This is a genomic window from Flavobacterium granuli, assembly GCF_900129705.1.
GTDB classification, from domain to species: Bacteria; Bacteroidota; Bacteroidia; order Flavobacteriales; family Flavobacteriaceae; genus Flavobacterium; species Flavobacterium granuli.
Genome location: NZ_FQWO01000008.1, coordinates 57,672 through 115,342 on the forward strand (window position 1 = coordinate 57,672; position 57,671 = coordinate 115,342).

Below are 57,671 nucleotides of genomic sequence, written 5' to 3' on the forward strand. Positions count from 1 at the left end.
TCGCTAAAATCGGTTCAATCTCTGTCCAATCTCGAAGTACTGCATCAGATCAATCTGTTTTAGAATGAATTGTGGTCTTGATAATCAGTATATTTAGTAATATATTTACAATAGAAACGCGAATTCCTAACCGAATATCAGCCAATGATTTTTGCCATCATCACTCATGTGCCCCATCTGCTGCAAAAAAAACAATATTTTGCCTATGCACCCTATGTGCGGGAAATGAACAGTTGGATCAGGAATGTGGATCAAGTGATTCTGGTGACGCCAATAGCGAAGTCTGCAAAAACCCCCATTGATGCCAGTTATAAGCACGAAAACATTGAATTGATGCCCATTGCAGGCTTTGATGTTTTAAGCCTAAAAACGATTTTGCTTTCGATGTATAAAATACCCAAAATAAGCTGGCAGATTTATAAAGCGATGCAAAAAGCCGATCACATTCATTTGCGTTGTCCGGGAAATATTGGATTACTAGGGTGTTTAGTTCAAATCCTTTTTCCAGCTAAACCAAAGACAGCTAAATATGCAGGGAATTGGGATCCTCAATCAAAACAGCCCTGGAGTTATAGGTTACAAAAGTGGCTGTTGAGCAATACTTTTTTGACCAGAAATATGCAAGTTTTGGTCTATGGAGAATGGAAAGTCAGGACTAAAAACATTAAACCCTTTTTTACGGCCACCTATAGCGAAGCAGATAAATTGCCATTTACCCAAAAGGATTTAGAGAGGGGAATTAGTTTTGTTTTTGTAGGGGCATTGGTTAAAGGAAAAAATCCGTTGTATGCCATACAGTTAGTAGAAAAATTAGTCCAAAGGGGGTATACGATTAGTTTGGCTTTGTATGGGGAAGGTGTAGAACGCAAGGTTTTGGCGGATTATATTATTTCTAATGGTTTGGAAGATTATATAGAATTAAAAGGCAATCAATCGCAATCAGTTTTAAAAGAAGCTTATCAGCATAGCCATTTTGTGATTTTGCCTTCGGCGAGTGAGGGTTGGCCCAAAGCGATAGCCGAAGGCATGTTTTGGGGTTGTGTACCGCTGTCGACTGCGGTTTCCTGTCTGCCTTATATGTTGGATTACGGCCGCAGAGGGGTTTTGCTGGAGATGGATTTAGAGAAAGATCAGGCACAAATGGCACTTCTTTTGGAGAATCAGCTGGATTATAATGAGAAACAAAAAAAAGCGGCTGACTGGTCCAGAGCCTATACTTTGGATGTTTTTGAGAAAGAGGTGGGCGATTTATTGCTGTCAAAGTAATTGCATTTCTATGATTTTCATAGTTTTATGGCAGGATTCAATACTGATTATTTGATAAATTTTGTTTGCTTTGAATGTGCCAAATATAGAAAAACAAGCTTTAGATGCGTATTGTACAAATTATAGATTCTCTTGAGGCTGGCGGAGCCGAACGCATGGCGGTGAACTATGCGAATGCGCTTGTGGGCGAAATTGATTTTTCGGGATTGGTCGCCACAAGAAAAGAAGGGGCATTGCGGAATCAAGTACAAAAAGGCGTTTCTTATTTGTTTTTGAATAAAAAAAACAGCTTGGACTTAGCAGCTCTTTTTAGATTAAGGGCTTATGTCAAAAGAAACAAAGTAACGATTGTTCATGCGCATAGCAGTTCTTTCTTTATTGCGGTTTTGTTGAAAATGGTTTATCCTTCCGTTAAGTTAATTTGGCACGATCATTATGGGAACAACGAGTTTTTATTAGAGCGAGCTTCCTTTGTGTTAAAAAGAACTCTTCTTCTTTTTGATGGAATAATTGCAGTAAACCAAAAGTTAAAAAGTTGGTCAGAAGAATTCTTGAATTTTAAAAATACAATTTGTTTGGATAATTTCCCTTCAGATTGGAATGCGGTTTCTGAACAAAGTTATTTGAAAGGTATTGATGGAAAGAGGATTGTTTGCCTGGCCAATTTACGAATACAGAAAGACCATTTTTTGTTGTTGAAAGTGGCCAAAAGAATCAAGGAAACGCATCCCGATTGGAATTTTCATTTGATAGGAAAGGATTTTCAGGATGCCTATTCGGAAGAAATTAAAAGACTGCTTGTTGAATATGATTTGGAGAATTCGGTTTTTTTATACGGTTCAAGGGAAGATGTCAGTCCTATTCTTAGACAATCGACTATAGGTGTATTAACTTCAAAATCGGAAGGTATGCCTGTGGCATTGTTGGAATATGGAAGGTATAAAATGCCGGTAGTTGTGACTCAAGTGGGTGAAATCCCTACTTTGGTTCAGAATAATAAAAACGGTTTTATGGTTGTTGCACAAGACGAGGAATTGTTTTTTGAAGCATTGAATCAGTTGATTGAAAATGAAAGACTAAGAATTGATTTCGGAAATGCGCTTTATAAGGCTGTGATGGATAAATATTCAAGTAAGCTTGTCATTAGGCACTATTTAAGTTGGTTACAAAAGATTGCTAGATGAAAAGAGAAGAGCTGTACTATTTCTATTTGATATTGTTCCATATTGGGATTGGTTTTGTGATTTTTTTATTTCCCATTTTGGCAAAAGCCTATGGATTTTCGATTCTTTTTTTAGGAACTTATTTTATTATAAAAAAGCAAAACAAAAACCAAGAAGTGCTTTTGGTCGCGGCTTATCTGGTAGGGAGTGAAGTTTTTTTAAGGATGACCGGCGGAACCATTTCCTATGAGTTTTCTAAGTATGGAGTGATGATTTTTTTATTTATGGGGATGTACTACAGCGGTTTTTCTAAAGCAGCAGTTCCGTATTGGATTTTTTTACTGTTACTGGTTCCCGGGCTAATTATTTCGACTTTTGTATTGAATTTTGATACTAATATCCGGACCACGATTGCTTTTAATATCTCGGGACCGGTCTGTTTGGGAGTCGCTTCCATTTATACATATAGACGGAAAATAGCATTGGAACGGATGTATGACATCCTGCTTTGTATGGGCTTGCCCATTATCAGCTGTATGGTTTATTTAAGTTTTTATACGCCTAACATTCGGGATGTATTAACCAGTACTCAGTCTAATTTTGAAACTTCGGGAGGTTATGGGCCTAATCAGGTGGCTACTTTCTTAGGCTTAGGCATGTTTATTTTTTTTTCCAGAATGATATTGAACTCTAAAACAAAGTTCATGGTTGTCATCAATTTAATCTTAGCGGTCAATATAAGCTATAGAGGAATGGTTACTTTTTCCCGCGGCGGGATGATCACGGGTTTGCTCATGATTATTTTGTTGCTACTTTTTCTGTATTTTAAATCCAATTTAAGAGGGAAGCTCAAGTTGAATTATATCATTTCGTTGGTTGCTTTGGCTCTTGTTGTTAGTTGGAGTTATACCTCATTTCAGACTGGGGGCTTGATCAATAAACGGTATGCGAACCAAGATGCGAAAGGAAGGGTAAAACAAACCCAGCTTTCGGGAAGAGAGGTAGTGGCAATGAATGAGATTGATTTGTTTTTAAGAAATCCCGTTTTTGGTGTAGGAGTTGCCAAGGGTGTTGAGCTTCGAAGGGCCGAAACCGGAAACGGTACTTTGTCCCATGATGAAATCACCCGAATGCTGGCCGAACATGGTTCGCTGGGTATTTTGGCTTTATTGATTTTGTTTTTCACGCCTTTTGTTTTGTATCTCGAAAATAGTTTTAACCTGTTTTTATTGTGCTTTGTAGCATTTTGGTTTTTAACTATTAATCATGCCGCCATGCGAACCGCTGTTCCGGCATTTGTGTATTCTCTTTCATTACTTAATGTTCAATTAAGTAAACCTAAAAGGCAGAATGAAGTGTTGTAATTTATTTATGATTTTTTTATCGTTGTGCTGTTTTTATTGCTTTTTGTGTTTTGTTTCCAGTATAGTTTTGTGTTAATTATTGTCATTTAACAGAATATTCTGTTTTTGATAGATTATATTTTATTTGGCCAATCTATTGTTTTAATTTAACCTAGGCTAGAATTTAGATAGAGTCAAAATTCCGAAACTGATGGATAGCAATGCCAAAATAGTATCGAATAGCAAAATGTATTTTGAAATTTCAGAGCGAAGAATCCTTCTTCGTCTTTTTGATGTCATTTTTGTTTTACTAAGTTTGTATTGTGTTCAAAGTCAGTTTGAAATCAGTTATTTAGAGTTCTCGGTCAGTAATTTTTACTGGACAGTGGTTTTGGGAGTGTATCTTCTTTTCTTTGGTTCCATTTTCGAAATGTATAATCTCCAGGTTGCCAGCAATGAATTTCAAGTTTTGAAAAGCACCGTACTTACGGTTTCTACAACCGTTTTAGTGTATCTGTTGACGCCTGTTTTTTCTCCTACATTGCCTACAACCAGAATTCAAATCCTTTTATTTTATGGGATTGTTTTAATCAGTCTCGTTTTATGGAGACTGTTTTATGTTCGGTTTTTAGCTAGCAATCGATTTGTGCAGAATGTGGTTTTGATTTGTGAAAAGGAACAACTACAAGAGTTGATTTTAGGTTTGCAGAATATTGATCCTCACTATAAAATAATTGCCTATGTGAATATGGATACTATTGAGGATTTTGTGAATCACGATTATGTACAACAGATAGAGAAAAACAGCTTAGTTTCTTTTGTTGAGAAATATGGCGTTTCAGAAGTTGTGGTTGCTTCTCAAAAAACAGAGGGTATTACTTCTGAATTGTATCAGCAATTACTGCAATTATTAGAATCTGGCAAAAGCATTCGGGAGTATACCCAAGTGTATGAAAGTAAAACCCATCGTATTCCTATGCAGTATATGGCAAGGGATTTTTATCGTTTTTTTCCTTTTAGCAGAAGTAATAGCAATAAATTGTATTTGTCTATAGTGCGTTTTTTTGAGGTGCTTTTGTCTATAATTGGGATTCTTCTGGGCGCCCTGTTATTGCCATTGGTTCTTTTGGGAAATTGTATCGGAAATAGAGGTGCTTTGATGTATATACAGGAGCGCGTTGGTAAAGATGGAACCGTTTTTAATATCTATAAACTGCGTACCATGGTTCAGGATGCGGAGTCTAATGGCGCTGTTTTTGCTGTAGCTAATGATGTCCGGGTTACTCGATTTGGGAGTTTTTTAAGAAAGACCAGGATTGATGAGTTTCCTCAATTTTACAATATACTTAAAGGAGATATGGCCATCATAGGACCTAGGCCGGAGCGCCCTTGCTTTGTTAATAAAATTGCAGAATTGATGCCTTTTTATGAAACCAGACATGTTATTAAACCGGGGCTTAGCGGTTGGGCACAAGTCAACTATTCGTATGGCGAAAACATTCAAGACAGCTTGATAAAGTTGCAATACGACCTTTATTATATCAAGCACAGAAGCATGTACTTGGATTTAAATATCAGCCTAAGAACCATAACGACTGTATTGTTTTGCAGAGGACAATAGCCAATTATATATTAAAATAGGATTAGTTGTTTAAATAATTATCGGGATCTTTTTCTTGTTTTTTAAGGCTAGCTTTACTAGCAGTAGGGCACTAGTCACGACAAGTGGAAGTACAATTAATAAATGAGCTTTGTTGATTAGAATGATCATATAGACCAGTAGAAAAATCAGGTTCAAAAGAGATACTTTATAAATCCATTTTTTGTTTTCTTTTTGGTAAAAATAAACCAGAGCCAGTAAGCTGGGGTTGAATAATAAGATGTTATAGTTATAAGCTAATTCCTGATGATTTGAATAAAAGCCTACAAATAAAAAGAATAATCCCAATAATCCCATCGCTAAAAAGTAAAGCTGATTCCCTGTTTTTTTATTTGCAATAAGCACTAATGCCAGAAGCATGATGTAAGTGTAGCAATTGTTCCACCAAGAGCTTTGAGGTGTTTCGTTGAATTCGAGTATTGTTTTGTCTTCTTTTACAAGCGCGTTTTGTTTGAACCGAATGTTTTTTAAACTTTTATACAATTCTAAGGGTAGAAAAATTTGAGTGCCCAAAGCATCTACTTTTTTTCCAAAAATGATACTTGTTCCTAATTGTTCGTAAAAATGATGGTCGAAATAAGGATATAATATGGTTCTGTATGTTATGTCAGTATCCGTATTTTTTACAATGGCAATGGTATCCAATGTTTTGTTGATGATGTCTACGACCATCGAGGTACAGTTTTTATCAATAAACTTGTAAGTATAATGACTGTCGCCCGAGGTCAAAGAGGCGTTTAGATTATCGAATAGCTTTTGTTTCAGATTTTCGGGAATATTTAATTCCTGCTCATAAACCGATCTTTTTTCATAGGTATATTCATTGATAAAATCAGTATAAGAATGGGCCACCGCAAAATACTCTAAGTCTCCTTTGGTGAATTTCAATACAAAATTTGGAGTGTTAAAATCAAAAGCGCCGTAGTTGTACACCACATCTATAAATTGCTCCGGATCATTAATTCGAATGGCCGTATGCCCAAACATGGAATAGGATTCATTGCCCGTGCCACAGGTCAAAACACTGACACGGGCACTTTTTGACAATACAGGAGTTTGTCCGTAACTATTATTTGTAATTATTGTTAATAAAAGAATTAGGAATAAAATTTTTTTTAAAAGCGATAAATTCATTGTCATCATAATTTAATTGCTATAGGCGAGAAGATTCATTTTGAACAAAATCAAATATAAAACTGTATTTTTGGGATTAAGAAGGATTCAAATGAAAGACATTTTTTTATAAATCACCTCGGCTGTTTACATTTGCTCTTTGCTGGAATCTCCTTGTAATTTTTATCAAAAATATAATTTTTTACTGAGCTTGGGCTCTGCTTTGGTTAAATAAATAGAAATGAGCAAAAGGCTGTTAACAATCTCTGTCAAAAAACCAGTATCACATCCACTTATTGTATTAAATTTGTCGGCTTAGACGATAAATCAATTTACTATGAACATAAAGAAACACATCCCGAATACCATTACATTATTAAATCTTTTTTGTGGCTGTATAGCAGCTGTTTTTGTTGCTCAGCTTAATTTTGAATTGGCTTTCTATTTTGTTTGTTTGGGGATTTTTCTTGATTTTTTCGATGGTTTTTTTGCCCGCCTGTTCAAGGTTTCCAGTCCGTTAGGGCTGCAGTTGGATTCGTTGGCCGATATGGTTACCAGCGGATTGGTTCCGGGTTATGTGATGTTTTCGATGATGGAATCGGCTTCTAATTCGAATCCGTATTTCTCGTTTTTAGGATTCATCATAACGATGGGATCTTGTTATCGTTTGGCTAATTTTAATATCGATACCCGCCAGACAGATTCTTTCATTGGCTTGCCTACACCTGCTAATGCCTTGTTTATTTTGAGTTTGCCTTTGGTTTTAAAATATTCAGATTCGTTAGTGATGCTCGAAATATTGACTAATAATTGGATTCTTTTAGGAATTAGTTTGTTTAGTGCTTATATTCTAAATGCCGAAATTCCATTGTTTTCGTTAAAAATTAAAAAATTCAGCATTAAGGAAAATGCACTTCAAATCGGTTTCTTGTTGTTGTCGTTTCTAATGCTGTTATTCTTACAGTATTTAGCCATTCCACTGATTATTATCGTTTATGTATTGCTGTCTGTGTTGAATAATACATTCTCTAAAAAGTAGTTTTTGCTAGATGAGAAAAAAAGTAGTGAGGAGAAAAACAACTGTAGTTCGTAAACCGAGAAAGAAAGCTGGTGGTTTCTCAAAAAAGCTAGTAAATTTCTCTTTAATTTCCCTTGTGTTCTTGTTGTTTTTTGGCTTAGTTTATCACTATCGTGATGGTTTGGCTTATTATTTTAGTTTTAAATCAGATAAGGTTTTATCTGATTCAGCCGAGGAGAAACGCATCTCAGACGTTCGAAATTTTCAAGTCTTGGAAAAAAAAGGAGCTAAAGCCGTTGGTTTAGATGTTTCGGAATATCAGGGAGAAGTTGACTGGTCAGAGGTTGATTCTTTAGAAAATAAATATCCGATAGACTTTGTATTTGTGCGTGCCACGGTAGGAAATGATCGATTGGATAGGAAGTTTAAGGAAAATTGGCTTGGAGCCAAAAAGCAAAAACTCATCAGGGGAGCTTATCATTACTACCGTCCCAATGAAAATTCACTCGAACAAGCAGAACTTTTTATTAAAACAGTTTCTTTGCAAAAAGGGGATTTACCGCCGGTTTTGGATATTGAAAAATTACCTGAAAATCAATCTATAGAACGATTAAAGCTGGGGTTAAAACGATGGCTGAAAGCAGTTGAAGCCCATTATAAGGTAAAACCAATCATCTATACGGGAGAAAGATATTATGATGATTTTCTAAAAGAAGAGTTTAGCGATTATCTTTTTTGGATTGCTAATTATAATTTTTACCGAGAGAAAATGGACGAAGATTGGCTCTTTTGGCAATTTACCGAAAAAGCTTCTGTGTCAGGAATCAAAGGCAATGTAGATGTCAATATTTATAATGGAGATTTGCAGCAGTTGGAGTTCATTACTCTAGAATAGTTTTTTTTGGAGAGAAGGCAGGAATTTTTGCAAAGGATTAGTTTGCTTTTTTTATGGCCTTGGACTCCAGTAAAAAAGTGCTATTGCAAAAAGAATGAAGACTAAGAATACTGCTATTGATGCTGGATTTGCTAAATTAACCGTCCAGCCCATCCATTCAATTCTTTTGGGAGGTAAAATTCTTTTATCTTCTTGGTTATAATAAAAAATGCCCCATTTCCAGTTATTGGGATCTTTGTGCCATTGCTCCAAGGTTTCTTTAGAGGGTTTTTCTTTTGTGCTCATAAATGAAATCGGCTTAGGTCTTGCGGTTTGTAAATGAATTGGCAGGATGCATTTTAAAATTCTAATTTTTTCTTTCTCAATTCAAAATTTTGTCCAAGATAAACGCGGCGCACCATTTCGTCTTCTACTAATTCCTCAGGAATTCCAGCTTTTAGGATTCCTCCTTCAAACATCAGATAAGTTTTGTCAGTAATGGCTAAAGTTTCCTGAACATTGTGATCTGTAATCAGAATCCCGATGTTTTTATTCTTTAATTGAGCTACAATTCGTTGAATATCTTCAACGGCTACGGGGTCAACTCCCGCAAAAGGTTCGTCAAGTAAGATAAATTTTGGGTCGGTAGCTAAACAGCGTGCAATTTCGGTACGACGGCGTTCTCCACCTGATAACAAATCGCCTCTATTGGTACGAATGTGCTCCAAGCTGAATTCGGCAATCAGGCTTTCCATTTTGGCAACCTGTTCTTCTTTTGAAAGTTTGGTTAGTTGCAGTACGCTTAATATATTGTCTTCGATGCTTAGTTTTCTAAAAACAGAAGCTTCTTGTGCCAGATAACCAATGCCTTGTTGCGCTCTTTTGTACATTGGATAATCGGTAATATTCAAGTCATCGAGATAGATGTTTCCTGAATTGGGTTTTACCAAACCTACAATCATATAAAAAGAAGTCGTTTTTCCTGCACCATTAGGACCTAGAAGACCTACGATTTCGCCTTGGTTTACTTCGACTGAAATCCCTTTTACAACACTGCGGCCTTTGTATGTTTTTATTAAATTGTCGGCTCTTAGTTTCATTTTTTAATTAGATAATGTGAAGATTAGATAATTTAAGGATGAGCTCAAATTAATTTATAAAAGGATTACTAGGGACAAATTAAAAGTAAAATAATCAATCAGATAAATGAATTAACAAATTATTGCGTTTTCAGTTTGTCTAATTGATGTATTTTCAAATGATCTAATTGGCCTCTTCTTCTAAAGCTTCCCAGAATTCGTAAGCTCTTCTTAAATGGGGAATTACAATGGTTCCTCCTACTAAGGTGGCGATTCCCATGGCTTCCATCATTTCTTCCTTAGTTACACCTTCTTTGTGACTGGTTTCTAAATGGTATTTTACGCAGTCGTCACAGCGCAAAACGGCAGAGGCCACTAAGCCCAATAGCTCTTTTGTTTTAACATCAAGGGCACCGGCGGCATAGGCATTGGTGTCCAAATTGAAAATTCGCTTTACAATTTTGTTGTTATCAGCCAGTAATTTTTCGTTCATTCTAGAACGATATTCATTGAATTCTTCGATTATTGCAGCCATTTTATTCTTTCTGATTTTTAGCGACAAATACCGAAATAAAGATACTTGCCTCATAGATTAATAACATTGGGATTGCAACGATAGTCTGACTCACAACGTCTGGAGGAGTCACTATAGCTGCTATAATAAGTACTAGTACAATTGCATATTTTCTGTATTTTCTTAAAAATTCGGGAGTAACAAGTCCTAGTTTTGTCAAAAAATAAATGATGATTGGTAGTTCAAAAAACAAGCCGCTGGCCAGCACTGATGTTTTTACCATACTAATGTAAGATTCCAAGGTAAATTGATTTTTTACAATGTCACTGACTGTAAATGTAGCCACAAAATTTACTGACATGGGAATAACCACAAAATAGCCAAACAGTACTCCTAAGAAGAAAAGTAAAGAAGAAAAAAAGATAAAAACTTTAGCATTTTTTTTCTCCTGTGTGTAAAGTGCAGGACTGATGAATTTCCAAATTTCCCATAAAATATAAGGGAAACTCAAAATAAAACCAGCTAAAATACAGATCCAAATAAAGACATTGACCTGTCCTTCCATTAGGGTATTCTGAATGATAAACGGCATTTCGGTTATACAAATGCTTTCTGCGAAACCAAGGGAATGGGATAATTCACAAAAGTAAACATAGGTAAAGAAAGTAGGTCTTGTAGGTCCAAAAATGATGGTGTCAAATAAGTAATCACTGATGAAATAAGTGACTACAGCCATTATTATTATTGCAATTGTGCTTCGAACCAGCAACCATCTTAAGTCTTCAAGATGATCCAGAAATGACATTTCGTTTAGGTTTTTCTTTGCCATTATACTATTCCTTCTTTTAAAATATCATGTAAATGTAAAACGCCTTTGTATTCGCCATTGTCCACGACAACTAATTGGGTGATGGAGAAATCTTCTAAAATATTTAAAGCATCTACTACCATAGCTGTGGATTGAATTAGTTTTGGATTTTTGGTCATGATGTCTTTTGCGGTTAATTCGGCAAAAGAATCCCTTTCGTTTAGCATTCTACGAATATCACCATCGGTAATAATTCCGACTACTTTTTCCTGATCTACTACTGCTGTTACGCCCAGTCTTTTTTCTGAAATTTCAAAAATCACTTTTTTTATAGCGCTATCAGGAGAAACCATAGGTTTCAATGTATGTTCGAGCATGTCTTTTACCTTAAGTAAAAGTTTCTTACCTAAAGCACCTCCAGGATGGTATATGGCAAAATCTTCTGCTTTGAAATCACGCATTTCCATCAGGCAAACCGCAAGAGCATCTCCCATAACTAATTGAGCTGTTGTACTGTTTGTAGGAGCTAAATTATTTGGGCAGGCCTCTGCTTCTACAGTGGTGTTCAGAACAAAGTCAGAACCCTTGGCAAGAAAAGAGGTCATGTTTCCGGTGATTGCGATTAAAGTATTGCCAAAACGTTTTAAAAGCGGGACTAAAACTTTTATTTCCGGGCTGTTTCCGCTTTTTGAGATGCATATAATAATATCGTCACCTTGAACCATTCCTAAGTCTCCATGAATTGCTTCAGAAGCATGAAGGAACATAGAGGGAGTGCCCGTTGAGTTGAATGTGGCAACCATTTTTTGGGCTATTATAGCGCTTTTTCCGATGCCGGTTACAATTAATCGTCCTTTAGAATTGTAGATTGCTTGCGTTGCGTCTGGAAAATTTTCATCCAGTAGATTCTGGAGGTTTGTAATCGATTCACTTTCAGATAAAATGGTTTTTTTGGCAATCGCCAATATATTTTCTTTTGAAATCAAAACAGAAATATTTTAAATTTGTATGTGTAAAAGAATTTTGTATCTTTATATGATGCAAATTTATACAAAATACCACATAATCAAGAATGAATTCAAACGAAATTGATATCCACAAAGAATTAAAAAAATATTTTGGCTTTAGCCAATTTAAGGGGTTACAAGAACAGGTTATTAAAAGTATTCTTAACAAACAAAATACATTTGTTATTATGCCAACAGGTGGCGGAAAGTCGCTTTGTTACCAATTGCCCGCTTTAATTCAGGAAGGAACTGCTATCGTAGTTTCGCCTTTAATCGCTTTAATGAAAAACCAGGTGGATGCCATAAGAAGTTTGTCTTCGGAAAATGGAATTGCACATGTTTTAAATTCTTCCCTTACAAAAACAGAAATTGCACAGGTCAAAAAGGATATTAGTTCCGGTTTGACTAAATTATTGTATGTCGCACCGGAATCTTTAATTAAAGAAGAGAATGTTCTTTTTTTGAAAAGTGTGACTGTTTCTTTTGTAGCTATAGATGAAGCACATTGTATCTCAGAGTGGGGGCATGATTTTAGGCCAGAGTATAGAAACTTGAAACATATTATAAAGCAGTTAGGTGATGATGTGCCTATTATAGGTTTAACAGCAACAGCTACTCCAAAAGTTCAGGAAGATATCTTAAAGAATTTAGATATGTCTGATGCAACTACTTTTAAAGCATCATTCAACAGGCCTAATCTGTATTACGAAGTACGTACAAAAACCAAAAATATAGAAGCGGATATCATTCGTTTTATAAGACAACACAAAGGGAAGTCGGGAATTATTTACTGTTTGAGCCGTAAAAAAGTGGAGGCTATTGCCGAGGTGTTGCAGGTAAACGGAATAAGTGCCGTGCCTTATCATGCCGGATTAGATGCTAAAACCAGAGCCAAGCATCAGGATATGTTTCTGATGGAAGATGTAGATGTAGTTGTGGCAACAATTGCTTTTGGGATGGGAATTGATAAGCCAGATGTGCGTTTTGTTATTCACCATGATATTCCTAAATCATTAGAAAGTTATTATCAGGAAACGGGTCGTGCCGGTCGTGATGGTGGTGAAGGACATTGTTTAGCCTATTACTCGTATAAAGATGTAGAGAAACTGGAAAAATTCATGTCGGGAAAACCAGTTGCTGAACAAGAGATAGGTTTTGCCTTATTGCAGGAAGTAGTAGCTTATGCAGAGACTTCCATGTCCCGAAGAAAATTTCTACTGCATTATTTTGGAGAAGAATTCGACAGCGAAACAGGCGAAGGAGCGGATATGGATGACAATATTAGGAATCCGAAGACGAAAATTGAAGCTAAGGATCAGGTAGTTAAATTGTTGGAAATAGTAAGAGATACCAAACATTTATACAAATCCAAAGAGATCGTTTTTACTTTAATAGGACGTGTTAATGCAGTGATAAAAGCACATAGGACTGATTCTCAATCTTTTTTTGGGTCCGGTGCTGACCATGATGAGAAATATTGGATGGCTTTGCTTCGACAAGTGCTTGTAGCAGGTTATTTATCTAAAGATATAGAAACTTATGGGATAGTAAAGATTACTAAGGCAGGTTTAGATTTTATAAAAAAACCAGTCTCTTTTATGATGTCCGAAGATCATGAATACAATGAAAGTGAAGATGAGGCTATTGTAACTGCAGCCAAATCAACGGGAACTGCTGATGAAGTATTAATGGGCATGTTGCGAGATTTGCGTAAAAAAGTAGCTAAGAAATTAGGAGTTCCTCCTTTTGTGGTTTTTCAAGATCCTTCTCTTGAAGATATGGCGCTTAAGTACCCAATTTCATTGGAAGAGTTAATTAATATTCACGGGGTAGGTGAAGGAAAGGCAAAGAAATACGGTAGAGATTTTATAGATTTAATTAGCCATTACGTAGCTGATAACGATATCATCCGCCCGGATGATTTGGTGGTGAAATCCACAGGAGTCAACTCGGCAAATAAACTCTATATTATTCAAAATATTGACAGAAAACTGTCTTTGGATGACATTGCCAAAGCAAAAGGCTTAACAATGGATAGTTTAATTAAGGAAATGGAACAAATTGTTTATGCAGGAACAAAGTTGAACATAAAATATTGGATTGACGATATGCTTGATGAAGATCAGCAAGAAGAAATTCATGACTATTTTATGGAGTCCACAACTGATAAAATCGAGGATGCTTTAAAGGAATTTGAAGGAGATTATGATATTGATGAATTGCGCCTGATGCGAATTAAATTTATCAGTGAAGTAGCAAATTAGTATACGGTTTACAGATTTTAGAAAGCAGAATTCAGATTGAGGTGTTAAAGACTTAATCTGAATTCTTTTTTTTGCTATCTGTAGTCTGTAGTCTGTTTTCTGAAAATTAGGAACTGAAAACTATTCAAATAAGACACCGCGATGGGGTTTTAATGCATCACGAACTTGAAGCATGTTCTCATCGTTTACTACCATGTAGGCAATAGCATGCATTTCTCCATATACTTCAAAACCTGTGATATTTAAAAGTAATTTTTCGGCTGCAATGTATTCTTTTAAATGAATCTCGTGATGTTCGGCTGTTTTTGCAGAAGTTGGGCCACGGAAATCCCAAATTAATTTTATTTGTCTGGACATTTTTAAGGTTGTAAGTGTAAAAAAGCAAAGTTACAAAGTCTTATTTTAAAATGTTTCATTTTTAAATTTGAAAATGGTTTTCCTATTGAATATCGAGAATTCAATACAAAATAGTACTTTTGTATCCAGATTATTTTAGAACTTCTAAAAAACATATAATCTAAAAATCTCGCAATTAAAAAAATGCCTCAAGAACTCCTATTACAAGTATCCCCAGAAATAGCTGCAAATGAATTGTTGCTAAAAGATTACATTGGAAAACAAATTAAGGTTTCTCCAAAAGAAATTCAGCATGTTTCCATATTAAAGCGTTCGATTGATGCGCGTCAAAAAACGATAAAAATTAATTTGAAAGTGTCGGTTTATTCCAATAATGAACCATTTCAGGAAACAAAATTTCAACTTCCTGAATATAAAAATGTAGCAACAGCCCAAGAGGTTATTGTGGTAGGTGCCGGTCCTGCTGGACTTTTTGCCGCTTTGCAATTAATTGAATTGGGATTGAAACCGGTTTTGATTGAAAGAGGGAAAGATGTTCGCGGTCGCCGTCGTGATCTAAAAGCCATCAATGTAGATCATGTGGTTAATGAGGATTCTAATTATTGTTTTGGAGAAGGCGGAGCTGGAACTTATTCAGATGGGAAATTATACACTCGTTCTAAAAAAAGAGGAGATGTAACCCGAATTTTGGAATTGTTTGTTGCTTATGGGGCTACTCCAGATATTTTGGTGGATGCCCATCCGCACATTGGAACTAATAAGTTGCCTCAAATTATTCAGGATATACGAGAAAAAATTATTGAATGCGGAGGACAGGTATTGTTTGAAACTCGTGTAACTGATATTTTGGTAAAAAATAATGAAGTTCAAGGAGTGGTAACTCAAAAAGGGGAATCTATTTTGGCTAACAAAATGATTTTGGCTACAGGGCATTCTGCGCGTGATATTTTTGAGTTATTGGATAGAAAGAAAATATTTATTGAGGCGAAATCTTTTGCTTTAGGGGTAAGAGCAGAGCATCCGCAATCTTTAATCGATAGTATTCAGTATAGCTGTGATTATCGAGGAGAATTATTGCCACCCGCTCCTTATAGTATAGTGAAACAAGTGGGAGGTAGAGGAATGTATTCCTTTTGTATGTGTCCTGGAGGAGTGATTGCGCCCTGCGCCACGAGTCCCGGCGAAGTGGTAACTAACGGTTGGTCTCCGTCAAAAAGGGATCAGGCGACTGCTAATTCCGGTATTGTTATCGAATTAAAATTGGAAGATTTTAAGCCTTATGCAAAATTTGGAGCTCTGGCAGGAATGGAATTCCAAAAAAGTATCGAGCAAAAGGCATGGCATTTAGCTGGTGAGACTCAAAAAGTGCCAGCACAACGAATGCTAGATTTTACAAAAAATAAAGTTTCGGCAACTATTCCAAAAACATCCTATGTTCCTGGGACCACCTCGGTCGAGATGGGACAAGTTTTTCCCGGCTTTTTGACCCAAATATTGCGAGAAGGTTTTTCTGAGTTTGGAAAATCGATGAAAGGCTATTTGACGAATGAAGCCATACTTCATGCGCCTGAATCAAGAACTTCTTCGCCGGTGCGTATTCCGAGAGATCCATTTACATACGAACATTTGCAAATAAAAGGCTTGTATCCTTGTGGTGAAGGAGCTGGTTATGCTGGAGGTATTATCTCAGCAGCCATTGATGGCGAAAAATGTGCCTTAATGATTGGAGAAAGCCTGAATAAAAAAACCTCGAATACTAAGTAATCGAGGTTTCAGAATCATTTTTTAGTTTTCAATCGATCTTTGAATAGTTTTTCAAATTTCTCTATTTTGGGTTGAATGACCATCCTGCAATAGGGCTGATTTTTATTGTTCTCATAATAGTTTTGATGATAATCTTCGGCTTTGTAAAAGTTTTTGAATGGTTCTAATGCCGTCACTATAGTATGTTCGTAAATTTTTGCTTTGTTCAAAGCATTGATAATATTTTGCGCCGCTAGTTTTTGTTCTTCGTTTTTATAAAAAATAACAGATCGGTATTGGGGGCCAACATCTGCGCCTTGGCGGTTGAGTGTAGTGGGATCGTGAACGGTAAAGAAGACTCTGAATATTTCGTCTAAGTTAGTGACCGTTTTATCATAGGTTATTTGAACCACTTCTGCATATCCTGTTTTGCCTGTTGAAACCTCTTGGTAGCTTGGATTGGCATTTTTTCCTCCTGAAAAACCAGATAGTACTGATTTGACTCCTTTTAAGTTTTCATAAACAGCTTCAACGCACCAGTAACACCCGCCACCTAGGGTGATTGTTTCAAGATTGGATTTTTTATCAGTTTTGTTATTTTGTCCAAACATGGTAGCAGTTAGAAACAGGCTTAATAAAATTAATTTTCTCATAGTTATTTAGTATCAGGTATAAAATCAAGTGCGATGGAATTCATGCAATATCTTTTTCCGGTTGGGGCAGGGCCATCGTCAAAAAGGTGTCCAAGATGTCCGCCGCATCTGCCACAAAGTGCTTCGATTCGTTCCATTCCTAGTGAATTATCATTTTTATATACTACGCTATTTTTATTGTCCTGTTCAAAAAAGCTGGGCCAACCACAATTGCTGGCAAATTTAGCTCCGGATCGAAATAATTTATTACCACAAGCAGCACAATAATAGGTTCCTTTTTCATCGGTATTCCAGTATTTTCCTGTAAAAGGTCTTTCGGTATCAGCATGGCGCATTACTTCATAAACATCTTCGGTTAATACTTTTTTCCATTCGGCATCCGTCAAATTTAGTTTTGTAGTGTCTGTGTTTGAATAATAGGGGTTTTCCGGTTTGCTGATTTTATTTTCCATGATAGTATGTTTTTGAGATTTGTATTGTTTGTTTGCTGTTTGTCCACAAGCAGTAAATATGAATAGGGGAAGCAAAAACAGAAGGCTTAAAAATGAGGTTGTTTTCATAGGGTAAAGATCTTTGGTGATTGTATATTACAAATTTAAGTTGCTAAATTGTTATTAAATGTCGTTTGTTTTACAATTTAACAGCTCTTTGTGCAAGTTTTAACTATTGTTAATTACGATAAAAATCGATTTTTGGTTTTTAAGTTCTGGCGTTTATAGTAATAGTAATAAAACGATAAAGCTGTGATGGTGTTTTTCTTTGCGAATATTGGTTTAAACTAAACAAATAGAAAGAGAATGTTAAAGCCCCTGTCAATGATTATCTTTTTTGTATTTTTGTGTTGCTAAAAAATGATATGATAGAAGAAAACGTAATATTAGTCAACCAAGCCGATGAGCAAATTGGTTTGATGCCTAAATTAGAGGCACATGAAAAGGCAGTTTTACACCGTGCTTTTTCGGTTTTTGTTTTGAATAGTAAAAATGAAATCATGCTACAACAGCGTGCTCATCACAAATACCATTCTCCATTGTTATGGACTAACACATGTTGCAGCCATCAAAGGGAAGGAGAGACTAACATTGAAGCAGGAAATCGTCGACTATTTGAAGAAATGGGTTTCAACACGGAGCTTAAGGAGTTATTTCACTTTATATACAAAGCGCCTTTTGATAATGGTTTGACAGAACATGAACTCGATCACGTAATGATCGGGTATTATGATGAAAGTCCGATAATAAATAAGGATGAAGTCGAAAGTTGGAAATGGATGGCTATTGACGAGGTAAAAAAAGATATGGAAGTCCATCCTGAAATCTATACAGTTTGGTTTAAAATAATTTTCGACGAGTTTTATCATTTTTTGGAAGACCATAAAATTTAGGATACACAATCCTAGATGTAGAATCTTAAACCCTAAATTTCAACATGAGAGTAACCATAAGTAGAAAGGCACATTTCAATGCGGCCCACCGATTGTATCGAAAGGACTGGACATTTGAGCAAAATGATGCTGTTTTTGGCAAATGCAATAATCCTAATTTTCATGGACACAATTATGATTTGATTGTTAGTGTTACAGGTCAAGTTAATCAGGAAACAGGATTTGTTATGGATGTCAAGATTTTATCCGATATTATAAGAGAAGAAGTCGAGAGTCAGTTCGATCATAAAAACCTGAATTTGGACGTTCCTGAATTTAAAAATCTAAATCCAACAGCAGAAAATATTGTAGTGGTGATTTGGAATAAAATCAGAAAGAGAATTAAGTCAGAGTTTGATTTAGAAGTAGTTCTCTATGAAACGCCTCGTAATTTTGTAACCTATAAAGGAGAATAATGGCACTAAAGATAGGTGATAGAATTCCTGATTTTTTGGCTAAAGATGCTAAAGGGGATGATTTTGACAGTAGAGAGCTAATCGAGAAAAAACCTTTGGTCATTTATTTTTATCCAAAAGACAATACTCCAGGTTGTACTGCTGAGGCCTGTGGTTTTCGCGATCAATATGAAGATTTCAAAGATTTAGGTGCCGAAGTTATCGGTATTAGCAGCGACAGTGTCGATTCGCATCAAAAGTTTGCTAAACAATATAAGTTGCCTTTTATATTATTATCTGATAGTGATAAAAATATCAGAAAGCTTTTTGGAGTGCCTTCAAATATATTTGGACTACTTCCTGGTCGAGTTACTTATGTCGTAGATAGAAACGGAGTTATAAAATTGATTTTTGATAGTATGATGGCCGCAAAGCACATGCCAAGGGCGTTAGAAATGATTAGAGAAATTAGTGAAGGTCGTGCGAAATAGTTTAAATTGGTTTTTAATAGAGAGGTTTTTTTTGATCGAAAAACGTCATTTTTAGAAAATTAGATTTAATAGTCGTTAATAGAAAGATTATGTGTACTTTTGCAGACGCAAATTAAAATTAAAGAAAAATGGCAAACGTTAAGAATTTAAAAAAAGACATCAACTACGTTTTAGGAGATATTATTGAAGCAGTTTATTTGTTTGAAATTTCTACAACTGGAAAACCTACAACAGAAACTAATGATTTAATAGATGAAGCTATTGCTGCTTTTGATGTTTTGATCGCAAAAGTGAACGCTAAAAACGTTGAAAACAAAAAAGCGCACTTCAAACAAATCAATGTTGAATTAGAACAAACTGCTAATCAATTGATTGCTAAAATCAACGAATTGTAGTCTTAAAAAAGGATAAAAAAGCGCAAATTTATTTTGGATAATTAAAAAACCGCTGTATATTTGCACCCGAAATGAGACGCCAGCGTAGCTCAGTTGGCTAGAGCAGCTGATTTGTAATCAGCAGGTCGTGGGTTCGAGTCCCTCCGCCGGCTCATCGTAAAACCATCTAACTTTTGTTAGGTGGTTTTTTTTTTTTTTTTTTTGTTAAACGCAATTAGTTGTGTTTCTTTTGATTGAAAAAAAAATGAATTTAAATTATGTTTTTTTTTTTTTTTTTTTTTTTTTTTTTTATTTTTTTTTTTTTTTTTTTTTTAAGTTTTTTATTTTGGTTTTTTTTAATTTTTTAAGTTTTTTTTTGATTTTTTAGGGTGTATTTGTTTTTTTTAGTTATTTGTAAAAAGTTTGTCTATTGTGGTTTTTTTTAAATTTAGTTAATTTATATGTTTTTTTGAAGTTAATATTTGATTTTATAGTGTTTTTTTATGGTTAAAATAGTATAAATGATATAATTATTTAAAATCCAAAAACATTTGGTTCTTTAAGATATAATTATGATTTTTGTGGGATAACTAATTCAAATAAATTAATATGAGATTAAAATTCAAATGGATTTTTACGCTATTGCTAGCGTTATCTATGCAGTTTTCTTTTGCTCAAGAGAAAACCGTAAACGGAGTTGTTTCAGATGCAACAGGTCCTATTCCTGGTGCAAACGTAATTGTTAAAGGAACCAAAATAGGTGTTCAAACAGATTTTGACGGTAAGTATTCAGTAAGAGCCAAAGTGGGAGATGTTTTGGTGTTCTCTTTTATAGGGATGAATAATTCATCTGTAACTGTTGGAGCTTCTAATACTGTTAATGTGAAATTGACATCGGCTTCCCAAGCTCTAGAAGAGGTGGTAGTAGTTGGTTATGGAGTTCAAAAAAAGAAGGATGTTACGGGCTCAATCTCACAAATTAAAGGAGATGCTATAGCTAATCTTGCAACTCCAAGTTTTGAGTCTCAATTAGCAGGTAGAGCTGCTGGGGTGCAGGTTACTACTAATTCTGGCGTTTTAGGACAAGCTCCTAGAATAAGAATTAGGGGAGTAGGATCTATTACTTCAGGTAGCTATCCATTAGTTGTTGTTGATGGAGTTCCAATTTTCACTGGCGATGTTGGAGGATATGCAAACACGAATGCTTTAGGTGATATTAATCCGGCGGATATTGAATCGACGGAAGTTTTAAAAGACGGATCTGCTACTGCAATTTATGGTTCCAGAGCAGCAAATGGGGTAATTTTAATTACAACTAAAAAAGGGAAAGGTGGCAAATTCAGAGTTAATTATAATACATATACTGGAATTGCTAAGCCGATAGATTATTTGGATTTATTGAAAACAAATGATTTTATTACAATTCAAAATGAAAAAAGAACCAATAGAGGAGCTTCCATTTTAGCTGTAGGTACTGAGTTTGATACAAACTGGCAAAAAGCCGTTCTTCGTTCTGCTGCTGTTCAAACAGATCATAATTTATCTCTTTCTGGTTCTACAGAAAAAACTAATTACTATTTTTCAACTGGTTATAATGAGCAAGACGGTATTGCTAGATCTAATAACCAAACTCGATATAATGTTAGAGGAAATGTAGATCAAAAAGTTAAAAGTTGGTTAAATGTAGGTGTTAATATGGCTTTGTCTAGAACTGAAAATAACGGATTGAATGATAATGCAGGCGGATTGTCTGGTCTTATGTTTAATTCAATGCGTCAATTACCAAATACGCCGATCTATGACGCTAATAATCCAACAGGTTATAATATTACTGGCTCAACAGTGGGACAAGGACAGAATTTATCTGTAATTGCTAATAATTTACCTAACATTGTTTATGTTTTAGATCATAATATTTATAAATCTAAAGTAGACAGATCATTAGTGAGCTTGTTTGCTGATTTTAAAATTTTACCAAGTTTGACTTTTAAAACTCAAGGAAGTGTTGATGCTATTGGAACTGAAGGATTTAATTATTTAAACCCTGTTAATGGTGATGGTGCAAGTGTTGGTGGAGCTGTTAGAAATAACTTTGCAAATTTAACGCGTTGGAATACCCAAAATGTATTGTCATATAATAAAACATTTGGGGAGTCACATAATGTAAGTGCAGTAGCTATCTATGAGGTTCAAAAGCAAAAAGTTAGTTCTTTTTATGGTGGAGGTAATGGTTTATCTGATACTTTTTTCAATAAAGGATTAATTACTGGATCTTATGCAACTCAACTATCTGGTGGTGGTATAACTGAAAATGGGATTATCTCTTATGCCGGTAGATTGAATTATAATTATCAAGGAAAATATTTCCTTCAAGGATCTATTCGTAAAGATGGACTTTCTTCATTGCCTACAGCTAATAAATGGGGTACTTTTCCAGGAGCTTCTGTAGGATGGACAGTTAGCAAAGAATCTTTCATGAGCTCTTTGGAAGACGTTATTTCAGACTTTAAATTAAGAGCTTCCTATGCAGAAGTTGGTAATACAAGTATTGGTAATTATCCATATTTAGGTTTGTATAATAATGCAAAGTATGCTGAATATAATGGTATAGGATATTCTCAAGCTGGTAATGATCAGTTAAAATGGGAAACTTCTGTGAAGTATGACTATGGAGCTGATTTGTCTTTATTGAACAATCGTTTGAAGTTAACTTATGATTACTTTATTAATAATCAAAACGGGCTGATTTTACAAGTTCCTCAGCCTTTATCTCTTGGTATTCCAGAGAATTATATTTCTAAAAACGTTGGTTCTTTGAAAAACTCAGGTCATGAATTTTCTGTTGAAGCATCTGCTTTTAAAAACGAAAATTTTGAATGGACACTAAGTGCTAACTTATCTTTAGTGAAAAGTAAAGTAGAAAAACTGGTTAATGGACAGGATATTAATTTTGTTGATGCAAACTCTTATAATACAGGTAATAACTTATTGAGAGAAGGTGAGTCGCCTTATGTTTTATATGGCTTTAACTACTGGGGTGTAAATCCTGCTAATGGTAATCCTGTTTTTTATAAAGGAAATGGTACATTGGTTCAAGGAGATATAGATTCTCAAGCATACAGAGTTTTTGATCCAAATAATCCAACAGACATAACAAAAGCTTCTTCTTTAGGTGCAGCTGATAAAAAGATTTTAGGTAATGTATTGCCAACTTATTTTGGCGCATTCAATTCTAATATGGCTTATAAGAACTTTGATTTAGGTTTTATGTTCCGTTTTAGTGGAGGAAATAAAATTAATAACTTAACAAGACGTGAACTTTTATCTCAAGGCTTTAATAATAACGGCACAGAGATCTTAGGAAGATGGCAGAGTGTCTCTAATCCTGGAGATGGATGGACGCCAAGATTAAGAGATGATAGAGAAACTACTATCAATATTAATCAAGCTTCTAGTCGTTTTGTTGAAAAAGGGGATTATATCAAACTAGATAATGTTACATTAGGTTATAATTTGCCTAAAACAGTTTTAGATAAGGTTGGATTAGAAAAGTTTAGACTTTTTGTACAAGGACAAAACTTGTTAATTATTACGGACTATAAAGGATTGGATCCTGAAATGGAAGTTTTAGGTAACGATTATAATGGGACTCCAAGATCCAGAATATTCAGTATTGGTCTTAATGTAGGTTTCTAATTTTAAATAATTAAAAAATGAAAAATAAAAATAAATTTAAATCATTCTCGATTACTAAATTAGTAATTCCGTTTGCAATGGTGTCACTTTTATTTACTTCTTGTAGTGAAGAAAGTGTAATAGAATTAGTCCCTTTTAATAGTGTATCTGAAAATGTTGCGTTTCAAACTCCAGCATTAATCGATTTATCTGTTACTGGTATGTATAATGCTGCTGAATTAGGTAATTATAATGGAGCTGGAGCCAGAGGATATATATTTGGCTCAGCATTTATTCAACAGGGTGATAACAGGGGTGAAGATGTGGTTAACTTAGCAGCATTTTATCAATTGACTTATACAGGTACTTATGATGCTACATCAGCCAATAACGTTTATTATTGGGCTGACGGTTATCGATTGATTAATAGAACTAATATTGTGATTGAAGGAGTTGAAAAAGCTGCTGCTGCAGGAGTTATTTCGCAAGAATTAGCAAATGACTATATTGGTCAAGCAAAGTTTTTTAGAGCTATAACTCATAATGAATTGTTGATTCACTTTGCACGACCTTTTCAAGATAATAATGGAGCTAATCTGGGTGTTCCATACAGAGAAATTCCTTATTCAACTCCTGCAAATATTGAATTAGGTTTAGCTCAAGGTAGGAATACGGTTGCTGAGTGTTATACTAAAATCTTAAAAGATTTAGATGATGCAGAAGCATTGCTTTATTCTAAAACCAAAAGAGTAGGTCCGGCACAAATAGAAAGAATTTCAAAAGAAGCGGCGATTGCATATAAAACAAGAGTTTATTTGCATATGCGTAAATGGGACAAAGTAATTTCGGAAGGGATCAAATTAGATGGTAAATATACTATGACTGCCAATCCAGATACTCCTTTCGCGAGTAATAATTCAAATTCGGAATCTATTTTCTCTATTGCAAATGGAGCTACAAACAATCCGGGTGTAAATGGATCTTTGCCTAGCATGTATCATCCACCAATTCCAGCTGCTGCAAATGGACGTGGGTTGATTGCTATTAGTCCTATTATTTGGAGAGATCCAAGTTGGTTGGCAGATGATAAAAGAAGAACTGAAGGAACGATGATTGTCACTGGTAATGCGGCTTACTATCCAAATACAAAATTCACAAAGAAATACAAAGATGGTGTTAATAAAACGGACGCAGCTCCTATCATTAGGTATGCAGAAGTAGCTTTGAACATGGCTGAAGCTTATGCTAGAAGTAATGATGTTTCAAATGGTTTAACTAGGTTGAACTCTGTTAGAAATCGTTCTTTGGCAAGCCCATCAACTCAGGCTTATACAGCAGCAACTTTTGCTACTAATATTGATTTATTAGGAGCTATACTAAAAGAAAGAAGAATTGAGTTTATTTGTGAAGGGCGTCGTTGGGCTGATATCAGTAGATTGCAAGGTGATGCTTATTTCCCAATTAGTGGTATTCCTGCAAAAATTGCTAATGCTGGTTTTGCTACAGCTGCTCCAGCTTTGGCTGCTTATGCTTTAGGTACTCCTTATACAGGAGCATTAGGTGTTAATGCATTTACTTACGATAACTTTAAGTTTATATGGCCATTACCACAGTTGGAATTAGATGCTAATCCAACTTTAAGACCACAACAAAATCCTGGCTATTAAGTAGGTTTTAAAATTGTTGTTTATGAAAAACTGTCCGAAAAGTAATTTTCGGGCAGTTTTTTTATTTATCTTGATTTATTTTTTTTCATTTACCTTTGCCGCTATAAAATTATACTTGTAATAGTCCTAATAAGATCCTTCCAAATGAGAATTCTCTTCTTTTTATATTTTTTAATAGTGCCAACAGTGTTGTTTTCTCAAATAAGATCCAAGGAGAATACGAACAAAATAAAATCCTTGAGGGGAGATTCAGAATCCATTAAAGAGCAAAAAGCCAAAGAACAAGCTACCATAGATCAATATCGTTTTATTACTTTAGATCGCGATACGACCTATATAGATACCTCGCTTACGATACAAAAAGAATACAGTCATAATTATTTACGCAAGGATAATTTTGGACTTTTAGCTTTCCCTAATGAGGGGCAAACCTACAATACGCTACAATATAGTCTAACGAAGTTTTCTCCCTATCCAGAAATTGGTTTTAAGGCCAAACACTTCAATTTCTTGGAGGCAAACCAAATTAGATACAGCTCAGTGGCTACTCCGGTAACCGAATTGTACTTTAAGTCTGTGATGGAAAAAGGACAATCTTTGGATGCTTTTTTCACGTTGAATATTACGCCAAGGCTTAATTTTTCTATTGCTTATAAAGGCTTGCGTTCCACTGGAAGATACATCAATCAATTAGCAAGTACTGGAAACTTTAGATTTACCACTAGTTATAATACGTTAAACGAACGTTATTTTGCGAATGCTCATTATACCTATCAAGATATTTTGAATGAGGAAAACGGTGGAATTACCACTATTTCGGATTTTGAAAATGAAGACTCTAAATATGATAACCGACAAAGGTTAGAAGTGTATTTGACCGATGCCAAGTCTTTTCTAAAGGGGAAAAGAATATTTTTGGATCATTTTTTTAGAATCAATACTACAAAAGGAGCCAACAATTTATATGTGGCGCATCAGTTTAATTATGAGAATAAGTTTTTTGAGTACAATCAGGAAACGGTTCCTTCAACTGTAGGTGCTGCAACAGTATTTCGTTTTGGAGATTCTTATGTGACAAGCGGAATCAACGATCAAACCCGTTACAATAAAATGTACAATAAAGCGGGATTGACTTATGAGAATACAACTCTAGGGAAGTTTCATTTTTTTGTAGATGATTTCAGAAGCAATTACTATTATAACCAAATTTTAATTCGAGATGACAAGACGATTCCGGCTTCGTTGAGTCGAAATATAAATAGCGCCGGCGGACAATATGAATATCAAAAAAACAGTTGGAAAGGGAATTTTTTATATTCCAGATCAATTACAAATCAGTCATTGTCTAATTTAGATGCCAATTTACAATATGATTTAAATGAGGATTATCAATTTTCGTTTAAATACCAAAACTTAAATAAGCTCCCAAATGATAATTACAATTTGTATCAAAGCAGTTATATAGGGTATAATTGGTCCAATGATTTTAGGAATGAAAAAATAAATACTATCGTGGCCAATGCCAGTACGCCTTGGATTGAAGCTTCTGTTCAATTAATGACGCTCAGGGATCATTTGTATTTTGAAAACACAGCCATTTATAATGAAGAACAAATTATCACTCCAAATCAGTACGGAAAAACGATAAATTATGTTTCGGTAAAAGTAGCTAAGGAGTTTAAGTTTGGGAATTTCGCCTTAAATAATACACTTTTGTATCAAAAAACGGATCAAATGGATGCCATTCTAAATGTTCCCGAGATTGTAACTCGAAATACGATTTACTACACCAATTATATGTTTAAAAAAGCCTTGTTTTTGCAAACCGGAGTGACTTTAAATTATTTTACAAAATACATGGCTAATGATTACAATCCTGTAATTGGAGAGTTTTTTATCCAAAACAAAAAGGAAATTGGGAATTATCCTAACCTGGATTTTTTCATTAACGCTAAAATTCAGAGAACCCGTATTTATCTAAAGGCGGAGCATTTTAATTCTTCATTTTCTGGAAATAACTTCTATTCCGCACCCAATATGCCTTATCGTGATTTTATGATCCGATTTGGTTTGATTTGGAACTTTTTCAATTAATTCTTGGGCGTTTCATCACGCTGTTCGCTATATCTTTAGCCGCTTAAAGAAAGCTGCTAAAGGATGCCGCTGCCATCGTGAACGCAAAAACAATCATCAGTTAATATTTTATAACAAAATACTATCTTTGCATAATTATTTATAACAATTTAGAATCTTAAACGTATCATTCAATGCAATACGAAGAAAATATATTAGGCACAATTGGCAATACACCATTGGTGAAACTCAATAAAGTGATCAAAGGAATAGACGCTTTGGTACTGGCCAAAGTTGAAACTTTTAACCCTGGGAATTCAGTCAAAGACAGAATGGCGGTAAAAATGATTGAAGACGCTGAGGCTGATGGAAGATTAAAACCAGGCGGAACCATCATCGAAGGAACTTCTGGAAATACTGGAATGGGATTGGCCTTAGTGGCAATCATAAAAGGATACAAATTAATCTGTGTGATATCAGATAAACAGTCTAAAGAAAAAATGGACATCCTTCGTGCCGTTGGTGCTAAGGTGGTTGTTTGTCCTACTGATGTTGAACCTACTGATCCTAGATCGTATTATTCGGTTTCGAAAAGACTGGCCGAGGAAACTCCAAATTCTTGGTATGTCAACCAATACGATAATCCATCTAATGCATTAGCGCATTACGAACAAACAGGTCCAGAAATTTGGAAACAGACCGAAGGTAAAATCACCCATTTTGTTTCTGGTGTGGGAACTGGTGGAACCATTTCGGGAATTGGAAAATATCTGAAAGAGAAAAACCCAAACATCAAAATCTGGGGAATTGATACCTATGGATCGGTGTTTAAAAAGTACCATGAAACCGGAATTTTTGACGAGAACGAAATTTACTCCTACATCACCGAAGGAATCGGGGAGGATATTTTGCCTGAGAATGTTGACTTTTCGCTGATTGATGGTTTTACAAAAGTCACTGATAAAGATGCTGCAGTGTATACCCGTAAAATTGCTCTTGAAGAAGGCATTTTTGTTGGGAATTCAGCAGGAGCTGCGGTAAAAGGATTGTTACAACTGAAAGAGCATTTTAAGCCAGAAGATGTGGTTGTAGTTTTATTTCATGATTCGGGAAGCCGTTATGTGGGGAAAATGTTCAATGACGACTGGATGCGCGAGCGTGGTTTTCTTGATGAAAACATCACTAAGGCTGAGGATGTAATCCAAGATCATATCGATAAACCTTTGATTGTTGCGCGCACCGAAGAATTGGTTTCGCATGCGATAGAAAGAATGCGTAAATATAAAATTTCACAAATTCCAGTTATTGATATTAACGGCTTTGTGGGTTCGCTTGATGAATCAGATTTGTTTCAAAGTTATGTAAATGATAAAAATACAGCTGAAAAACCTATTCGCGAAGTGATGGGGAAAGCTTATCCAATAGTGAAATTAGGAACTGCAATTGAAGAAGTTTCTAAACTGTTTACCAAAGAAAATCAAGCAGTATTGTTGGATTTAGGAAATGGCAGACATCACATTATCACTAAATATGATATTATAGGTTCGATAAAATAAGATTCGAAATAAGTTTTTTATAATATAATCCTACAAGGTTTTTTGGCTTTGCAGGATTTTTTGTTTTAGTGTAATATGGTTTGATTTTTTTTCTTAAAAATAGAGAAACCTGAAACTTTAAAAGTGGAAATAAAAAGAAAGTAGCTGAATGTTTTGAACTTGTACAATTGATAGTATTTTTGTGAATCAGAAATAAAAAAATCTTAATCTTAAATCTTAGATCAAATTGACTTTTACCGCCATAGATTTTGAAACCGCTACAGCCTTCCATCCTTGTTCAGTAGGTATTGTTACCGTAGAAAACGGAGTTATTGTAGATGAGTTTGTCAGCCTAATCAAACCACCTAATAATCTCTATTCTCCGTTTACGATTCAAGTACATGGAATTTATCCAAGAGACACAGTTAACGCAAAATCATTTCTACAGGTATTTCCCGAAATTGAAAAACGGCTAAAAAATAAACTTGTTGTAGCTCATAACGAAAGTTTTGATCGTAATGTCTTGGCCAAATCGATGGCGCTTTATGGTTTGGATTATGCCGATTTGAATATTGCTTCTCGATGGGAATGCACCGTAAAAATATACAAAGCCAAAGGGTTGAAACCAACCAAATTAAGTGATTGTTGCCGCGAAATGAAAATCCAACTCAATCATCATGAAGCTTTGTCAGATGCTCGGGCTTGTGCCAAATTGTATTTGCTGAAATAGTTCGCTTTCTATTATTTGACACAAATCCGAATCTGTTGGTTATTCTGCAATCAAACAGCCGGAGATATTCCAAGAGCTAAAGCTGGAGCCTTCCGGAGCCCCTTGAGGAATTGTAACTTGTATGCTGTGCTTTCCGGCTGATAGTTTTCCTAGGTCAATATAGACTGGCGGAGTAACGGTACCGGGGCACCAGTTAGAACGGCTTAAATCAGACGAAGACAATCCATTGCCGAAATTCCCTGAAGCGGGATTACTCAAGCGATACGAGCCGCAATCAGTACGCCAGGGAGTAAAAGCAAAAATCTCTTTCGAATCGACTAATATCGTATTCTTCTTTGGGACAAATTCATCTCCATTTCCCCATCCGCCATGACCGGTGGTGATGTAGCGAAGTTTGTAATTTTTGTTGCCTTCCGGCACTTCAAATGTTAGTTCGAGACCTTTCTCGCTATTGAACATGGTAGCATATTGTTGTCCGGCCATTTCCATGACATTATTGGTGTTGAAAAGAGGCAGCAACCAATTGTTTTGCGTTTGACTGTCATCACCTTGATGAATAGAAACATTCAGGCTCACTTTATGACCGCCTTTGTCATAATTCCCTATATTCATCCCTATCCACACTTCTTGATCATCCAAGGCAGGAAGCAGTTCTGAAATCTCTTGACGATAATATACGCTGTCTTGCCAAACTTTATTTTTTAATTGAAGATTGTTGAATTGCTTTACGCCAAAAGGGGTGAAGAAACGCATCAGTTCCAGCAGAGGAGCATAATTTTCTGTACGAACAACTCCTTGGTATTTTTCTCCATTTCCATTTTCATAAATAGGAAGTGTTTTGGCTCCGTTTTTTAAACCATCTAAGAACGAAATATTTTTGTCAGTAGGAATTACAAATACAGAACCAGTTCTGTCGTAGGCATCACCGTTAGATTGTTCCGTGACATCTACAAAAACAGAACTTCCTTTTTTGATTTTAGGAAAACGTACTTTCTTGACAATGATAGTACCATTGGCAAATCGCAGAATGCTATCGTTAGATTGCGCTGCATCTGAGAAGTTGATGATTTCTTTTTCGAAAATTGGAATAGAAGTGAAACGGCTTTTCCAAAGCAGGTCTTTATACGTCAGCTGATCTACTATTTTGGGTTGGGGATTAGGAAGTTTTAGAAATGCTGGAACATTTTTTAATATTTCTATTTTGTTGGCGGTCACTTTGCTGTTTCCATTGCGAACCATTTCTAGTACCAAGCCAAGATCTTGTCCTAAAGCTGTAGGCGCTCCTTTTAGATTCAACTCATCAGTGTACCATAATTCTATCGTATTGGAATTGATTGAGGTTGTGGCTTTCTTGCAGTTGTAACCTAATATTTTTCTGGTTTCGGCACTAAATGTGAAGTTTTGTTTTCCCAAAGCCACACTATCAACGCTTAAAACAGTGCTTTGATTTTTGAATTGAGCTAATTGTGAAATGGTTTTCAATTGAAAATCAACAAAAACTTGTTCAACTGGAAAATCGGCTTTTTGAAGCCTGATTTTTTCGGTGCTAACTAGGCTGATTTGTTCAGAAGTAAAAAGTAGTATTGGATCTTGGTTTTCGAAAACTTTCCCGTTAGAACTTTTTAGATAGCTTACTTTTATTGATTTTGGTTTTTTTTGTGCCTGAATTGGTAAGATTACGCAAAGCGCAAGGAGTAGGATGTAATAATTTTTCATTGAAATAGTTGTTGAATTACAAATATAAATAAAGTGTAATGAAATTTCTGTATGTTTTTAAAGCTTGATTGCAAATAAATAATTGTAATGAAAATTCATTATTATTTTATACTTTAGATGATTCATTTTGAGGTATTTATTTAAAAATGATGCGATGAAAGAAGATTTTCTCCATTATCTGTGGAAATTTAAGAAATTTGAGGCTTTAAATTTAAAAACATCAGCTGGTGAGGAAATTACCATTGTTAATGTTGGGCAATATCTCGAATTAGCCGGGCCAGATTTTTTTAATGCCCAAATGATTATTGGAAATCAAAAATGGGCTGGAAATGTTGAAATTCATCTTAAATCTTCAGATTGGTATGTGCATCATCACGAAAATGATCAGGCTTATGAAAATGTAATTCTACACGTAGTTTGGGAACATGATACTGCTGTTTTTAGGAAAAATAATTCCGAGATTCCTGTTTTGGAGCTTAAGAATTATGTTGACTCAAAAGTTTTGTCAAATTATGAGTCGCTTGTGTCGCCTAAATCCTGGATTTTTTGCGAAAAGCAAATAAAAGAAATTGAGGAATTTACTTTTAAAAATTGGCAAGAACGATTGTTTTTTGAACGTTTGGAAAGAAAATCAAAACCTGTGTTTGAGTTGTTGGAAACCACTAATAATGATTGGGAAGCAGTTTTGTTTTGTGTATTAGCAAAAAACTTCGGACTTAATACCAATGGGGAATTTTTTCTGAGAATAGCCCAATCGATTCCTTTTTCGGTTATAAGAAAAGAAAGTAGTGAAGTCGAAAATCTGGAAGCACTGTTTTTTGGTTATGCAGGTTTATTGGATTCAGAAAAGGAAGATAATTATTTTAAAGATTTAAAAAGCAGATTCTCTTATTTGCGGCATAAATATCAATTAGATGAAAACAGTCGTGTGGCTGTTCAGTTTTTTAAACATCGGCCTGATAATTTTCCTACAATCCGACTTTCTCAATTGGCTAATTTATATCATAATCATCACAATCTTTTTTCGAAATTACAAAACCCAAGTACAGTTGAGGATATTTATAAAATTTTTCAAGTCTCTAGTTCGATATATTGGGAAAATCATTACCAGTTTGATAAAGTAAGCCCAAAGAAGAAAAAAAAGCTTTCTAAGGCTTTTGTTGATTTAATCATCATCAATACAATAATCCCGATTCAGTTCGCTTATGCCAGAAGTCAAGGTGCAGAAATTTCGGAAGACTTAATAAAATTATTAAACGGAGTCGTGCCAGAGAAGAATGCGGTTATGGATAAATTTATTTTTTTTGGAATAAAACCCAAGAATGCTTTTGAATCTCAATCTCTTTTACAGCTTAAAAATGAGTACTGCGCTATGAATAGATGTTTGGAATGCGCCGTTGGAATCGATTTATTAAGAAGTAATTAAAAGGATAGAATTGTATTATTTTTGTAATTTTGCCTTTAAATTTAAATCATTTAAAATGTCATTAGTAATTAAGCTAAAGTTCTTTTTTGAAAAATATGGTTTTCATGTGTCCTCTAGGCTAGCTGATAAATTAGGAATGCGGGTGACTAATGTGAGGCTTTTTTTTATTTATATTTCTTTTGTTACGGCAGGATTGGGATTTGGGGTGTATTTGACTTTGGCTTTTTGGATTCGTTTAAAAGATCTGATTCGAGCCAAAAGGACTTCCGTTTTTGATTTGTAGAAAATAGTTAACATAAAAAGGGCTATAAAGTATTAAATACTCTATAGCCCTTTTTATTTCAGTATTAAATTATTTGTCAGGATTGTTTAATTTACTGTTTTTCTTTCCATATAAAAAATAAAGAGCAACACCGATTCCCATCCAAATTGCAAGTCTTTCCCAGCTTTCAATAGGTAATCCAGCCATTAAGATTAGACAGATGATAACTCCTACAATAGGAAATACTGGTACAAATGGAACTCTAAAGCCTCTTACTGCGTTGGGATTAGTTTTTCTCATTACAATAACTCCAATACATACAAGAGCAAACGCAAATAATGTTCCAATACTTACCATATGTCCTAAATCGCTTACAGGTACAAAGCCGGCAAACAAACTAACAAAAACCATGAAAAGTAGGTTTGTTTTGTATGGTGTTCTATTTTTTGTATGTAATGTACTGAAAAATTTAGGTAATAATCCATCAATACTCATACTGTAGAAAACTCTACTTTGCCCCATCAACATCACTAACATTACAGAGGTATATCCTGCAATAATTGCAATTGTTAATGCTGAGTTTAAGAATGTATAACCTGTCTTAGCAAACGCTGTAGTTACTGGGCTTGCATCACCTTTAAACTCAAGGTAGTTTTCTAAACCAGTCAAAACAAAAGCAAATAAAACATATAAAATGGTACAAACTATTAACGATCCTAATATACCAATTGGCATACCCCTTTGTGGATCTTTTGCTTCTTGTGCAGCTGTAGAAACAGCGTCAAATCCTATAAATGCAAAAAATACTACTCCTGCGCCTCTTAGAATACCACTCCAGCCATAATGACCAAAGTAATCGCTACTAAAGAAATTTAAAAACGTCATCTTTCCTGAGCTCAAAAGGGCTTCGCCTTCATTTACAGGAATAAATGGTGTATGATTTGCTCCATCAATAAAACCCCATCCTAAGCCAATGAACACAATAACAACAGTTACTTTTAGAATAACCAAAATGTTGTTTAATAAAGCAGATTCTTTTGTGCCTCTAATCAATAATAGAGATAGTGTAAAAATAATTAATATGGCGGGTAAATTGATGAGTCCGGGTTTTTCATCCCATGGTCCATGGAGAATTTCTTGGGGAATATGGAGTCCATAAGTGCCGAGGAATTTATCTACGTATTGAGACCAGCTCACTGCTACTGTTGCGGCCCCAAGAGCATATTCAAGAACTAAATCCCATCCGATAATCCAAGCAACAAACTCTCCCATTGTTGCATAGGAATAAGTATAAGCACTACCTGCAACGGGAATCATAGATGCAAATTCGGCGTAGCACAATCCAGCAAAGGCACAACCTATCGCTGCTAAGATGAAGGATAAGGTTACTGCAGGTCCTGCATTGTCTGCGGCTGCGATTCCGGTTAATGAAAATAATCCAGCACCAATTATTGCTCCAACTCCTAGAGCTACAAGGGATCGAGAAGATAAAGTTCTTTTTAATCCTTTCTCATCTTCTGACGCTTCGTTTAGTAAAACCGATAGTGGTTTTGTTTTCCAAATTGACATATATTTATGGGTTTTATTGTTTTTAAGTCTCAAATGTATTCTTTTTTGTAAAATATTAAAACAATAATTTAGTTTTATAGGTAAATATTGTTGTTTTTTAATTTCAATCTGCTGCTTTGTTCTGAAATAAGTATATTTCTGTTGTTAATCTTGTGAAAAATTCAATGTTAAGCCAGTGGTTATTGAATTATTGTGTTTAAGTTATTGATTTTGTGTTATTTTTAATAAATTTAAGGTTTGCTAATTCGTGTCGTAAGGGTGGTCATATTATAAGTTTAGTAATCATAATTTTGTTATAAATGGATTTGAAAAAAGCGAGTACTTATTTTAAATTTTCGAAATCACAAAGTGCAGGGATTTTCTCATTATTTATAATTATTATAGTCTTGCATTCGATTTGTTTTTTTATTGGATTTAATCCAACGATGAAAAATTTTCCTGAAAAGCAGAAGTGGCTTTCTGTTCAGTCAGAAATTGATTCGATGAAAGAAGCGAATTCGAAACGTGTATTTAAAATTTATCTTTTCAATCCCAATTTTATTACAGATTATAAAGGGTATAAACTTGGAATGTCAGTTGAAGAAATCGATAGGCTTCTTGTATATAGAAAATCAGGGAAGTTTGTTAATTCAGCAAAAGAATTTCAAAATGTCACTAAAGTTTCAGATTCTCTTTTGAATGCAATGGCTCCTTATTTTAAATTCCCGGATTGGGTGAACAAGCAAAAAGAGTCTATGGAGTATATAGATTATAAGGATAATGTTTTTTCAAAAAAGGAAAAGTTTGTTTTGGTAGATATCAATACAGCTACCAAGGAAGATTTGATGAAAGTTTATGGGATAGGCGAGGTGATTTCTGTTCGTATCTTAAAATTGAAGGAGAGTCTTGGTGGATTTGTTTCAATGAATCAGATGGAGGATGTTTGGGGATTGTCGCCTGAGGTAATTGAAAAGCTTAATGCTCGGTTTAAGATTTCGGCTTTGCCGGATATCAAAAAAATAGATATAAATAATGCTTCGTTAAAGGAAATTGCTCAGTTTCCGTATTTTAAATATGCGTTAGCAAAGGAAATTGTAATGTATAGAAGTATGAATGGGGATCTTAAAGATGTTGAGGATTTAACAAAAATTAAAGGTTTCCCATTAGAAAAAGCGAATATAATTGGTTTATATTTGGCATTTAATTAGAAGTGTGTATTCGAGTGTTTAATTTTTTTGAATTAGCGACAAAATATTTTCAAGTTTCGTGTTTTAATTTCGGGAAGTTATAATTCTGTTGTCTAGCTCAATACTAACTAAGAACTTAGATTTAAAGTCCTTACTTTTTGTTTCAATCAAAAAAGTTTCAGTTACTTCAATTTGTCAAAATAATAAAAATATTAATTATATGGATTCAGTTTATTTCACGGAAGAACATCAATTATTTAGAGAGAGTTTAAAAGATTTTTTGCAGAAAGAAGTTGTGCCTCATATTGAAAAATGGGAAAAAACAGGTACAATAGAGCGTTTTATATGGAAAAAGTTTGGTGAAATGGGCTTTTTGGGAATACGCTATCCTGAGGTTTATGGAGGATTGAATTTGGATTTATTTTATACCGTTATTTTTTTAGAAGAACTTCAAAAAATAAAATCTGCTGGTTTTGCCGCTGCTATGTGGGCACATTCTTATTTAGCGATGACGCATTTAAATGCTGAAGGTGACGAACGAATTAAGCAAGATTATTTAGCGCCAAGTATAGCTGGCGATAAAATAGGAGCTTTGTGTATTACAGAGCCTTTTGGCGGTAGTGATGTTGCAGGTATGAGAACAACGGCTGTTAAAAAAGGAGATAAATATATTATTAACGGCTCTAAAACTTTTATTACAAATGGCGTTTATGGAGATTATTATGTAGTTGCTGCAAAAACAAGTCCAGAGCTGGGGAATAAAGGGATAAGTATGTTTTTGATGGATAGTAATCTCAAAGGGATTTCAGCTACAAAATTGGATAAATTAGGTTGGAGAGCTTCAGATACAGCAGAAATTGCATTTGATAATGTGGAAATTCCTGTAGAGAATTTAATGGGAGAAGAAGGAAAGGGTTTTCCTTATATTATGCAGCATTTTGCTTTGGAGCGTTTGATTATGGCTATAAATGCTCATGCAAGTGCAGAGTATGCGATTGATTATACAATAGAATATATGTCGCAACGAGAAGCATTTGGTAAGACAATAGATAAGTTCCAGGCATTAAGACATACATTAGTAGAACATGCAACAGAGGTCGAGCATTGTAAGGTATTTAATTATGCTGCTGTAGCGCGATTGGATAAAGGGGAGTATGTAGTTAAGGAGGCTACCATGGCTAAGTTGAAATCTACAAAAGTAGCTGACGAAACCATTTATAGCTGTTTGCAAATGTTGGGCGGTTATGGTTATATGGAAGAATATCCTTTAGCACGTTTGTTTAGAGATAGTCGTTTGGGGCCAATTGGTGGAGGAACTTCGGAAATTCTTAAAGAGATTCTTGCAAAAATGATTATTGATAAACAAAATTATAAGCCGGCTGTGAAATAATGGCGGATTCTAATTGATTAAAATGCGGTTGATCTGAAATGGGTTTTTTTGTTTAATTCAGTTTTTGGTTCATTAGGAAATTGAGTGAAAAAAAAGAGTTTTGTTTGTTGGAATTTATTTCTTTTAAAATAATCCAAAATTTATAACTCATTACTCATAATTAATATATACTTTTGCACACTTAACGAAAGGGGGTGTCAATATTATGTTAATTATACCAATTAAAGACGGAGAAAATATCGATAGAGCATTAAAGCGCTATAAAAGAAAATTTGATAAAACAGGAACTGTTCGTCAGTTAAGAGCACGTACTGCTTTTATTAAGCCTTCTGTGAAAAATAGAATTAAGATCCAGAAAGCAGCTTATATTCAAAACATGAAAGATAACTTAGAGAACTAGTTAATATCTTTTTAAATTAAATGCCGTTAGTCATTAAAGTTTTATAACTTTGATACTAACGGTTTTTTTATTTTATATGATTACTACTTTAGTTGCATTTAGGGATTATTTAGAAAAGGAGAAAAAATATTCTCCGCACACTGTGAATGCGTATTTGAATGATTTGACAAGTTTCCAGTCTTTTAATGAGATTTGTTTTGGTCAGGATGATTTAGAGAAGGTAGGGTATTCTCAAATTAGGAGTTGGATAGTTTCGTTGGTTGATAATGGAATGTCGAATACTTCTGTTAATAGAAAAATAGCATCTTTAAAAGCTTTTTATAAGTTTCTGTTAAAAATTAAACGGATAGAAGTGAGTCCGTTACTTAAGCATAAAGCTTTAAAAACTGCAAAAAAGCTTCAGATACCCTTTTCAGAGAAAGAAGTGGATGCAGTCTTGACTGAAGTTTCGGTTTTGGCTGGTTTTGAAGAAGTGAGGAATAAGTTGATAATGGACTTGTTTTATACTACGGGAATGCGAAGGGCTGAGTTGATTCATTTGGGGGTTGATGCGGTTGATTTTTCGAATAATACAATAAAGGTTCTTGGTAAGAGGAATAAAGAAAGGCTGCTCCCTGTTTTGTCTGTTGTGATGGATCAGTTTCTGTTGTATGTTAAGGAGAAGGCTCTGTTGGGAATTAGTGAGGATTGTGGTTATTTTTTTACAACAAAAAAAGGGTTAAAATTGAGTGATTCTTTTGTGTATCGGTTAATAAATTCTTACTTTAGTACTGTCTCGGAAAAGGTAAAAAAAAGTCCGCATGTTTTAAGGCATACGTTTGCGACTCATTTATTAAATAACGGGGCAGATTTGAATTCGGTAAAAGAATTATTGGGTCATTCTAGTTTGGCTTCTACGCAAATTTATACGCACAGCAGTTTGTCTGAGTTGAAAAAGATTTATGAAGAGGCACATCCGAGGAATAGGTGATGATTCTTTAAGAAGTTTAACTAAAAAAAAAGTAATTATGAAGGTAAATGTTCATGCGGTTAACTTTACTGTTGACGGGAAATTAGTGGATTATGTTCAAGAGAGAATGGATAAGCTAGAAAAGTATTATGATAAGGTGGTCTCGTCAGATGTCTATTTGAAGGTAGAAAAGACAAGTGATAAAGAGAATAAGCTTGTTGAAGTAAAGGTTAATGTTCCGGGGGATGATTTTCTGGTAAAAAAACAATGCAAAACTTTTGAGGAGGCGATCGAATTGTCAGCAGAATCCTTGGAGAGATTGCTAGTAAAAAGAAAAGAAAAAATAAGAACACACATATAATGCAAATTTTTTTAAAAAAATGTTTTGATTCATAGATAAAATCTCTACATTTGCAGTCCGTTAGAAATAGCGGACTTTTTTTATTGAAATCGCCAGCGTAGCTCAGTTGGCTAGAGCAGCTGATTTGTAATCAGCAGGTCGTGGGTTCGAGTCCCTCCGCCGGCTCTTTTTCCCAATTCGATTTGGAGTAGTTCATGTGATTATTGATAAAAAAAGGGGAGATACTCAAGCGGCCAACGAGGGCAGACTGTAAATCTGCTGTGAGAACTTCGCAGGTTCGAATCCTGCTCTCCCCACAAGAATGGAATTTAGATTGCCGATTTTTTTAAAATAGATTTAAGGTCTGAATTTTGAAAATAAAAGCTTTTAAATCAAGGGTTCTGCCGACTTAGCTCAGGGGTAGAGTGCTTCCTTGGTAAGGAAGAGGTCACGGGTTCAATTCCCGTAGTTGGCTCAAGTAAGTAGGAAATTGAAATAAATATATAACTAAGATTAAAAATTAAGTAAAATGGCAAAAGAAAATTTTAATCGTTCCAAACCGCACTTAAATATAGGTACAATTGGACACGTAGATCATGGGAAAACTACTTTAACTGCAGCGATAACGAAAGTATTATCTGATGCTGGTTACTGTCAAGCTAAATCGTTTGATCAAATCGATAACGCTCCTGAGGAGAAAGAAAGAGGTATTACAATTAATACATCTCACGTTGAGTATGAAACTGCTAACCGTCATTACGCACACGTTGACTGTCCTGGTCACGCGGATTACGTAAAGAACATGGTTACTGGAGCTGCTCAAATGGATGGTGCTATTCTTGTTGTAGCTGCTACTGATGGGCCAATGCCACAAACACGTGAGCATATCCTTTTAGGTCGTCAAGTAGGTATTCCTAGAATTGTTGTATTCATGAATAAAGTGGATATGGTTGATGATGAGGAGTTGTTAGAGCTTGTTGAAATGGAAATTAGAGACTTATTGTCTTTCTATGAATATGATGGTGATAATTGTCCTGTAATTCAAGGTTCTGCTTTAGGTGGATTGAATAATGATCCAGTTTGGGTACCAAAAATTCTTGAATTGATGGCTGCTGTTGATGCTTGGATTGAAGAGCCGGTAAGAGATGTTGCAAAACCTTTCTTGATGCCAGTTGAAGATGTATTTACAATTACAGGTCGTGGAACTGTTGCTACAGGACGTATCGAAACTGGAGTTGCTAATACAGGAGATCCTGTTGAAATCATTGGTATGGGAGCTGATAAATTGACTTCTACTATTACAGGAGTTGAGATGTTCCGTAAAATCCTTGATAGAGGAGAAGCTGGAGATAACGTAGGTTTATTGTTAAGAGGTATTGATAAAGAATCTATCAAAAGAGGAATGGTTATCATTAAGCCAGGATCAGTAAAACCACACGCTACTTTCAAAGCTGAGGTTTATATCTTGAAAAAAGAAGAAGGTGGTCGTCATACTCCATTCCATAATAACTACCGTCCACAGTTCTACGTACGTACAACTGACGTAACAGGAGTTATTACTTTACCAGAAGGTGTAGAGATGGTAATGCCGGGAGATAACTTGACTATCAATGTTTCTTTGTTGAGCCCAATCGCAATGAGCGTAGGTTTGCGTTTTGCTATCCGTGAAGGTGGTAGAACTGTAGGAGCAGGTCAGGTAACTGAAATCGTAGGATAATCCTATAAATATTATAAAAAGCCAGTTGGTTTTCTTAACAGAAATCGCTGGCTTTTAATTACGGGCGTAGTTCAAGGGTAGAATAGCGGTCTCCAAAACCGTTGATGGGGGTTCGAATCCCTCCGCCCGTGCAAAAAAAAATATAATCATCATGGCAAAAATTGTTAATTACATATCAGAGGCATTTGAAGAATTGAAATCAAATGTGACTTGGCCTGTTTGGGCGGAAGTTCAAAAACTTACGATTGTTGTTGCTGTTTTTTCGGTATTGTTCGCTTTGGCAACATGGGGAGTGGATGAGTTTTTTACAAAAGCATTAGCTGGATTTTTTAACTGGATAAAAGCTTAATTTTTGTGATGACAGATAGTAGTATAAAAAAGTGGTATGTCGTTCGAGCGGTAAGCGGTCAGGAGAATAAAGTAAAAGCTTATATTGAAACGGAAATCTCTAGATTAGGGATGGAAGATTTTGTTTCTCAAGTTTTGGTTCCTACTGAGAAAGTGGTTACTGTGAAAGAGGGAAAGAAAATTGTTAAAGATAAAGTTTATTTTCCGGGTTATGTTATGATTGAAGCTAACCTTGTTGGTGAAATTCCACATATTATTAAGTCTATAACAAGTGTTATTGGTTTTTTAGGTGAAACTAAAGGTGGGGAACCTGTTCCGTTAAGGATGTCCGAAGTAAATAGAATGTTAGGAAAAGTGGATGAGTTGGCTGTAAATACAGATACTCGTTCAATACCTTTCAATGTTGGTGAAACGGTTAAGGTTATTGATGGTCCTTTTAATGGTTTTAATGGAACTGTTGAGAAAATCAATGAAGAAAAGCGTAAACTTGAAGTGATGGTTAAGATTTTCGGAAGAAAGACGCCATTAGAGTTGAGTTTTATGCAAGTTGAAAAAGTATAATTTTGTTACATTACCTATAATAACCATTGCAATTGCTTCCAATAATTGTGATGTTAAATTTTTAAAAAAATGGCTAAAGAAATTAGTAAAGTAGTTAAACTACAAGTTAAGGGAGGTGCTGCGAATCCGTCGCCACCGGTTGGACCTGCTTTAGGAGCTGCTGGTGTTAATATCATGGAGTTCTGTAAGCAATTTAATGCTAGAACACAAGATAAAGCCGGCAAAATATGCCCAGTGCAAATTACTGTGTATAAAGACAAATCATTTGATTTTGTTGTAAAAACTCCTCCTGCGGCCGTTCAGTTAATGGAAGCTGCGAAGCTTAAATCTGGTTCTGGTGAGCCTAATCGTAGAAAAGTAGCAAGTGTTACTTGGGAACAAATTAGAACTATTGCTGAAGATAAAATGCCGGACTTAAATGCTTTCACTATTGAGAAAGCTATGAGTATGGTTGCTGGAACAGCTAGATCTATGGGTATAACTGTATCAGGAGACGCTCCTTTTTAATTAAGAGAAAGACATGGCAAAATTGACAAAAAAGCAAAAAGAGGCTGCTTCAAAAATTGAAAAGAACAAACTATACTCTTTGAAAGATGCAGCTGCATTAATCAAAGTTATAGCTTCTGCAAAATTTGATGAGTCTGTTGATATCGCAGTACGTTTGGGTGTAGATCCAAGAAAAGCGAATCAAATGGTTAGAGGTGTGGTAACATTACCTCATGGAACTGGTAAAGATGTTAAAGTATTAGCATTAGTTACTCCGGATAAAGAAGCGGAAGCTTTGGCAGCTGGTGCAGACTATGTAGGTCTTGATGATTATTTACAAAAGATAAAAGACGGTTGGACAGATGTTGATGTAATTATCACTATGCCTGCTGTTATGGGTAAATTAGGTCCATTAGGTCGTATTTTAGGGCCTAGAGGTTTAATGCCTAACCCTAAAACAGGTACTGTAACTATGGATGTTGCAAAAGCTGTTGCAGAGGTAAAAGCTGGTAAAATTGACTTTAAAGTTGATAAAACTGGTATCGTACATGCAGGAATTGGTAAAGTTTCTTTTGGAGCTGAGCAAATTTATGACAATGCACACGAAATTATTCAAACATTAATCAAACTTAAACCAACTGCTGCTAAAGGTACCTACATTAAAGGTATTCACCTTACAAGCACTATGAGTCCAGCAATTGCATTGGACCCTAAAGCAGTATAATTGGTAGTTAAAAATTTTTAGTATGACTAGAGAAGAAAAATCAATCGCGATTGAAGATTTAACTGCACAGTTAGCTGGTACAAATATTGTTTATGTAGCAGATATTTCTGGACTAAATGCAGAAACAACTTCAAATTTGAGAAGAGCTTGTTTTAAAGCAGGTGTGAAATTAGAGGTTATAAAAAACACTTTGCTTGCAAAAGCAATGGAAGCTTCTGAAAATAGTTATGGTGAATTGCCTTCAGTTCTTGTGGGTAACAGTGCTATATTTATTTCGGATGTGGCTAATGCACCTGGGAAAATAATTAAAGATTTCCGTAAAAAATCGGCTTTGCCAATTTTGAAAGGAGCTTACATAAATGCTGAAGTTTATATTGGAGATGATCAATTAGATGCATTAGCAACTATCAAATCTAAAGAAGAACTTCTTGGTGAACTTATTGGATTACTTCAATCACCAGCACAAAGAATTATTTCTGCACTTCAAAACAAATTTGCTGGAGAAGAGCAAGCTGAGGAAGCATAATAAAAAAGAACTTTTAGTTCCCTTTTATTATTTACAATGCGCACAATAAACAAAATATAATTTTACAAATCATTTTAAAACGATAGAAAAAATGGCAGATTTGAAACAATTCGCAGAACAATTAGTTAATTTAACTGTAAAAGAAGTTAACGAATTAGCAACAATATTAAAAGATGAGTACGGAATCGAACCAGCTGCTGCAGCTGTAGTAGTTGCTGCTGGTGGTGCTGATGGTGCTGCAGAAGAAGCTCAAACTGAATTTACAGTGGTATTGAAAGAAGCTGGTTCTTCTAAATTAGCAGTTGTAAAATTAGTTAAAGAACTTACAGGTTTAGGTTTGAAAGAAGCTAAAGATGTAGTTGATGGAGCTCCATCTAATGTTAAAGAAGGTGTTTCTAAAGAAGAGGCTGAAGGGCTTAAAAAATCTTTAGAAGAAGCTGGAGCTGTAGTTGAGCTTAAATAGTTAAATTCAGTTTAAAAAATAAGGTTTAGGTCTTGGGTTTAGTCGCCCAAAGACCTAAACCATTTTTCGTATTACAAAAGTCTATCTTATTTTGCTATAAAAATAGCTTTTGAAATTCAATTCCTTTTGCCCATTACGAGGAAAAAAAATTAACAGATAATAAGAAAGTAGTTATCTTAAATTGGTTTTTAAAGATGTAATGGTCCTAAAAGAAAAGTATAAAATCATATTTATACACAAAAAATTACTTTTTTAATCAAAATTTTGTCCATTGATGATAACAAATCAGACTGAAAGATTGAATTTTGCCTCTACAAAAAATATCCCGAACTATCCAGATTTTCTAGATGTTCAGGTAAAATCTTTTCAAGATTTTTTTCAATTAGAAACTAAATCTGATGAAAGAGGCAATGAAGGACTTTATAATACCTTCATGGAAAATTTTCCAATTACAGATACAAGAAATAACTTTGTATTGGAATTCCTGGACTATTTTGTAGATCCACCACGTTATACAATTCAAGAATGTATTGAAAGAGGTCTAACGCATAGTGTGCCCTTAAAAGCTAGGTTAAAACTGTATTGTACAGATCCAGAGCACGAAGATTTTGAAACGATAGTACAAGATGTTTATCTTGGAACAATACCTTACATGACGCCAAGTGGTACTTTTGTTATCAATGGTGCTGAGCGTGTTGTGGTTTCACAACTTCACCGTTCTCCTGGTGTATTCTTTGGACAGTCATTCCATGCAAATGGAACAAAATTATATTCTGCCAGAGTAATTCCTTTTAAAGGATCTTGGATAGAATTTTCTACAGATATCAATAGTGTAATGTACGCTTATATCGACAGAAAGAAAAAATTACCTGTAACTACTTTATTCCGTGCAATAGGTTTCGAAAGAGACAAGGATATCCTAGAGATTTTCGACCTTGCTGAGGAAATTAAAGTGTCTAAAACAGGACTTAAAAAATATATCGGTAGAAAATTAGCTGCTCGTGTATTGAATACATGGCATGAAGATTTCGTAGATGAAGATACTGGTGAAGTAGTTTCTATCGAACGTAACGAGATTATCCTTGATAGAGATACCATTATCGACAAAGATAATGTGGAAGAAATCATTGATTCTAACGTTAAATCTATTTTGTTACATAAAGAAGATGCTAATCAAGCTGATTATGCTATCATCCATAACACGTTACAAAAAGATCCAACCAACTCTGAAAAAGAAGCCGTTGAGCATATCTACAGACAATTGCGTAACGCAGAACCGCCTGATGAAGAAACTGCTCGTGGTATTATAGATAAATTATTCTTCTCTGACCAACGTTACAACTTAGGTGAAGTAGGCCGTTATAGAATGAATAAAAAACTTGGTTTAGATATTCCAATGGAAAAGCAAGTGCTTACCAAAGAAGATATCATAACTATCGTGAAGTATTTAATTGAGTTGATTAACGCAAAAGCGGATATTGATGATATTGACCACTTATCAAACCGTCGTGTTAGAACAGTTGGAGAACAATTGTCTCAACAATTCGGTGTTGGTTTAGCACGTATGGCCAGAACTATTCGTGAGAGAATGAACGTTAGAGATAACGAGGTGTTTACACCAATTGATTTGATTAATGCTAAAACATTATCATCAGTTATTAACTCTTTCTTTGGAACGAACCAGTTGTCTCAATTTATGGATCAAACGAATCCGCTTGCTGAGATAACGCACAAAAGAAGATTATCTGCACTTGGACCAGGTGGACTTTCGAGAGAAAGAGCCGGATTTGAGGTTCGTGACGTTCACTATACGCACTACGGACGTTTATGTCCAATTGAAACTCCTGAGGGACCAAACATTGGTTTGATTTCTTCTCTTGGAGTTTATGCTAAAGTAAACGGAATGGGTTTCATCGAAACACCTTACCGTAAAGTAACTAATGGAGTGGTAGATTTAGAGTCTACTCCAATATACTTAAGTGCTGAAGAAGAAGAAGGAATGTTGATTGCACAAGCCAACATTGAAATGGATAATTCAGGTAAAATTATTGCCGAAAACGTAATTGCACGTCAAGAAGGTGATTTCCCTGTTATTGATCCAGCAAAAGTAGATTATACAGACGTAGCTCCTAACCAAATTGCTTCTATTTCTGCCTCGTTGATTCCTTTCTTGGAACATGATGACGCGAATAGAGCCTTGATGGGATCTAACATGATGCGTCAGGCCGTACCATTGATTCGTCCTGAAGCTCCTATTGTTGGAACCGGTTTAGAGCGTCAAGTCGCTTCTGATTCTAGAGTTTTAATTAACGCTGAAGGTCATGGAGTTATTGAATATGTAGATGCAAATATCATCACTATCAAATACGACCGTTCTGAGGAAGAAAGAATGGTAAGTTTTGAACCAGATGAGAAAACATACAATCTAATTAAATTTAGAAAAACCAATCAAGGAACAAGTATCAACTTAAAACCTATCGTAAGAAAAGGGGATAGAGTGGTACCTGGTCAAGTATTATCTGAGGGTTATGCTACTCAAAATGGGGAGCTAGCTTTAGGTCGTAACCTAAAAGTGGCGTTTATGCCATGGAAAGGGTACAACTTTGAGGATGCGATTGTAATTTCTGAAAAAGTAGTTCGTGACGACATTTTTACCTCTATTCACGTTGATGATTATTCATTAGAAGTTAGAGATACTAAATTAGGTAACGAAGAACTTACAAATGATATACCAAACGTTTCTGAAGAAGCTACTAAAGATTTGGATGAAAATGGTATGATTAGAATTGGAGCCGAGGTGAAACCTGGTGACATTCTTATCGGTAAGATTACACCAAAAGGAGAATCTGATCCTACTCCAGAAGAGAAATTGCTTCGTGCAATCTTTGGGGATAAAGCAGGTGATGTAAAAGATGCTTCATTGAAAGCGTCTCCATCTTTACACGGTGTAGTTCTTGATAAAAAATTATTTGCAAGAGCAGTAAAAGACAAACGCAAACGTACTCAAGATAAAGATGCTTTAGGAGCACTTGAAATGGAATTCGAAGTTAAATTTGTCGAATTAAAAGACAGACTAGTAGAGAAACTATTCTTGATTGTAAACGGAAAAACCTCTCAAGGTGTAATGAATGATTTGGGTGAAGAAGTTTTACCAAAAGGTAAAAAATACACTCAAAAAATGCTTTATGCTGTTGAAGATTTTGCTCACTTAAGTAAAGGTCAATGGGTAGCTGATGATGCAACTAATAAAATGGTGAATGATTTAATTCATAACTATAAAATTAAGTTGAACGATTTACAAGGAGCGTTAAGAAGAGAGAAATTCACCATTACTGTTGGAGATGAATTGCCATCAGGAATTTTGAAATTAGCTAAAGTTTATATCGCTAAGAAACGTAAGTTGAAAGTAGGGGATAAAATGGCAGGACGTCACGGTAACAAAGGTATTGTTGCAAGAATCGTTCGTCATGAAGATATGCCTTTCCTTGAAGACGGAACACCGGTTGATATTGTGTTGAATCCACTAGGGGTACCTTCACGTATGAACATTGGTCAAATTTATGAAACGGTATTAGGTTGGGCTGGAATGAACTTGGGTAGAAAATTTGCTACTCCAATTTTTGATGGTGCTTCTCTTGACCAAATTAATGAATTGACTGACGAAGCTGGAGTGCCACGTTTTGGACATACACATCTTTATGATGGTGGTACTGGAGAACGTTTCCATCAAGCAGCGACTGTGGGTGTAATTTACATGCTTAAATTAGGACACATGGTTGATGATAAGATGCACGCACGTTCTATCGGTCCATACTCGTTGATTACACAACAACCACTTGGAGGTAAAGCTCAATTTGGAGGTCAGCGTTTTGGAGAGATGGAGGTTTGGGCACTTGAAGCTTATGGAGCATCAAGTACACTTAGAGAAATCTTGACTGTGAAATCGGATGATGTTATAGGTAGAGCTAAAACTTACGAAGCAATCGTAAAAGGTGAATCTATGCCAGAACCAGGATTGCCAGAATCCTTCAATGTATTGATGCATGAATTGAAAGGTCTTGGACTTGACATTCGTTTAGAAGAATAAATTAAAGTTTGCAGTATTCAGTCCTGATTTTTATTAGGGCTGATTACTTGTTTATAAGAGTTTTTAGGATTTAGACCCGTAACCCGTTCCGATTTTTTATACAAACCCAAGGTTTTATAATTAGCACTTCAAAATTTGATTTGAAGTTTAGAGAAGTAATTCGAGGTAGTGTTATAGTCGAAAGTTTCTAAGTCCAAAGTCGAAAGTTATACGTGACTTTAAAAACTTTAAGACATTTGACTTTAGACTAAAACGAGAATCAATTTTTAATTGCAAATAAATCAATAGTAAAAACTATGATAAATAATAGAAATAATAACAATAAAGATAAAAACCCTGTAAAAAGGTTTAATAAAATCTCAATAGGTCTTGCTTCTCCTGAATCGATCTTGAAAGAATCAAGAGGTGAAGTTTTAAAACCAGAAACCATCAACTACCGTACGCACAAGCCTGAGCGTGACGGTCTTTTCTGTGAAAGAATTTTTGGACCAGTTAAGGATTTTGAATGTGCTTGTGGTAAGTATAAAAGAATTCGTTACAAAGGAATCATCTGCGACCGTTGTGGAGTAGAAGTTACTGAGAAAAAAGTACGTAGAGATAGAGTAGGACACATCAACCTTGTTGTGCCAATTGCTCACATCTGGTATTTCCGTTCGTTACCAAACAAAATTGGTTATATCCTAGGTCTTCCATCTAAGAAATTAGATATGATTATTTACTACGAAAGATACGTAGTAATTCAAGCGGGTATTGCTAAAAATGCTGACGGAGAATCAGTTCAAAGACTAGACTTCTTAACTGAAGAAGAATATTTGAATATATTAGATACTCTTCCTGCTGACAATCAATATTTGGATGATTTTGATCCAAATAAATTTGTTGCCAAAATGGGAGCTGAGTGTATTATGGACTTGTTGGCAAGAATTGATTTAGATCAATTGTCTTACCAATTAAGACATAGTGCAAATAATGAAACTTCTAAACAACGTAAAACAGAAGCATTAAAAAGATTACAAGTAGTTGAATCTTTCCGTGAGTCTAACTTGAACCGTGAGAACCGTCCAGAATGGATGATTATGAAAGTGGTTCCTGTTATTCCACCAGAATTACGTCCGCTTGTGCCACTTGATGGAGGTCGTTTTGCAACTTCAGATTTAAATGATTTATACCGTCGTGTAATTATACGTAACAACCGTTTGAAAAGATTAATGGAGATCAAAGCTCCTGAAGTGATCTTGAGAAACGAAAAACGTATGTTGCAAGAATCGGTAGATTCATTATTTGATAATACAAGAAAAGCATCTGCTGTTAAAACAGAATCAAACAGACCATTAAAATCATTATCTGATTCCCTTAAAGGTAAGCAAGGACGTTTCCGTCAAAACTTACTTGGAAAACGTGTGGATTATTCTGCTCGTTCGGTAATTGTTGTTGGACCTGAATTGAAATTGTTCGAATGTGGTATCCCTAAGGATATGGCAGCCGAATTATACAAACCTTTCGTTATCCGTAAATTGATAGAAAGAGGAATTGTAAAAACGGTTAAATCAGCTAAAAAAATAATAGATAAGAAAGAGCCTGTAGTTTGGGATATCCTTGAAAACGTAATTAAAGGTCACCCAATCTTACTGAACCGTGCTCCTACTTTGCACAGATTAGGTATTCAAGCTTTCCAACCAAAATTAATTGAAGGAAAAGCAATCCAATTGCACCCTTTAGTTTGTACGGCATTTAATGCGGATTTTGATGGGGATCAAATGGCAGTTCACTTACCATTAGGACCAGAAGCTATTCTTGAAGCACAATTGTTAATGTTGGCTTCTCATAACATTCTGAATCCTGCAAATGGTGCGCCAATTACAGTACCTTCTCAGGATATGGTTTTGGGTCTATATTATATGACCAAAGAACGTATCTCAACACCAGAAAAGAAAATTTTAGGTCAAGATTTGACTTTCTATTCTGCTGAAGAAGTTAATATTGCATTGAATGAAGGAAGATTAGAATTGAATGCTCGTGTTAGAATTAGAGCAAAAGATTTTAATGATGAAGGAGAATTAGTATACAAAATTATCCAAACAACTGCCGGACGTGTATTATTTAATGAAGTAGTACCAGAAGCAGCAGGATATATCAATGATGTATTGACTAAGAAAAACCTAAGAGATATTATCGGTCACGTATTAAATTCAACAAGCGTACCTGAAACGGCTGCTTTCTTGGATAACATGAAAGATATGGGGTACAAATTTGCCTTCAAAGGTGGTTTGTCATTCTCTCTTGGTGATATTAGAATTCCAGATCAAAAACCTAAATTAATCGCTGACGCCAGAGAACAAGTTGAAGGTATTTCTGCTAACTATAACATGGGTCTTATTACTAATAACGAACGTTACAACCAAGTTATTGACGTATGGACTTCTGCTAATGCGCAATTAACAGAGTTGGCAATGAAAAACATTAGAGAAGACCAACAAGGTTTCAACTCAGTGTATATGATGCTTGACTCTGGAGCAAGGGGATCTAAAGAACAAATTCGTCAGTTAACTGGTATGCGTGGTTTGATGGCTAAGCCAAAAAAATCTACTGCTGGTGGTGGTGAAATTATTGAAAACCCAATTCTTTCTAACTTTAAGGAAGGTCTTTCAATCCTTGAGTACTTTATCTCTACTCACGGTGCTCGTAAAGGACTTGCGGATACGGCTCTTAAAACGGCGGATGCTGGATACTTAACAAGAAGGTTACATGATGTTTCTCAAGATGTTATCGTTAATATTGATGATTGTGGTACATTAAGAGGTGTTGAAGTTTCTGCATTGAAAAAGAATGAAGAAATAGTTGAATCATTAGGAGAAAGAATTTTAGGACGTGTTGCTTTGCAAGATGTTGTTAATCCTTTAACTAGTGAAGTGTTAGTTCAAGCTGGACAACAAATTACTGAGGCTATAATGAAAGTTATTGAAGCTTCTCCTATCGAGAAAGTGGAAGTACGTTCACCGCTTGTTTGTGAGGCTACAAAAGGTATTTGTGCTAAATGTTACGGTAGAAACTTAGCTACTGGAAAAATGACTCAAAGAGGTGAAGCAGTTGGAGTTATCGCTGCTCAGTCTATTGGAGAGCCAGGAACACAGTTAACATTGCGTACATTCCACGTCGGTGGGGTTGCGGGTGGTATTTCTGAAGAATCCAGTATCATTACGAAATTCAACGGTAAGCTTGAAATCGAAGATCTTAAAACTGTAAAAGGTGAGGATAACGAAGGAAATGCTGTTGATATTGTGGTTTCTCGTTCAACTGAATTGAAATTAGTAGACGAAAAAACAGGTATTGTTTTAAATACACATAACATTCCTTACGGATCAAGTATTTTTGTAAAAGACGGTCAGTCTGTTGCAAAAGGAGATGTAATCTGTAAATGGGATCCATATAATGGGGTTATTGTTTCGGAATTTACCGGTAAAATTGCTTACGAAGATTTAGAGCAAGGTCAATCATTCATGGTTGAAATTGATGAGCAAACTGGTTTCCAAGAAAAAGTAATCTCTGAGGCAAGAAATAAGAAATTAATTCCAACTTTATTAGTTTACGGTAAAGACGGTGAATTGATCCGTTCTTACAACTTACCGGTTGGAGCTCACTTGATGGTTGAAGACGGAGAGAAAATTAAAGCGGGTAAAGTATTGGTGAAAATTCCACGTCGTTCTTCTAAATCTGGGGATATTACAGGAGGTTTACCAAGAATTACAGAACTTTTAGAAGCTCGTAATCCTTCAAACCCAGCTGTAGTTTCTGAGATTGATGGTGTTGTTTCTTTTGGAAAAATCAAAAGAGGTAACCGTGAGATCGTTATCGAATCTAAATTTGGTGATGTTAGAAAGTACTTAGTAAAACTTTCAAGTCAAATTCTTGTTCAAGAGAATGACTTCGTAAGAGCTGGTGTACCTTTGTCTGACGGAGCGATTACTCCAGACGATATCTTAAGAATTAAAGGACCTGCTGCTGTTCAACAGTATCTAGTAAATGAAATTCAAGAGGTATACCGTTTACAAGGGGTGAAAATTAATGATAAGCACTTTGAGGTAGTAATACGTCAAATGATGCGTAAAGTAAGAGTTCAAGATCCAGGAGATACATTGTTCCTAGAAGATCAATTGATTCATACTAAAGATTTTATCGTAGAAAACGATAAATTGTACGGAATGAAGGTGATTGAAGACGCTGGTGATTCTACGAATTTGAAAGAAGGTCAAATTATTTCGCCTCGTGAGTTGCGTGATGAAAATTCTCTTTTGAAACGTACGGATAAAAACCTAGTTGTGGCTCGTGATGTAATCACTGCAACTGCGACTCCGGTATTACAAGGTATTACAAGAGCATCTCTTCAAACGAAATCATTCATTTCTGCGGCTTCTTTTCAGGAAACCACTAAAGTATTGAACGAAGCTGCTGTTGCAGGTAAGATCGATTACTTAGAAGGATTGAAAGAAAATGTAATTGTAGGTCATAGAATCCCTGCCGGAACGGGTATGAGAGAATACGATCATACAATTGTAGGTTCAAAAGAAGATTATAATGATATGATGGCTAATAAAGAGGAATATATTTACTAAGACATGAGTAATTCTAATCAACAACAAGAGCAAATAAATATTGAATTGGATGAAAAAACAGCTGAAGGAATTTATTCTAATTTAGCTATAATCAATCATTCTTCATCTGAGTTTGTTTTAGATTTTGTAAGTATCATGCCTGGTGTTCCTAAGGCCAAAGTGAAATCAAGAATTGTCTTGACCCCACAGCATGCCAAAAGACTATTGAAGGCTATTGGAGAGAATATTCATCGATTTGAAATAGCCCACGGCGAAATCAAAGACACTGAACAAGCTCCTATTCCGCTTAATTTTGGTCCTGCAGGACAAGCATAATTTTATAAAAAGGCTTCCCATTGTGGAAGCCTTTTTTTTGTCTTAGTGTTTTTTAAAGTTACTTTATCCCGATAGTCGTGTACTCTCGGGATTCTTTTTTTAAGTGCTGTTTGTTTAGCGGTTAATGTTTTAATAAACTAAATATAACGGTTTGTTTGTACTGTGTGTTGCTACATTTTTGTAGCTAAACGTTTATAACAGCAGTTTATCGAAAATATTTTTTTGTAGGTTATTGTTGATTTAGTTTTGGTCAAGAATAAGTGATAAAGGTTTATCATTTGAAAAAAAAGAATAGTATGAACAATTTTTTTACACATAACGACAACAAAAAATCTTTTACATTCTACTTCGTTGTTGCTATTGTTTTATTGTTTAATGTTACTGCTTTTGGTCAGTCTGTTGAGCAAAATGCAGTTGTATCTACCGCTAATGAAACTACTCACGAAATAAAACAAGAAACGTCTGTTAGAAATTCTAATTTAGAATTTGTTCTTTGGTTTATGACTTCAAAACAAAATCCAAATAGTACAATATCAACTGAAGGAGCAAATGCTAAAAAGCAAATTATGACTTCTGGTTTAACGCCTAACCGTTTGTTGATAAAAGCTTTTTTGAAAAAAGCAGTAAACTTTGAAAGTGCCCTAGCATAATAAAGCAATTATTTTCCTTTTGGATAAATAGAAATAGCAGAAAATACAAAGCATAAAAAAACCGTTGATTTTCATCAACGGTTTTTTTTATTTCAAGAAAGGATTATCCCTATGAACTTATTTTCTTTTGATCACTCTTTCTACAGCTTCAACAATCGCTTGATTGTTCAATTTGTATTTCTCCATAAGTTGTTCCGGAGTTCCAGATTCACCAAAGCTGTCATTTACCGCTACAAACTCCTGTGGAGCTGGGTGGTGTAATGCCAATACTCTAGAAACGCTTTCGCCAAGACCTCCAAGAATATTGTGCTCTTCAGCGGTAACAATGCATTTAGTTTTGGCCAATGATTTTAGAATAGCTTCTTCGTCCAATGGTTTAATAGTATGAATGTTAATTACCTCGGCAGAAATTCCTTTTGCTTCCAATGCTTCAGCAGCAATAAGAGCTTCCCAAACCAGATGACCTGTAGCAACAATAGTTACATCAGTACCTTCGTTTAAAAGGATTGCTTTTCCAATTACGAAAGGTTCGTCAGCAGGCATGAAATTTGGCACTACAGGACGTCCAAAACGCAAATAAGCAGGGCCATGATGATCGGCAAGAGCAAGAGTCGCAGCTTTGGTTTGATTGTAATCACATGTATTGATTACGGTCATTCCCGGCAACATTTTCATTAAACCGATATCTTCAAGTATTTGGTGTGTAGCTCCGTCTTCTCCTAGTGTTAAACCAGCGTGAGAAGCACAAATTTTTACATTTTTTTCAGAGTAAGCTACTGATTGACGAATTTGGTCATATACTCTTCCTGTAGAAAAGTTAGCAAAAGTTCCTGTGAAAGGAATTTTCCCACCAATAGTTAAACCAGCTGCAATTCCAATCATATTTGCTTCAGCAATTCCGATTTGAAAAAAACGCTCTGGATGATTTTTCTTGAAATCGTCAAATTTCAACGATCCAATTAAATCAGCACAAAGTGCCACTACGTTTTCATTTTTTTGACCTAACTCAGTCATTCCCGCACCAAAACCCGAACGAGTATCTTTACTTCCTGTGTTTGTATATTTTTTCATTATTCTTTTAAAATTGAAAGATTAAAAAATTGAAAGATTAAAAAAATCTGAAATCAGAAGTCATTAATCGCCAATTTTAATTCTAGTAGTCGCTTTGTCCGCCAGTATTGTAATTTTGTGTCAAAGCCGCTTCCAGTTGCGCGTCATTTGGCGCTTTACCATGCCAAGCATGAGTATGCATCATAAAATCTACACCGTTACCCATTTCAGTATGTAATAATACACAAACCGGCTTTCCTTTTCCTGTTCTGGATTTTGCGTCAGTCATTCCTGCGATAATCGCTTCGATGTTATTTCCTTCTTTGATTTCAAGAACTTCCCAATCAAAAGCTTCAAACTTAGCGCGGATGCTACCCATGTTCAATACTTCATCAGTAGAACCATCAATTTGTTTTCCGTTTAAATCTACTGTGGCAATAATATTGTCTACTTTTTTAGCAGAAGCATACATAATTGCTTCCCAGTTTTGACCTTCCTGTAATTCACCATCACCATGAAGAGAGTAAATTATATGATTGTCATTGTTTAGCTTTTTAGCTTGTGCAGCTCCAATAGCCACTGACAATCCTTGTCCAAGAGAACCCGATGCCATTCTAACTCCAGGTAAACCGTCATGAGTAGTAGGGTGTCCTTGCAATCTTGAATTAATCAGACGGAAAGTCGCTAATTCAGAAACTGGAAAATAACCGCTTCTTGCTAATACGCTGTAAAATACAGGTGAAATATGTCCGTTTGAAAGGAAAAAAAGATCTTCTCCAATTCCGTCCATATCAAATCCTTCTTTGCGTTCCATTAGGTTTTGGTACAGGGCTACCAAAAATTCAGTACAACCAAGAGAGCCTCCTGGGTGACCTGAGTTGACAGCGTGTACCATTCGAAGAATATCTCTTCTGACTTGGATAGTTAAATCGTTTAATTGTTGTGTGTTAGGCTTCATTTTGTGTGTAAAAGTTAAACTTGCGCAAAGGTAATTTTATTTTGACGTAAGACAAATGATTTTTTATAATAGTTACAGTAGCTTGTGTTGAAAAAAAAGCCCGAAATTGGGCCTTTTGGAATTTTATTTAAAAAATAAAGCATTCTTTCTGTTGTAACTTACGAGTTTTTTAGGATGCTGTCTTTCTGGATTTATTGTATTTTGTTTTGCAAACTACTCCAGCCGCCACCATTATAAACTTGCTCAAAACCATTTGATTTCAAAATGTTTTTTGCCGATGCGCTTCGCATTCCCGATGCGCAGCAAGTGATAATCGGGCTGTCTTTTTTTATTTTCGAAATGTGTTTTGAAAGTTCATTTAAAGGAGCGTTTATCGAGCCTTTTATGTGTCCTTGTTTGTACTCACCGGGAGAACGTACATCCAGTATAATAGCTCCATTTTTCACTAAATCAGCGTAGTTTACTTTTGGTCCTAGACCCAATAGTTTTTTGAGAGTGTTTATCATGATTATTTTGTTGCTTGTGATTTGTAATAGTTAACGTCTAGCCAAGAACCTCCATTGTAACATTCTATTCCTTGTTGTGAAAGGAAATGTTGGGCTTGGCCGCTTCTGTTTCCTGAAGCACAGCATAAAATTATAGGTGTTTTGATGTTTTTTATTTCGTCTATTCTTTCCGGTATTTCATTCAAAGGAATGTTGATTGAATCAACAACGTGGCCTCCCATGAACTCGGCATAAGAGCGTACATCGATTATTGTTCCTTGGTTTTCTGTGATTATTTTTTCTAAATCCATTTTTTTTTTTTTTTTTTTTAGATGATTTGGAATTAAAGCGATGTTTGTTGTTGAATCGCTCTAAATCTATTTTATGAGACAAAAGTAATATAGCAAATAGATGTTTACAGTAACTTTTGTTACACAAGGTAAATTTACTGTTTAATTTTTGAAGTATACTGGAGTGATTTTTGAAGTTTTTTTTTAAGTAATATTAAAGTCGAATTAGTAATAAATCATAAAAAAAGCCTGTCTAAAACAGGCTAAATATCAATTGTTGTTTAAATCTTCTGGTTTATATTTAGGTTCTATTTTTTCAAAACAGCATCAATAGAAAACGTACCGCTACCCAATAAAAATAAAGCACAATACGATAGTAAATACATTAAAGCGGGTTCCATTGTTCCCAGGCTATCATTGATATGGATAATAAACACGGCAACAGCCATTGTGATAATGAGCGGAATCAAAGCTAATCTGGTCCATAATCCAATTACAATTAATAAGGAGCATAATACTTCGGCAAAAACGGTTAAGATTAATGAAGCTGGAGCACCAATACCTATTGGGTCGCCAAATTCCATGTTGCCATTTATTAAGTTCATCAGTTTTGGGATGCCATGGCTCAACATCAATAAGCCAAGTGTCAATCGCAAAATAAGTGAAGTCCAAGCTGCAGCATTGGCAGACCAAGAAATTGGGGATACTAGTTTTTGAATCATTATTTAAGTTTTAGGTTTATAACTCTTTCAAATTTAATATAATTTTTAAAAGAATTTACTGCGCTTTAAAAAAAATGTAAATTAAGATTGTTGTAATTATCCTTTTCTTGGAAGAGGAAATTATATGTATTTTCTGTTGCGTCTATTTTAAAATTATTTTTCGCATGAAGGATTGTAGCGGCATGAAGATAGAGTGGAAAGCCTGATTGGAGAGTTGGAGGAAGGCGCACTTAATAGAAATCATAAAACATTTTTAATTTTTTAGCTTATCTAATTATCTAGTTTTCAAATTAACCTATCTTTGCCCGCCGAACAATCGGTAGAAAAACGTTACTATGAAGTTTGATTTATTACAAAAAGACCCTCAGTCCAAAGCTAGAGCGGGAAGTATTACTACAGATCACGGTGTAATTGAAACACCTATTTTTATGCCTGTTGGGACTGTAGCCTCAGTAAAAGGGGTGCACCAGAGAGAATTGAAAGAAGATATAAACCCGGATATTATCCTGGGAAATACCTATCATTTATATTTACGTCCACAAACTGAAATCTTAGAAAAAGCAGGTGGATTGCATAAATTCATGAACTGGGATCGTAATATTTTGACCGATTCTGGAGGATATCAAGTGTATTCTTTGTCTTCAAATCGAAAGATTAAAGAAGAAGGGGTAAAGTTTAAATCGCATATTGATGGTTCTTATCATTTTTTCACACCCGAAAATGTAATGGAAATTCAGCGGACTATTGGGGCTGATATTATCATGGCTTTTGATGAATGTACGCCTTATCCTTGTGATTATAACTATGCAAAACGTTCGATGAAAATGACCCACCGTTGGCTGGACCGATGTGTGAATCATTTGGAAAAAGTGCCTGTAAAATACGGTTACGATCAAGCTTTTTTTCCTATTGTTCAAGGAAGTTGTTACAAAGACTTGCGCCAGCAATCAGCGGAATATATCGCCAATTCGAACCAAGTAGGAAACGCCATTGGCGGACTTTCTGTTGGCGAGCCAGCCGAAGAAATGTATGCGATGACCGAAGTAGTTTGCGAAATTCTTCCCGAAGATAAACCACGTTATCTAATGGGGGTGGGAACGCCTATCAATATTTTGGAAAATATTGCTCTTGGTGTTGACATGTTTGACTGTGTGATGCCTACGCGTAACGCCAGAAACGGTATGTTGTTTACAGCTAACGGTACGATTAATATCAAGAATAAAAAATGGGAAGCCG

52 protein-coding genes and 5 tRNA genes (1 of these 57 only partly in view) are annotated in these 57,671 nt (G+C 35.1%); 41 read left to right on the forward strand and 16 right to left on the reverse strand.

The window, feature by feature from the left end; genetic code table 11:
• Window positions 1-144: 144 nt before the first annotated feature.
• The 4 genes from BUB25_RS11225 to BUB25_RS11240 all read left to right on the forward strand — a co-directional run bounded on the left by BUB25_RS11225 (window position 145) and on the right by BUB25_RS11240 (window position 5,393).
• The gene (locus BUB25_RS11225; RefSeq protein WP_072944343.1) at window positions 145-1,266 is read left to right on the forward strand and encodes a glycosyltransferase family 4 protein; all 1,122 of its coding nucleotides are present in this window, start codon (window positions 145-147) and stop codon (window positions 1,264-1,266) included.
• A 104-nt stretch (window positions 1,267-1,370) separates the two neighbouring features.
• Window positions 1,371-2,450 carry a glycosyltransferase gene (locus tag BUB25_RS11230; RefSeq protein WP_072944345.1) on the forward strand — a complete coding sequence of 360 codons (1,080 nt, stop codon included), beginning with the start codon at window positions 1,371-1,373 and terminating at the stop codon, window positions 2,448-2,450.
• Window positions 2,447-3,793 (forward strand): O-antigen ligase family protein, encoded by a 1,347-nt coding sequence (locus tag BUB25_RS11235; RefSeq protein WP_072944347.1) that lies wholly within the window; start codon window positions 2,447-2,449, stop codon window positions 3,791-3,793. The genes BUB25_RS11230 and BUB25_RS11235 overlap by 4 nt, the downstream gene beginning before the upstream one ends.
• 208 nt (window positions 3,794-4,001) lie before the next feature.
• On the forward strand, window positions 4,002-5,393 hold the full coding sequence (locus tag BUB25_RS11240) for an exopolysaccharide biosynthesis polyprenyl glycosylphosphotransferase (RefSeq protein WP_072944524.1): 1,392 nt from the start codon (window positions 4,002-4,004) through the stop codon (window positions 5,391-5,393).
• Between the two features lie 30 nt (window positions 5,394-5,423).
• Here the strand turns inward: BUB25_RS11240 and BUB25_RS11245 are convergent, their stop codons facing one another.
• Entirely contained in the window at window positions 5,424-6,566 is a 1,143-nt protein-coding gene (locus BUB25_RS11245; protein ID WP_072944526.1) for an Lnb N-terminal periplasmic domain-containing protein, read from the reverse strand.
• A gap of 316 nt (window positions 6,567-6,882) precedes the next feature.
• Here BUB25_RS11245 and BUB25_RS11250 point away from each other — a divergent pair, with 316 nt between their 5' ends.
• Window positions 6,883-7,584, forward strand: a complete 702-nt coding sequence (locus BUB25_RS11250) for a CDP-alcohol phosphatidyltransferase family protein (protein WP_072944349.1) — start codon at window positions 6,883-6,885, stop codon at window positions 7,582-7,584.
• A gap of 10 nt (window positions 7,585-7,594) precedes the next feature.
• Window positions 7,595-8,458: a glycoside hydrolase family 25 protein gene (locus tag BUB25_RS11255; protein WP_072944352.1), complete on the forward strand. Its 864-nt coding sequence runs from the start codon at window positions 7,595-7,597 to the stop codon at window positions 8,456-8,458.
• 51 nt (window positions 8,459-8,509) lie between these two features.
• Here BUB25_RS11255 and BUB25_RS11260 read toward each other — a convergent pair whose 3' ends face one another.
• The 5 genes from BUB25_RS11260 to BUB25_RS11280 all read right to left on the reverse strand — a co-directional run bounded on the left by BUB25_RS11260 (window position 8,510) and on the right by BUB25_RS11280 (window position 11,824).
• Window positions 8,510-8,743 (reverse strand): DUF5808 domain-containing protein, encoded by a 234-nt coding sequence (locus tag BUB25_RS11260; protein ID WP_072944355.1) that lies wholly within the window; start codon window positions 8,741-8,743, stop codon window positions 8,510-8,512.
• A 53-nt stretch (window positions 8,744-8,796) separates the two neighbouring features.
• Window positions 8,797-9,537, reverse strand: coding sequence for an LPS export ABC transporter ATP-binding protein (gene lptB / locus BUB25_RS11265; RefSeq protein ID WP_072944357.1), 741 nt, complete (start codon window positions 9,535-9,537; stop codon window positions 8,797-8,799).
• Between the two features lie 163 nt (window positions 9,538-9,700).
• A complete protein-coding gene (locus tag BUB25_RS11270) occupies window positions 9,701-10,051 on the reverse strand; it encodes a carboxymuconolactone decarboxylase family protein (RefSeq protein WP_072944360.1) in 351 nt (116 codons plus the stop codon).
• A gap of 1 nt (window position 10,052) precedes the next feature.
• A complete protein-coding gene (tatC, locus tag BUB25_RS11275; protein WP_072944363.1) occupies window positions 10,053-10,859 on the reverse strand; it encodes a twin-arginine translocase subunit TatC in 807 nt (268 codons plus the stop codon).
• Window positions 10,859-11,824 carry a KpsF/GutQ family sugar-phosphate isomerase gene (locus BUB25_RS11280; protein ID WP_072944365.1) on the reverse strand — a complete coding sequence of 322 codons (966 nt, stop codon included), beginning with the start codon at window positions 11,822-11,824 and terminating at the stop codon, window positions 10,859-10,861. The genes tatC and BUB25_RS11280 overlap by 1 nt, the downstream gene beginning before the upstream one ends.
• Window positions 11,825-11,910: 86 nt before the next feature.
• Between BUB25_RS11280 and BUB25_RS11285 the strand changes: the two genes are divergently transcribed.
• Complete coding sequence (locus BUB25_RS11285; protein ID WP_072944367.1) at window positions 11,911-14,109, forward strand: ATP-dependent DNA helicase RecQ; 2,199 nt, start codon at window positions 11,911-11,913, stop codon at window positions 14,107-14,109.
• Window positions 14,110-14,229: 120 nt separating this feature from the next.
• Here BUB25_RS11285 and BUB25_RS11290 read toward each other — a convergent pair whose 3' ends face one another.
• Entirely contained in the window at window positions 14,230-14,466 is a 237-nt protein-coding gene (locus BUB25_RS11290; RefSeq protein WP_072944369.1) for a hypothetical protein, read from the reverse strand.
• 183 nt (window positions 14,467-14,649) lie between these two features.
• On the opposite strand from BUB25_RS11290, the gene BUB25_RS11295 reads away from it, so the two are divergent.
• Window positions 14,650-16,230, forward strand: a complete 1,581-nt coding sequence (locus tag BUB25_RS11295) for an NAD(P)/FAD-dependent oxidoreductase (RefSeq protein WP_072944371.1) — start codon at window positions 14,650-14,652, stop codon at window positions 16,228-16,230.
• A 14-nt stretch (window positions 16,231-16,244) separates the two neighbouring features.
• Here BUB25_RS11295 and msrA read toward each other — a convergent pair whose 3' ends face one another.
• Entirely contained in the window at window positions 16,245-16,862 is a 618-nt protein-coding gene (gene msrA / locus BUB25_RS11300) for a peptide-methionine (S)-S-oxide reductase MsrA (protein WP_072944373.1), read from the reverse strand.
• 2 nt (window positions 16,863-16,864) lie between these two features.
• On the reverse strand, window positions 16,865-17,422 hold the full coding sequence (gene msrB / locus BUB25_RS11305) for a peptide-methionine (R)-S-oxide reductase MsrB (RefSeq protein WP_072944375.1): 558 nt from the start codon (window positions 17,420-17,422) through the stop codon (window positions 16,865-16,867).
• A 296-nt stretch (window positions 17,423-17,718) separates the two neighbouring features.
• Between msrB and idi the strand changes: the two genes are divergently transcribed.
• The 10 genes from idi to BUB25_RS11360 all read left to right on the forward strand — a co-directional run bounded on the left by idi (window position 17,719) and on the right by BUB25_RS11360 (window position 29,225).
• Window positions 17,719-18,246: an isopentenyl-diphosphate Delta-isomerase gene (gene idi / locus BUB25_RS11310; RefSeq protein WP_072944377.1), complete on the forward strand. Its 528-nt coding sequence runs from the start codon at window positions 17,719-17,721 to the stop codon at window positions 18,244-18,246.
• A 44-nt stretch (window positions 18,247-18,290) separates the two neighbouring features.
• Window positions 18,291-18,701, forward strand: coding sequence for a 6-pyruvoyl trahydropterin synthase family protein (locus tag BUB25_RS11315; protein ID WP_072944379.1), 411 nt, complete (start codon window positions 18,291-18,293; stop codon window positions 18,699-18,701).
• Window positions 18,701-19,171, forward strand: a complete 471-nt coding sequence (locus BUB25_RS11320; RefSeq protein ID WP_072944382.1) for a peroxiredoxin — start codon at window positions 18,701-18,703, stop codon at window positions 19,169-19,171. Before BUB25_RS11315 ends, BUB25_RS11320 begins: the two co-directional genes overlap by 1 nt.
• A gap of 128 nt (window positions 19,172-19,299) precedes the next feature.
• On the forward strand, window positions 19,300-19,566 hold the full coding sequence (locus BUB25_RS11325) for a hypothetical protein (protein WP_072944384.1): 267 nt from the start codon (window positions 19,300-19,302) through the stop codon (window positions 19,564-19,566).
• Between the two features lie 78 nt (window positions 19,567-19,644).
• A tRNA-Thr gene (locus BUB25_RS11330) sits at window positions 19,645-19,718 on the forward strand.
• A gap of 436 nt (window positions 19,719-20,154) precedes the next feature.
• Window positions 20,155-23,241 carry a SusC/RagA family TonB-linked outer membrane protein gene (locus BUB25_RS11335; protein WP_072944387.1) on the forward strand — a complete coding sequence of 1,029 codons (3,087 nt, stop codon included), beginning with the start codon at window positions 20,155-20,157 and terminating at the stop codon, window positions 23,239-23,241.
• 17 nt (window positions 23,242-23,258) lie between these two features.
• On the forward strand, window positions 23,259-24,887 hold the full coding sequence (locus BUB25_RS11340; protein ID WP_072944389.1) for a RagB/SusD family nutrient uptake outer membrane protein: 1,629 nt from the start codon (window positions 23,259-23,261) through the stop codon (window positions 24,885-24,887).
• Window positions 24,888-25,031: 144 nt separating this feature from the next.
• Window positions 25,032-26,981, forward strand: coding sequence for a putative porin (locus BUB25_RS11345; RefSeq protein WP_072944391.1), 1,950 nt, complete (start codon window positions 25,032-25,034; stop codon window positions 26,979-26,981).
• Between the two features lie 173 nt (window positions 26,982-27,154).
• Window positions 27,155-28,516, forward strand: coding sequence for a pyridoxal-phosphate dependent enzyme (locus BUB25_RS11350; protein WP_072944393.1), 1,362 nt, complete (start codon window positions 27,155-27,157; stop codon window positions 28,514-28,516).
• 226 nt (window positions 28,517-28,742) lie between these two features.
• Complete coding sequence (locus BUB25_RS11360) at window positions 28,743-29,225, forward strand: 3'-5' exonuclease (RefSeq protein ID WP_072944398.1); 483 nt, start codon at window positions 28,743-28,745, stop codon at window positions 29,223-29,225.
• Window positions 29,226-29,264: 39 nt separating this feature from the next.
• Here BUB25_RS11360 and BUB25_RS11365 read toward each other — a convergent pair whose 3' ends face one another.
• On the reverse strand, window positions 29,265-30,941 hold the full coding sequence (locus BUB25_RS11365; protein ID WP_072944400.1) for a GLPGLI family protein: 1,677 nt from the start codon (window positions 30,939-30,941) through the stop codon (window positions 29,265-29,267).
• 154 nt (window positions 30,942-31,095) lie between these two features.
• On the opposite strand from BUB25_RS11365, the gene BUB25_RS11370 reads away from it, so the two are divergent.
• Complete coding sequence (locus tag BUB25_RS11370; protein WP_072944402.1) at window positions 31,096-32,367, forward strand: DUF2851 family protein; 1,272 nt, start codon at window positions 31,096-31,098, stop codon at window positions 32,365-32,367.
• Between the two features lie 55 nt (window positions 32,368-32,422).
• Window positions 32,423-32,650 carry a PspC family transcriptional regulator gene (locus BUB25_RS11375; protein ID WP_072944404.1) on the forward strand — a complete coding sequence of 76 codons (228 nt, stop codon included), beginning with the start codon at window positions 32,423-32,425 and terminating at the stop codon, window positions 32,648-32,650.
• A gap of 69 nt (window positions 32,651-32,719) precedes the next feature.
• Here BUB25_RS11375 and BUB25_RS11380 read toward each other — a convergent pair whose 3' ends face one another.
• Window positions 32,720-34,198 carry an amino acid permease gene (locus tag BUB25_RS11380; protein ID WP_072944406.1) on the reverse strand — a complete coding sequence of 493 codons (1,479 nt, stop codon included), beginning with the start codon at window positions 34,196-34,198 and terminating at the stop codon, window positions 32,720-32,722.
• 299 nt (window positions 34,199-34,497) lie between these two features.
• Between BUB25_RS11380 and BUB25_RS11385 the strand changes: the two genes are divergently transcribed.
• From BUB25_RS11385 to BUB25_RS11480, 20 genes are all read left to right on the forward strand, one after another.
• Window positions 34,498-35,385 carry a ComEA family DNA-binding protein gene (locus tag BUB25_RS11385; RefSeq protein WP_072944408.1) on the forward strand — a complete coding sequence of 296 codons (888 nt, stop codon included), beginning with the start codon at window positions 34,498-34,500 and terminating at the stop codon, window positions 35,383-35,385.
• Between the two features lie 199 nt (window positions 35,386-35,584).
• A complete protein-coding gene (locus tag BUB25_RS11390) occupies window positions 35,585-36,754 on the forward strand; it encodes an acyl-CoA dehydrogenase family protein (protein ID WP_072944410.1) in 1,170 nt (389 codons plus the stop codon).
• Window positions 36,755-36,959: 205 nt separating this feature from the next.
• Window positions 36,960-37,154: a 30S ribosomal protein S21 gene (gene rpsU / locus BUB25_RS11395; protein WP_072944412.1), complete on the forward strand. Its 195-nt coding sequence runs from the start codon at window positions 36,960-36,962 to the stop codon at window positions 37,152-37,154.
• Window positions 37,155-37,230: 76 nt separating this feature from the next.
• Complete coding sequence (locus BUB25_RS11400; RefSeq protein WP_072944414.1) at window positions 37,231-38,124, forward strand: tyrosine-type recombinase/integrase; 894 nt, start codon at window positions 37,231-37,233, stop codon at window positions 38,122-38,124.
• A gap of 37 nt (window positions 38,125-38,161) precedes the next feature.
• Window positions 38,162-38,464, forward strand: coding sequence for a ribosome hibernation-promoting factor, HPF/YfiA family (gene hpf / locus BUB25_RS11405; RefSeq protein ID WP_072944528.1), 303 nt, complete (start codon window positions 38,162-38,164; stop codon window positions 38,462-38,464).
• Between the two features lie 91 nt (window positions 38,465-38,555).
• Window positions 38,556-38,629 (forward strand) — tRNA-Thr (locus tag BUB25_RS11410).
• A 50-nt stretch (window positions 38,630-38,679) separates the two neighbouring features.
• Window positions 38,680-38,760: transfer RNA gene (locus BUB25_RS11415), tRNA-Tyr, on the forward strand.
• Between the two features lie 86 nt (window positions 38,761-38,846).
• A tRNA-Thr gene (locus BUB25_RS11420) sits at window positions 38,847-38,918 on the forward strand.
• Between the two features lie 54 nt (window positions 38,919-38,972).
• On the forward strand, window positions 38,973-40,160 hold the full coding sequence (gene tuf, locus BUB25_RS11425) for an elongation factor Tu (RefSeq protein ID WP_072944417.1): 1,188 nt from the start codon (window positions 38,973-38,975) through the stop codon (window positions 40,158-40,160).
• A 60-nt stretch (window positions 40,161-40,220) separates the two neighbouring features.
• A tRNA-Trp gene (locus BUB25_RS11430) sits at window positions 40,221-40,291 on the forward strand.
• Between the two features lie 20 nt (window positions 40,292-40,311).
• Entirely contained in the window at window positions 40,312-40,509 is a 198-nt protein-coding gene (gene secE / locus BUB25_RS11435; protein ID WP_072944420.1) for a preprotein translocase subunit SecE, read from the forward strand.
• A gap of 8 nt (window positions 40,510-40,517) precedes the next feature.
• The gene (gene nusG / locus BUB25_RS11440) at window positions 40,518-41,069 is read left to right on the forward strand and encodes a transcription termination/antitermination protein NusG (RefSeq protein ID WP_072944422.1); all 552 of its coding nucleotides are present in this window, start codon (window positions 40,518-40,520) and stop codon (window positions 41,067-41,069) included.
• Between the two features lie 69 nt (window positions 41,070-41,138).
• Window positions 41,139-41,576, forward strand: a complete 438-nt coding sequence (gene rplK / locus BUB25_RS11445) for a 50S ribosomal protein L11 (RefSeq protein WP_072944424.1) — start codon at window positions 41,139-41,141, stop codon at window positions 41,574-41,576.
• Between the two features lie 13 nt (window positions 41,577-41,589).
• On the forward strand, window positions 41,590-42,279 hold the full coding sequence (gene rplA / locus BUB25_RS11450) for a 50S ribosomal protein L1 (protein WP_072944426.1): 690 nt from the start codon (window positions 41,590-41,592) through the stop codon (window positions 42,277-42,279).
• A gap of 22 nt (window positions 42,280-42,301) precedes the next feature.
• Window positions 42,302-42,805: a 50S ribosomal protein L10 gene (rplJ, locus tag BUB25_RS11455; RefSeq protein WP_072944428.1), complete on the forward strand. Its 504-nt coding sequence runs from the start codon at window positions 42,302-42,304 to the stop codon at window positions 42,803-42,805.
• Between the two features lie 91 nt (window positions 42,806-42,896).
• Window positions 42,897-43,268, forward strand: coding sequence for a 50S ribosomal protein L7/L12 (rplL, locus tag BUB25_RS11460; protein WP_072944430.1), 372 nt, complete (start codon window positions 42,897-42,899; stop codon window positions 43,266-43,268).
• Between the two features lie 274 nt (window positions 43,269-43,542).
• Window positions 43,543-47,355, forward strand: coding sequence for a DNA-directed RNA polymerase subunit beta (gene rpoB / locus BUB25_RS11465; RefSeq protein WP_072944432.1), 3,813 nt, complete (start codon window positions 43,543-43,545; stop codon window positions 47,353-47,355).
• A gap of 296 nt (window positions 47,356-47,651) precedes the next feature.
• A complete protein-coding gene (gene rpoC, locus BUB25_RS11470) occupies window positions 47,652-51,965 on the forward strand; it encodes a DNA-directed RNA polymerase subunit beta' (RefSeq protein ID WP_072944434.1) in 4,314 nt (1,437 codons plus the stop codon).
• Between the two features lie 3 nt (window positions 51,966-51,968).
• Window positions 51,969-52,280, forward strand: coding sequence for a DUF3467 domain-containing protein (locus BUB25_RS11475; RefSeq protein ID WP_072944437.1), 312 nt, complete (start codon window positions 51,969-51,971; stop codon window positions 52,278-52,280).
• A 296-nt stretch (window positions 52,281-52,576) separates the two neighbouring features.
• A complete protein-coding gene (locus BUB25_RS11480) occupies window positions 52,577-52,930 on the forward strand; it encodes a hypothetical protein (RefSeq protein WP_072944440.1) in 354 nt (117 codons plus the stop codon).
• Between the two features lie 117 nt (window positions 52,931-53,047).
• Here the strand turns inward: BUB25_RS11480 and BUB25_RS11485 are convergent, their stop codons facing one another.
• The 5 genes from BUB25_RS11485 to BUB25_RS11505 all read right to left on the reverse strand — a co-directional run bounded on the left by BUB25_RS11485 (window position 53,048) and on the right by BUB25_RS11505 (window position 56,435).
• Window positions 53,048-54,001: a transketolase family protein gene (locus BUB25_RS11485; RefSeq protein ID WP_072944442.1), complete on the reverse strand. Its 954-nt coding sequence runs from the start codon at window positions 53,999-54,001 to the stop codon at window positions 53,048-53,050.
• An 82-nt stretch (window positions 54,002-54,083) separates the two neighbouring features.
• A complete protein-coding gene (locus tag BUB25_RS11490) occupies window positions 54,084-54,938 on the reverse strand; it encodes a transketolase (RefSeq protein WP_072944444.1) in 855 nt (284 codons plus the stop codon).
• A 191-nt stretch (window positions 54,939-55,129) separates the two neighbouring features.
• The gene (locus BUB25_RS11495) at window positions 55,130-55,444 is read right to left on the reverse strand and encodes a rhodanese-like domain-containing protein (protein WP_072944445.1); all 315 of its coding nucleotides are present in this window, start codon (window positions 55,442-55,444) and stop codon (window positions 55,130-55,132) included.
• Between the two features lie 2 nt (window positions 55,445-55,446).
• On the reverse strand, window positions 55,447-55,734 hold the full coding sequence (locus BUB25_RS11500; protein ID WP_072944447.1) for a rhodanese-like domain-containing protein: 288 nt from the start codon (window positions 55,732-55,734) through the stop codon (window positions 55,447-55,449).
• Window positions 55,735-56,021: 287 nt separating this feature from the next.
• The gene (locus BUB25_RS11505) at window positions 56,022-56,435 is read right to left on the reverse strand and encodes a DoxX family protein (RefSeq protein WP_072944449.1); all 414 of its coding nucleotides are present in this window, start codon (window positions 56,433-56,435) and stop codon (window positions 56,022-56,024) included.
• 335 nt (window positions 56,436-56,770) lie between these two features.
• Here BUB25_RS11505 and tgt point away from each other — a divergent pair, with 335 nt between their 5' ends.
• A protein-coding gene (gene tgt, locus BUB25_RS11510; protein ID WP_072944451.1) for a tRNA guanosine(34) transglycosylase Tgt crosses the window boundary here: on the forward strand, window positions 56,771-57,671 show its 5' portion. 230 nt of this gene lie beyond the right edge of the window; 901 of the gene's 1,131 nt are visible here — the first part of the coding sequence; its start codon is at window positions 56,771-56,773; the stop codon falls past the right edge of the window.

What these genes read in the sequence shown, in the direction of transcription:
- BUB25_RS11225 (WP_072944343.1), top strand. Translation starts at nt 145, where the DNA reads ATGATTTTTGCCATCATCACTCATGTGCCCCATCTGCTGCAAAAAAAA.
- BUB25_RS11230 (WP_072944345.1), top strand. Translation starts at nt 1,371, where the DNA reads ATGCGTATTGTACAAATTATAGATTCTCTTGAGGCTGGCGGAGCCGAA.
- BUB25_RS11235 (WP_072944347.1), top strand. Translation starts at nt 2,447, where the DNA reads ATGAAAAGAGAAGAGCTGTACTATTTCTATTTGATATTGTTCCATATT.
- BUB25_RS11245 (WP_072944526.1), bottom strand. Translation starts at nt 6,566, where the DNA reads ATGAATTTATCGCTTTTAAAAAAAATTTTATTCCTAATTCTTTTATTA.
- BUB25_RS11250 (WP_072944349.1), top strand. Translation starts at nt 6,883, where the DNA reads ATGAACATAAAGAAACACATCCCGAATACCATTACATTATTAAATCTT.
- BUB25_RS11255 (WP_072944352.1), top strand. Translation starts at nt 7,595, where the DNA reads ATGAGAAAAAAAGTAGTGAGGAGAAAAACAACTGTAGTTCGTAAACCG.
- BUB25_RS11260 (WP_072944355.1), bottom strand. Translation starts at nt 8,743, where the DNA reads ATGAGCACAAAAGAAAAACCCTCTAAAGAAACCTTGGAGCAATGGCAC.
- lptB (WP_072944357.1), bottom strand. Translation starts at nt 9,537, where the DNA reads ATGAAACTAAGAGCCGACAATTTAATAAAAACATACAAAGGCCGCAGT.
- BUB25_RS11270 (WP_072944360.1), bottom strand. Translation starts at nt 10,051, where the DNA reads ATGGCTGCAATAATCGAAGAATTCAATGAATATCGTTCTAGAATGAAC.
- tatC (WP_072944363.1), bottom strand. Translation starts at nt 10,859, where the DNA reads ATGGCAAAGAAAAACCTAAACGAAATGTCATTTCTGGATCATCTTGAA.
- BUB25_RS11285 (WP_072944367.1), top strand. Translation starts at nt 11,911, where the DNA reads ATGAATTCAAACGAAATTGATATCCACAAAGAATTAAAAAAATATTTT.
- BUB25_RS11290 (WP_072944369.1), bottom strand. Translation starts at nt 14,466, where the DNA reads ATGTCCAGACAAATAAAATTAATTTGGGATTTCCGTGGCCCAACTTCT.
- BUB25_RS11295 (WP_072944371.1), top strand. Translation starts at nt 14,650, where the DNA reads ATGCCTCAAGAACTCCTATTACAAGTATCCCCAGAAATAGCTGCAAAT.
- msrA (WP_072944373.1), bottom strand. Translation starts at nt 16,862, where the DNA reads ATGAGAAAATTAATTTTATTAAGCCTGTTTCTAACTGCTACCATGTTT.
- msrB (WP_072944375.1), bottom strand. Translation starts at nt 17,422, where the DNA reads ATGAAAACAACCTCATTTTTAAGCCTTCTGTTTTTGCTTCCCCTATTC.
- idi (WP_072944377.1), top strand. Translation starts at nt 17,719, where the DNA reads ATGATAGAAGAAAACGTAATATTAGTCAACCAAGCCGATGAGCAAATT.
- BUB25_RS11315 (WP_072944379.1), top strand. Translation starts at nt 18,291, where the DNA reads ATGAGAGTAACCATAAGTAGAAAGGCACATTTCAATGCGGCCCACCGA.
- BUB25_RS11320 (WP_072944382.1), top strand. Translation starts at nt 18,701, where the DNA reads ATGGCACTAAAGATAGGTGATAGAATTCCTGATTTTTTGGCTAAAGAT.
- BUB25_RS11325 (WP_072944384.1), top strand. Translation starts at nt 19,300, where the DNA reads ATGGCAAACGTTAAGAATTTAAAAAAAGACATCAACTACGTTTTAGGA.
- BUB25_RS11335 (WP_072944387.1), top strand. Translation starts at nt 20,155, where the DNA reads ATGAGATTAAAATTCAAATGGATTTTTACGCTATTGCTAGCGTTATCT.
- BUB25_RS11340 (WP_072944389.1), top strand. Translation starts at nt 23,259, where the DNA reads ATGAAAAATAAAAATAAATTTAAATCATTCTCGATTACTAAATTAGTA.
- BUB25_RS11345 (WP_072944391.1), top strand. Translation starts at nt 25,032, where the DNA reads ATGAGAATTCTCTTCTTTTTATATTTTTTAATAGTGCCAACAGTGTTG.
- BUB25_RS11350 (WP_072944393.1), top strand. Translation starts at nt 27,155, where the DNA reads ATGCAATACGAAGAAAATATATTAGGCACAATTGGCAATACACCATTG.
- BUB25_RS11365 (WP_072944400.1), bottom strand. Translation starts at nt 30,941, where the DNA reads ATGAAAAATTATTACATCCTACTCCTTGCGCTTTGCGTAATCTTACCA.
- BUB25_RS11370 (WP_072944402.1), top strand. Translation starts at nt 31,096, where the DNA reads ATGAAAGAAGATTTTCTCCATTATCTGTGGAAATTTAAGAAATTTGAG.
- BUB25_RS11375 (WP_072944404.1), top strand. Translation starts at nt 32,423, where the DNA reads ATGTCATTAGTAATTAAGCTAAAGTTCTTTTTTGAAAAATATGGTTTT.
- BUB25_RS11380 (WP_072944406.1), bottom strand. Translation starts at nt 34,198, where the DNA reads ATGTCAATTTGGAAAACAAAACCACTATCGGTTTTACTAAACGAAGCG.
- BUB25_RS11385 (WP_072944408.1), top strand. Translation starts at nt 34,498, where the DNA reads ATGGATTTGAAAAAAGCGAGTACTTATTTTAAATTTTCGAAATCACAA.
- BUB25_RS11390 (WP_072944410.1), top strand. Translation starts at nt 35,585, where the DNA reads ATGGATTCAGTTTATTTCACGGAAGAACATCAATTATTTAGAGAGAGT.
- rpsU (WP_072944412.1), top strand. Translation starts at nt 36,960, where the DNA reads ATGTTAATTATACCAATTAAAGACGGAGAAAATATCGATAGAGCATTA.
- BUB25_RS11400 (WP_072944414.1), top strand. Translation starts at nt 37,231, where the DNA reads ATGATTACTACTTTAGTTGCATTTAGGGATTATTTAGAAAAGGAGAAA.
- hpf (WP_072944528.1), top strand. Translation starts at nt 38,162, where the DNA reads ATGAAGGTAAATGTTCATGCGGTTAACTTTACTGTTGACGGGAAATTA.
- tuf (WP_072944417.1), top strand. Translation starts at nt 38,973, where the DNA reads ATGGCAAAAGAAAATTTTAATCGTTCCAAACCGCACTTAAATATAGGT.
- secE (WP_072944420.1), top strand. Translation starts at nt 40,312, where the DNA reads ATGGCAAAAATTGTTAATTACATATCAGAGGCATTTGAAGAATTGAAA.
- nusG (WP_072944422.1), top strand. Translation starts at nt 40,518, where the DNA reads ATGACAGATAGTAGTATAAAAAAGTGGTATGTCGTTCGAGCGGTAAGC.
- rplK (WP_072944424.1), top strand. Translation starts at nt 41,139, where the DNA reads ATGGCTAAAGAAATTAGTAAAGTAGTTAAACTACAAGTTAAGGGAGGT.
- rplA (WP_072944426.1), top strand. Translation starts at nt 41,590, where the DNA reads ATGGCAAAATTGACAAAAAAGCAAAAAGAGGCTGCTTCAAAAATTGAA.
- rplJ (WP_072944428.1), top strand. Translation starts at nt 42,302, where the DNA reads ATGACTAGAGAAGAAAAATCAATCGCGATTGAAGATTTAACTGCACAG.
- rplL (WP_072944430.1), top strand. Translation starts at nt 42,897, where the DNA reads ATGGCAGATTTGAAACAATTCGCAGAACAATTAGTTAATTTAACTGTA.
- rpoB (WP_072944432.1), top strand. Translation starts at nt 43,543, where the DNA reads ATGATAACAAATCAGACTGAAAGATTGAATTTTGCCTCTACAAAAAAT.
- rpoC (WP_072944434.1), top strand. Translation starts at nt 47,652, where the DNA reads ATGATAAATAATAGAAATAATAACAATAAAGATAAAAACCCTGTAAAA.
- BUB25_RS11475 (WP_072944437.1), top strand. Translation starts at nt 51,969, where the DNA reads ATGAGTAATTCTAATCAACAACAAGAGCAAATAAATATTGAATTGGAT.
- BUB25_RS11480 (WP_072944440.1), top strand. Translation starts at nt 52,577, where the DNA reads ATGAACAATTTTTTTACACATAACGACAACAAAAAATCTTTTACATTC.
- BUB25_RS11485 (WP_072944442.1), bottom strand. Translation starts at nt 54,001, where the DNA reads ATGAAAAAATATACAAACACAGGAAGTAAAGATACTCGTTCGGGTTTT.
- BUB25_RS11490 (WP_072944444.1), bottom strand. Translation starts at nt 54,938, where the DNA reads ATGAAGCCTAACACACAACAATTAAACGATTTAACTATCCAAGTCAGA.
- BUB25_RS11495 (WP_072944445.1), bottom strand. Translation starts at nt 55,444, where the DNA reads ATGATAAACACTCTCAAAAAACTATTGGGTCTAGGACCAAAAGTAAAC.
- BUB25_RS11500 (WP_072944447.1), bottom strand. Translation starts at nt 55,734, where the DNA reads ATGGATTTAGAAAAAATAATCACAGAAAACCAAGGAACAATAATCGAT.
- BUB25_RS11505 (WP_072944449.1), bottom strand. Translation starts at nt 56,435, where the DNA reads ATGATTCAAAAACTAGTATCCCCAATTTCTTGGTCTGCCAATGCTGCA.